Below are 46,053 nucleotides of genomic sequence, written 5' to 3' on the forward strand. Positions count from 1 at the left end.
CGGGTGTGTGCGGTAAAAGCAAAGGTAAAACCCCGATCACCACCCGTAAAGGCACACAGGCAGATACCCGACCAGACTTGGTTAACCGTAACTTCACAGCCAGTTGCCCGAACTGTTTATGGGTTGCTGATATTTCCTATGTACGGACTAGGAAAGGGTTTGTGTACGCCGCTTTTGTCACCGATGTGTTTTCCCGCACGATTGTCGGCTGGGCTTTATCAGATTCACTGCGTACGCAGGCTTTGCCGCTGCAGGCTCTTGACCAGGCTATTGCTTTAGCGAAGGAAACTACTGGGCTGATTCACCATGCTGACCATGGCACACAGTACGTCAGTGTTGTTTACAATCAGCGGCTGAAAGAATCAGGGATTACCGCATCAACCGGCACAGTCTTAAGATTCTTATGACAATGCCCTCGCGGAAAATGTCAACGGCTCTTTATAAAAATGAACTCATCAATGCCCACAGATGGGCTGATGCTGTAGAAGTCGAAATCGCCACGTTCCAATGGGTTACCTGGTGGAATGAAACCAGACTCCACGAAAACCTAGGCTACCGCACACCAGTCGAGGTCGAAGCGGAATATTGGATTACAAACCGCCAACAAGAAATAATGGGAAACAAGGCAAATGCCTAGGAACAAAACCCGGGGCAGTTCAAACCTTCCTCTTTATGACTTTGATTATGATGACCCATCCGTCGTCGATAAGCCCACTCCAGCTCCGTATATAGATTTTCGGGAAGCCATCAAGAGCTGCGATGGAGTGTTATTCGTAACCAGTGAGAACAATCGCACTATTCCTGTCTGTATGAAAACGCTGTGGATGTGGGTTCTAAACCAAATTCCGACGTGGCGTGGAAAAACAAGCCCGTAGGCATCATTTCGCATTCAGTCGGACGCATGGTTGGATACTCAGCACAAAAGAACCTCCGATTGGCACTAAGCTACTTTGATATGCCGATTCTCGGACAACCTGAGGTTTTTCTTGGACGATCAGACACATTGATTGGAGCGGATAACAGAATTGAACCCGAAGACACTGTTGCGTTTCTCCGCGATTACATTGACCGTTTTATTTCGCTCGTGGCAGAAACCCTGACGCGACACACCCGCTCCCACGAACTCTAAGAAATAAAACTTACAGGCAGCTTTTTGAACGCGGCAGCTTTTATCCGACCACTTATTACGTGGTTGGAGCGGTGCAAAGCCTGATTTCATCGCGTAGAGAGTGCCGGTTACGAGTCTGTAGGATGCGGTTATCCATGATGAATCGTGCCTTCTCGTGTAACAGCATGGAATCCTTGCACTAATAGTAGGATTGGTAACTCCACGCCTGGAAGCGAGACCATGATTATTAGTACCAGTGATGCCGTAGCAGGACTTCGCCTGTGGGGTCTTACGGATACACCGATCCGTGAGCACAGTGGTCGTAACAAGCACACCTGGAAAGTAGGAGACACTCATTGGCTAACAGCAGATAGCGCGGCGGTCTCCGATTTGTGGTTTACCGTGGACGAACTTCTGCGCCAGAAAGAGTTGATGCATTTCCAGCTGCAAGTGCTGTTCCTGCAACCAGTGGTGGTCTCGCGCCGCGTTTCCGGGGATGCTTCTGGCGTCTGACCACTTTCTGTCGATGATGATATGCCTGTCGCCTCAAGTATTGAGGATTTGGAGTCAATAGCGGCAGGTCTAGCGCGATTGCATGCGGTGATGGCACCACTGCCGCAGAAATTTGCTGTTCATGGCATATCTTTGCCAAGTGTTATTGAACACGCTCGCGATCTTGTCGGCAATGGTTTGCTGCCGTTCACCGAAAAAGAAACAGTGGTCATTTGCACGGGGTTTCGCCTGTTTCAGGAGGCGGGTTAGATAGAGGATCAGTACCAGGTGATCCATGGTGATCCTTCCTACCCGAATCTCCGGCTCGGCCAATCCCGTGAGCTTTGCGGTGTTATCGATTGGGAGAGCGTGCGCTGGGGTATTCCACTGCGTGACCTTGCCGTAGTTGGACAGTCCGTGTTGTATCGATCTGGATGGGGCGATGTTCGTGATGGCCTGAAGCGGCTGCTCGACGTGTATGGGCGGGCGGGTGGCCGCACATATTCGATACACCAGTTGCTCATAACTATCCTTAGCATCAAGTTCTGGAGTATTGAGAACCACGGCCAAGTACTACTTAATGGTGGAGGCGACGTTGACCTGGTGCGCTCTCAGGCTGAAAAGATCGCCGCTGTGTGTCGGCTTCTCCAAGACGAACCTGTTTAAGCCGTATTGTCTCGGTGCCAGCCATTTCACTGCCTGTTGTTTTTATGGGCTTTTGCCGAACTATGTACGCTACTTTTCTTCTCGCGCTACTACCAGATCCGGTTAAGACGTGGACAATACTTCATCGTTGCTGAATATGACGGGCTGGGAGTAATCGAGGTCGGTGCCGTCGTCGTAAAGCAAACGTAAATACGTGTTGAGCTGGTCATAATCGCGGAACTTCAACGCCTGATACGGTTTGTCGAATGCGAGCTTTTCGACGAATAAAATGCCTTCCTCATGCGGCACCGCGACCCCAACATGGCCGATGAATAACTTCGCTTTTTCATCAAGCGTATCGTGCAAGAAAACACTCACGATCTTGACATTCGGATTCACAAACGAAATTCCCTTGCTGCGGAAAAACTTCTGGATATTCGCAACATGCTGATCGGAATCGCGCTCACTTGTAGTCTCAATCTGACTAAAAACCTGCTTGAAACCTGCCAACTCTTCCTCGGAAAACAGTGGGGTAGGCGCATGGGTGATGGCGTCCTCATCCAAGAAAAGAAGACCACTATCCGGCTCTGATTGCTGTGGATTGATGGTCACAAGATCTTCTGCAAGCAAGAACGTATTGATGCGGCAATTCGTGCCGATAAACTCCGGGAACTGCTTATCCCACAACACTGACATTGCGCCCAGGGCGTAGTCGGCGGAATACGGGCGGAAACCGCTCGGCAGCAACGAATTCTTAGCTACAGTGCCGTTATACAAATCGACCTGGGCAAAGAACCTATCGACGCTTTCGACGGGCACACCGGCCGCAATAAGCGCCGTGCGGACCTCGTTCTTGCTCTCCTCATCCACCAAATTGGTCACGGCCACATCTGCCAATTCCGGCGGTGTCAACGAATCAGTACCCGTTTCCGTGGTACTCGATTCGGCTGGTTCTGCTCGCTGCGACGTCGGATCGGCTGCCATCGGCGGTACCGTGCACGCTGCTAACCCCACCGCGACGGACACGGAAATGCCAACGAATACTACAGCGCTACGAAGCTTAAACATGGCGTTTATTCTAGCGGCATCGTGCGAGAATACCGCCGCTTATCGGCGCCCAACCGAAAGCGCCGTGAGCAGCTGATTTGTTCAAAAATAAAAAGTTCGTGTACAGTACCGCTGGTACTAATCAAGTGCCACGCCCCGTTCGTCTAGTGGCCTAGGACGCCGGCCTCTCACGCCGGTAACACGGGTTCGAATCCCGTACGGGGTACAAAAATAATGCGCTATACCACACCGGTGTAGCGCATTAATCTTTCCAAAAGAATATGTGAAACCAGATAAAACGAGGTTGCTGACTTCCATGTTGGTTACCTCATTTTGGTGTTTCCGGTGTTGTTGCGGTTTCGCCCTTTTTGATAGTCGCGAATTGGTTATGGATACTTCATTGGGGAGATTGCCTGTTTTATTTGTCTTGCTCAGGAAACACCTCATTCAGTATCGCTCGAATGAGAAACATCATCGCCTCCATCGACAGGACGTTTTGTTTGTCGAGGATGCTAATGGCGTCGAGAAGTTCGTAAAGGACATCGTTGCTGATGTCGGGCGTGATTATCTTTTTGTTGCGCCACTCGTCTACTTGTGCGGCGTCGATAAAGAAGCTGTTGCATTCGGTATCTTCGCGTATTTTTGCCCCAGGGTTATCGCTGAACCATTCCGCGAGGATCTTATCGTTGTGGACGGCGGCGTTGATGCGTTCAAGGAAGGTCATCAATGCTGCTTTGGGGTCCGACCAGTCGATGTTGGCTAGTAGTTGCTGGCGTTGCTGCGCGTTCGTTTCTTTGTAAACCTCCCGGAAAAGCTCATATTTGGAATTACAGTGTAGATAGACGCTTCCCACTGCAATGCCTGCCCGTTTTGCGATGGTGGCGATGCTGGTTGCTTTATATCCGTTAGCGGCGAATTCCTCGCGGGCGGCGGTAAGAAGTGTAGGGGGGAGATTCATGGTGTTGATATTACCCTTGCCGATTGAATATCGAAAGAGTATATTCAGTACTGAATGAATGGTGTAGATATTCATTCAGTAACGAGTGATTGTATCTTGGAAGGAGTTAACATGCCGCGCACGATTGTTATTGGCCTAATTGTCGCTTTAGCTTTAGCGGCAGTTGTGTGCATTGCATACTTTGTGCTCGCACCGACGCAGGCGGGAAATGTCGAAAAATTTGACCGCACGTTTAGTGTGTCAGAAACAACGTTGATTGAATTGCGGACTGTTACGCGAGAAGAATTAGAAAAAGCCGATGGGAAAGATGGTCGGCCCGCATACATTGCGATTGACGGCGTGGTGTACGACGTAAGTTCCGTGGAGAGCTGGGCTGGAGGGGTGCATCACAATGTGCTGGCTGGCCGGGATCTTACCGATGAATTTCTTAAATCGGGTCACGGCGTGGGGCACTTGCAGAAACTCGCCGTGGTGGGCGGTTTGGAGGGTGCGTCAGAGCACTAAACCGGTTTCTGGTCGGACGAGAAATCGCGGTGCCGACCAGAAACCGTTCGCTGGGAGGTCGACGGGGGAGCGTCGAAAAGCGAATGCTACATCTCTTTAACGGTTGGCGGCACGGTAGGCCGGGTATAGGTTGGTTCTGGCGCGGTGGTCGGGGTGGTGTCGGGTTTGGGCGAGGTATTGAGCCCGAAAATCAGCCCGAGGATGACCGCTATAGCTGCAAAAACGCCGCCGATTGCGCCAAGGAGTGTTTGCCAATTGGGAATAAAGGTGCTGATGTTCATCTGTGTTCCTTTTGTTAATTTGAATTTTGCGCGATTGGTTTTGCGGAATCGAAAAATCAGGTGTGGTGATTAATGCAAATTCGTTAAAAACTAGCCCCAATCTATCATCTGTACATGCTGCATTTTGGTTATCGCCCTAATGGGGGTAAGGGACAAATGTGCAGGTTAGGGGTGCGTGTGAAGTGGTGATAGGGATCCGATAGGTTTTCGATGGGAATTTTCCTGATTTTCAATTAATAAACGCTTTATTTGTGATATATTCCGTTTGAGAGTCCGGCTAAATGAATGTCTTCCGAGCTCCCACGTTTCAAGCAGGGGTGACCTGCGCGATTTCATCATCTTTCTAAGTTTTAAAGGATTCGTTCTATGTCGAATTTGGTGACGGAATTCCGTATTCTTGGCCCACGCCTCGGTGGCTTCATTTTGTCGGTTTTATTGTCGCTGGCGGTTCTGATCGGCTCGATCGTGGGTTCGTTGCATTCCTCCGGCGGTGGTAATGGCAGTAGCGAAATCCCGAAGAAGCCGGAGCCAGAGTTTCACGTTGAATGCCTGCCTGGGGTGCAGCTGATGTATGTGACTATTCCAAATTTGGGTGTGACTGGCTTGGAAGAGGAGAAGTTTAAGGATCGCTGGGAGGGTGAAATCAATGGTATCCCGCTCGGAACGATCCAAGCCGGTGATAAGGGTGCCCCGAATGCGGTTGCCTTCGTTGCTGACGGCAAGCGTGAGTACAAGTTCAGTGGAAAGTACAAGGTCGACGACGTAACCTACTCGTTCTGGGGTAACGGGACGCTGGCCTCGGCTTGTAAGCCATCCCGTTAAGAATCCGTTGTGCCGCTGGTCTTAAGGCCGGCGGTTTTTCGTTATGTCCTCGCTTTTCGACGTGTGCACGTTGTCGCGGCGTGAGGTTTTAGGATAGTAACAACGTTTTCTTCGGCGAGAAAGGTTGGGGATAAAAAATCATGGTTGAGGCAATGAGCGATCGACTATTTCGAGCGATTAATCTGGCAGCTGTTGCGCATGATGGGCAGAATCGCAAAGGGAGTGCGGTGCCGTATTTTAGTCATATATGTGGGGTGTTATGTGTATTGGCGCAGCTTAGCGCCGATGAAGATGTGCTTGTCGCAGGCGTATTACATGATGTGATTGAGGATGCGCCGGAAATAACCTCCTTAGCCGAGATTGAGGCGGAGTTTGGGGGGCGGGTGGCTCAGCTGGTTGCGGCGGTAACGAAGGACGATGCGCTTGCTGATTGGCAGGATCGCGCCGATGCGTATATCGCCAAGATCGACGAGTCCGGCAACGACGTGGCGCGTATCGTCTTAGCGGATAAGCTACACAATATACGCTCGATTCTGACCGACCATGCAGAACATGGGGATCGGTTGTGGGATCGGTTCAATAGCACCAAACAGCAACAGCAATGGTGGTACGCGGAAGTGCTCCGTGTGTTGACAAGGAAACTAGATCCACATCCGATATTGGGAGAGTATGAACGTCTGGTGGCGCAGCTGCAAGAAATCTAAAGTAACGCAGATAGAGCTTGCGCGGCTTTAATAAGCTCCGGGGCCCATTTCGACGGGGCCGGACGTAACCGTTCAGCGGGACCGGAGATAGATAAGGCCGCGACGAATAGCCCCTCGGCGTCGAAAATCGGGGCGGTAATGGAGGCTAACCCCACCTCGCGTTCAGAAATGGATTCCGCCCAGCCCTGATCCCGCACGTGTTCTAAATCTTTGACGGTGAATTGCGGATTCTGGGACAGGATACTATCGCGCAAGGCAGGGGAGGAATGGGCTAGAAATACCTTCGCCGCGCTTCCGGCGTTGAGCGGAAGGCGGGTGCCCACCGGGACGGTGTTTTGCAAACCGGTGGCCGGTTCCTGGGCGGCGATACACACCCGAGTGGCGCCAGCTAATTGGTAGAGTTGGATGGATTCGCCGGTTGTGTCCATCAATTGGGTCATGATCGGCGTGGCTGCGTCGACAAGCGAAGTGTTAGCGCCGGATCCCAGGCTGGTTAAAACGGCGCCGATTGTCCACTTCCCATCATGGGTGCGGCTGAGGATCTGGTGGGTTTCTAATGCGGTGGCTAGCCGGTGCGCGGTGGCGCGGGGTAGCTCGGTTGCAGCGCACAACTCGGCAAGTGAGCGCGGCTGTTCTGCTACGGCGAGGAGGATTGATACCGCTCGGTCGAGGACCTTGATCCCGCTTGAGGGTGCCGGTTCGTTTTCGGTTTGTCTCATGTTATGATACTACCATCCCAATTGGTGGGACAAAAGATAGGTATCGACAACCCTTAACCGTCAAAGTAGGTGACGTACTCCATGACCAGCCCCGTGGATACAAAAACAAAGCTCACGTTGGCCGAAAAAGTGTGGCGCGACCACGTAGTTTCAAAAGGCAACGGTGATGAGCCGGATCTGATCTTCATCGATCTGCAATTACTGCACGAAGTAACCAGCCCCCAAGCGTTCGACGGACTCCGGCTTGCTGGGCGCACGTTACGCCACCCAGAATTGCACCTGGCTACCGAAGATCACAATGTACCCACGGAAGGCATCAAACAAGGCAATCTTTTAGAGATTAAAGACGCGGTGTCCCGCACCCAGGTGGAGACCCTGCGCAAAAACTGCGAAGAGTTTGGTGTGCGCCTGCACCCCATGGGCGACATTAACCAAGGCATCGTCCACCAAGTCGGACCGCAATTAGGCGCTACCCAACCCGGAATGACCATCGTATGCGGCGACAGCCACACCTCCACCCACGGCGCATTCGGCGCTATGGCGTTTGGTATCGGCACCTCTGAAGTGGAACACGTCATGGCGACCCAAACCCTGTCGCTTAAGCCATTTAAAACGATGGCGATCAACGTCACCGGCGAGCTGCAACCGGGTGTTTCGGCGAAAGACCTCATCTTGGCTATCATCGCGAAGATCGGCACCGGCGGCGGTCAAGGCCACGTTATTGAATACCGGGGCGAGGCCATTGAAAAGCTCAGCATGGAAGCGCGGATGACAATCTGCAATATGTCCATTGAAGCTGGTGCCCGGGCGGGCATGATCGCGCCTGATCAAACCACCTTTGACTACATCAAAGGCCGCGAAATGGCCCCGAAAGGCGAGGACTGGGATAAGGCCGTTGAATACTGGAAAACTCTGCCTACCGACGAAGGGGCAGAATTCGACGCCGTCATCGAGATTGACGGTTCTGCACTGACCCCGTTTGTTACGTGGGGAACTAACCCGGGTCAAGGCTTGCCGCTTTCTGCTACCGTGCCGTCACCGGAGGACTTCACCAACGACAACGATAAGCTTGCTGCCGAAAAAGCCCTCAAATACATGGACCTCACCCCAGGTACCCCGCTGCGCGAGATCAAGATCGACACGGTTTTCCTCGGCTCCTGCACCAATGCCCGGATGGAGGATCTACGCACCGCAGCTGAGATTCTCAAAGGCCGTAAAGTGGCCGATTCTGTGCGAATGATGGTTGTCCCCTCCACCGCGCTGGTCAAGCAGCTAGCGGAAGAAGAAGGCCTCGACCAGATCTTCAAAGACGCTGGTGCGGACTGGCGTAGCGCAGGTTGCTCCATGTGTCTTGGCATGAATCCTGACCAATTGCAGCCCGGCGAACGATCCGCTTCCACCTCGAACCGTAACTTTGAAGGGCGGCAAGGCCCGGGCGGCCGTACACACCTGGTTAGCCCTGAGGTCGCAGCCGCAACCGCTGTACTGGGAACCCTGGCGTCACCTGCCGATCTGCCCGAACTCGTCACCGTCTAACCGCACCATCAAGGAAGATTTTAAACAATGGAGAAATTTGTCACACACACTGGCGTGGGGGTTCCGCTGACCCGGTCCAATGTGGACACCGACCAGATCATTCCTGCGGTCTACCTCAAGCGTGTTACCCGCAGCGGCTTTGAGGACGGATTGTTTAATAACTGGCGCACCAATGAACCTGACTTTGTGCTCAACCAAGACGCCTATAAAAACGGCTCGATACTGGTAGCTGGCCCTGATTTTGGCACCGGGTCCTCCCGGGAACATGCCGTGTGGGCGTTGATGGATTACGGCTTTAAGGTTGTGTTTTCCTCTCGGTTCGCGGACATTTTCCGCGGTAACTCTGGCAAAGCTGGCCTGCTGGCCGCGCTGATGGCGCAGGAAGATATCGAGTTGCTGTGGAAGCAGATGGAGCAAAACCCTGGCGTGGAACTTACCGTTGATCTGGAGAATCGAACAGTAACGTGTGAGAACAATGTCTATTCCTTCGATGTTGATGATTACACCCGCTGGCGGCTGATGGAGGGCCTCGACGACATCGGCCTGACTTTGCGAAAAGAAGAAGAAATCGCAGCATTCGAAGCAACTCGCCCAAGCTTCAAACCCAAGGCGCTGTAAAAAGTTTTGCTTTTGTAACGCAAGTACGGCTGTGGTCGTGTTACGCTGTGTGCGGGATTAGGTTTTAGCTCAGTTGGTAGAGCGCTTCTAGCAAAGAAGCAGGTCAGCGGTTCGATTCCGTTAAACCTAATCCCGCTTTTTCGGTGGCTGATTTCGCGGCTTTGATGCCCACTACATACCAGATCACGGTAAGCGCCAACGCCATCACACCGGCGCACTCAACGAATAATGCTGCCGCGATGCCGTAGTAGAGTTTCCATATTTTTCGATTAGCCACACGAAACGCTTCATCGCTGGCCATGGTGGTGGGTGTGCGCAGGCCAGCACACCAGTTTCTTTCCAGCCCTTCTCGGGATTTGTTACCAAGTTCGGCGATGGTGATGCCACCGGCAGTGACGGATGCGGGGTCGACATAAAACGTGGCTACCCTCCTTGAAGAATGCCCTCAGTAATATCTGGTTGTCACTATGGCAGCCAGAAAATTCCTTGGCCAAAACAGGGAAAAAGAGTAGGTGTGGTGTGGCACAATGAGACGGCACAAAGGAGCGTAAAAGGAGTTTATGGTGGTTACTGTGCATTTTGAACTTACCGATGAGTCAATGCTCAGTTTCACTGGTGAACGAGTTTTCCGCATCCGAGCGATCCGCGACATCCCCGAACGATTCGTAAAAGCAGGCGACCTGGGCGGTTGGGTGAGCAGTGAGTACACGTCGACAAGCGAGCTACGCATTGGGCCGAAAGCCTGGGTTGCAGGGGACGCAGTTGTTGCAGGTGACGCCCAGGTTTTAGGGAATGCTCTCGTGTACGATTCCGCGTGTGTTTTCGGGTCTGCGCGTGTCAAAGGGTGGGGGCGCGTGCACGGCAACGCCAAAGTTTTCGACGACGCCATAGTCAAAGGCCGCGCCCGAGTAAACCAAGCCGCCAGTGTTTTCGGGGCCGCACAGATCGGCGGCCACGCCCTGATCACCGGAACCGCTGAGGTCACAGATAACGCGAAAGTATCAGAACACGCCGTGGTGGCGGGGGACTGCATCATTGAGGAAAACGCCCAAATCACAGGAAACAGCCACATCAGCGACTCCCTTGTAACGGAAAGCGCACGCATTGATGGACACGCAGCACTATATCAAGACAGCGCCGTGTCGGGGGACGCACATATCTATGGTGATGCACGGCTGTACTCCACCATTGCTTCCGGCTCGGCGAAAATCAGTGGCGGGGCACACCATCACTGCTGGATCACCGATACCGCCCGCGTTGCCGCAGACCTCCCCGAGAGGGCAGTGCTCACAGGAAAAGCGCTCGTAGAAAAGACGACAGACTGTGAAGTTTTTCAACCAGTAGGAATCCTCGATGCCACAATCACCGTAGTCCGCACCGCAACCGGGGACGTATCGTCCTTCATGGACCCCGACGATGTAGCGGAACTGGAAAAACAGGGTCTCGGTGAACTCTTCCACCAGCAACTCGATGCGGCCACTCGCCGCATTAAGGAGGCGATTCACACCGAACCAGCCCCTGACGAGCCCCTTTCCTTCGAACTTACCGAAGAAACCACAACCCTCGCCGACGGCACCACAATCTATCGGATCAGGGCAACCAAAAACATACAAGGCTACGATTTCTTCGTCCCCCGTGGCGAACTAGGTGGCTGGGTAAGCTCCACCCACACCAGTAACCACACACCCCGCATTGCGGAATCCGCGTGGTTGAGCGGCGACGCAATCCTGACCGACGAGGCACACATCACTGCTGGTGGATACGTGGTGGGGCAAGCCGATATTAGTACCATGCTTCGGCTTGAAGAGAGTGACTTCGAAAAAACCTGGCTGAAAATCTGCGGCACCACCGTGATCCACGGCGGTACCGTGTATGGGCACGGGGCACTCCAAGGGCAGTCGTGGGTTGGGCCAGAAGCGGTGATTTCACCAGTCGGTGTTATTACTGATGCTCATCTTGCTTCTCGTTTTGACCACCGACAATTTGGGCCAACATCGCTAGGAACAACGTTCTATATCACTCGCGGGCGTAACCGTGGGGTTCACATCATGGCGGAAACTTTAGGTGAATGGACGACAGGAACACTCGACGAACTGCTGCCCGAAAACCCCATCCAGCGGCTATATGCCCAGCGTGAATGGGTAGAAAAATACGGCTGGTGGAGCTGTATGAAAAATACATCAACTCATAAGAAACACCGCATCATCGAGGAGTACACGACGTTGCGCAATCACATCATTGCAGTGTTAAAGGAATGGGATCTCTAGTGGTAGACGCACATTTTGAGCTCACCGACGAATGTAAGGTATTAGCCACTGGTGAGCGTGTGTTTCGCATCCGTGCGGTTCGCGACATCCCTGAACGCTTTGTCAAAGCAGGAGAGTTGGGTGGTTTTGTCAGCTCCACCCATACCGCGGACGGGAAACTGAGGATCGGGCCGAGCGCGTGGGTGGCAGGCGATGCAATCGTTGCAGGTGATGCACGGATTTCCGGAAATGCTTTGGTTTATGAAAATGCCTGCGTTTTTGGATCAGCGCGAGTCAAGGGGTGGGCGCGTATCGGTGGGAATGCACGGGTTTTTGATAACGCTGTGGTGAAGAACAACGCACGTGTGAGGCAGAACGCGGAAGTTTCTGGCCAGGCCCGGGTGGCTGGCCAAGCCGTGGTTTCAGAAAGCGCGAGGGTCTTTGGCGACGCTGTGATCGAAGGAAACGCGCACATCTATGGCGGTTCGTGGGTGGAAGGTCACGCCCACGTTTCGGGTCACGCCCAGCTTTCGGGTGATGCCTACGTCTGTGATAAGGCACGAATTGCAGGTAGCGCATATCTTATGGGTAATACGGCTGTTTCCGGTGAAGCCACTGTAATCGACGCTGCCATTATTGATGGCGAGATTAATGATCATGCGCGGATCACCGATGGCCGTATGCAGGATTGTTGTGTGGAAGGCGATGCTCAGGTGAACGCCAACTTGCCAGATTGTGCGCACCTTGGAGAGAAAATGGTGGTCACCCACCCTGAGGAGTGCGTGGTTTTTCACCCCCTGGGAGTGGAGGATTGTCCTGTTACAGTGGCGAAAACCACCAACGGAAAAATCGCTACCATCATTTCTTACTACGCCGATAACAGCGGCAAGCGGTTGGGGAAAGAACAGCTCATCCACCAGTTACAAACCCAGGGATTAGATGAGCTGTTTGAGCAGCAACTTCAGTGGGCTAAGAATCGTGTGGCGCAGGTACGGTCTGTGACGGCGGAGGAGGTTTTGGATTTTCGGTTGACGGGTGAAACGAAAACTCTTCCCGATGGCACTGTCGTGTATCGGATTGAGGCGACCCGGGATTTGCCGTTTTTTAATGTGTCAAAGGGTGATAAAGGTGGTTGGGTGCCTAGTACACACAATTCGCAAGGAATCCCACGGTTGAGTGAGAATTCGTGGCTCGGCGATGAGGCGATGCTACTCGACGAGGCAATACTGACTTGCGAAGGCCGCGCCACAGGAAATGCGTGCGTGAAAGGAAACGCCGTAGTAAAGGAGGAAGGTTGGGTGGAACGAGACGTGACACTCACCGACAACACTGAAGTGATAGGTGGTTTTGTCACGGGAACGGGAACTATTGCGGGCAGTTCCACAGTGCGAGGCGGGGTGGAAATCGAGTTGGTGGGTCCCCTCACCGATGTGAGAATTCGCGATAATTCGGATCACCGCAGGTTCGGCCCGCTTTTTGGTACTGGGATTGAGGTTTTTCTCACCCGGCGCGCTCAGGGGGCGCAGCTTTCGACGAGGCTTTCTGGTGTGTGGCGTGAGGGGACTCTTGATGAATTGGTGCCTGAAAATCCTATTCTTGATCACCTGAATAACCGTGACTGGTGGGAAACAGTGGGCAACCAGCCTTTGCTTGTTGGACAGTCGCCGCGTGTTCAGGCCTTGGTTTTGGAGGAATACGCCCAGTTAAGGGAGCTTATTGTGACCGTGTTGAAGCAGTGGGATTCTTAAGATGATTAAGTGCCATTGTGAGTTAATGGGCGAGTCGATTTTTGCGCCTAATGGTGAGCGGGTGTTTCGGATTCGTGCTACCCGTGATATTCCGGAGCGCCATGTCAGGGCGGGTGAGTTGGGTGGTTTTGTTAGTTCTCTTCACACCGCTGATGGGAAACTGCGCATTGGCCCGAAGGCGTGGGTTGCCGGTGATGCCATTGTGAGTGGTGAGGCGAGGGTTGTGGGAAACGCGCTGGTCTATGATCATGCTTTTATCGGTGGGCAGGCTCATATCGCTGGGTATGCGCGGGTGTATGGGGATGCTCGTGTATGTGATCACGCGCGGGTGCGAGGGCATGCCCGTGTGAGTGATGAAGTGGTGGTTTCCGGCAAGGCGTGTGTTGAGGGGAACGCTGTTATTGCCGGTCAGGCAGATGTTTCCGATAATGCCTGGGTTGGCCAGAACGCGGTCATTAAGGGGACGTCCTTTATTTATGAGGATGCTGTGGTTACAGGTGATGCGTTTCTTGAGTGCTCGCACGTGTATGGTCAGGCACGGGTTGCCGGTGAGGCGCGTCTTTACAGCGGTTCGTCGGTGTGCGACTCGGCGCAGGTTATGGGCACTGCAAGTATTTTTGGCACGACGGTGCGTGATGAGGCGAAAATTACTGACGGCACCATAGTTAATTGCTGGATTGAGGGGCGAGCCCATGTGGAAGCAACGATTCCCGATAAGGCGGATTTGTCCGGTGAGGCGCAGATCCTTGTTCCTGAACACTGTGAGGTGTTCCGGCCGGTGGGTGGGAATGACTGCATGGTGACGGTGGCACGCACCGTGCATGGTGAAGCCAAGGCGTGGGTGAGCACTTTCGAGACTGAGCAGGGGTGGGGCGAGACAGTTGAGGAGCTTGAGCGGCATCTTGACGCCCAAGGGGTGGCCGAGCCGTTTCGCGAAAGTCTTAGCATTGCCAAGCGGCGTGTCCTGCGTGAGAGTGCGGAAGAACCCGACGAGGAGTTGTGCTTCGAGCTCACCGATGAAAAGCGTGTGCTTGACGACGGCACCACGGTGTTTCGGATACGGTCACTGTGTGACCATGATTTGTTGTGGGTGTCGAAGGGGGATTTGGGTGGTTGGGTTCCTTCAACCCACACGCCCCAGGGGAAACCGAGGATTTCGGGGCAGTCGTGGCTGGGTGGTGATGCCATGATCCTTGGGAACGGAACTATTACAGATTGTTCTTTCGTGGGTGAGTCAGCATGCATTAAAGATCAAGCCCACATCAGTAGGAGCCGTGTCGTGGGCGAGGTTGTGGTGTCGGGGGATTCACGTGTAGAGGGTAGTTGCATCTATGGGTGTGGGGAATTGGCGGGGCAGTCGTGGGTGAATGCTGAAGGGACTTTAGAGATCACTGGCACAATTTTCGACGGCTGGATCACCTCCTTTACTGATCACCGCAGGTTTGGCCCCACCAGCACTGGGCTGCTTCTGTGCGTGACTCGGCAAAAGAATGGGAAGGCGCACTTCACAGCCCAGGTTGATGGGGCCGAACGCATAGGTTCGCTTCATGAGCTGTTAGCAACAGATGATGATGAGGTTCAGGTACTGCGCAGGCTTATCACCACAGTATTAAAGGAATGGGATCTTTAAGATGCTCACACCACACTTTGAACTGACACACGAATCTCGCCTTGCACCCACCGGCGAACCGGTGTTTCGGATCCGGGCGATACGTGACATTCCCGAACGCTTCGTGAAAGCAGGCGACCTGGGCGGGTGGGTGAGCAGCGTGTACACGTCGACAAGCAAACTGCGGATCGGGCCGCATGCGTGGGTGGCTGGCGATGCTGTTGTGGCTGGTGACGCCACTATTGCAGATAATGCGTTGGTGTATGATCGTGCAGCTATCTTCGGAAACGCACACATTGGCGGATACGCCCGGGTGCATGGGCGGGCGCGGGTGAGCGGTGACGCGGTGGTCAAAGATCGGGCGCGGGTGAATGAATCCGCACACATTCGCGACCAGGCAGCCATCAGAGAAAATGCCGCTGTGTCTGGGCATTCACGAGTTTTGGAATCAGCGCAGGTCGCCGGGAACGCGCGTGTTGAAGGGAACTCGTACCTATCTGGACACGCACAGGTTGCCGGGGATGCTTATCTCGACGATACTATCGTCAGCGATGAAGCGCGTGTGGATGGGCGAACACTATTTCGTGATGGATGTGCTATAGATAACGCGCATGTTACTGGCAGCGCCGTGCTCTTTAAAACAACCGTCAGCGAAGAAGCGGTGATTACAGCGGGGCCATTGACGGAATGCTATGTGGAAGGGAAAGCGAAAGTTGCTGCCGGTGTCCCCGACAACGCGGACCTTAGTGGGGATACGGAAATCCTGAGCCCACATCACTGCGAAGTTTTTCAGCCACTCGGGGTGCCCGACTGCCCGATAACAGTCACGCGGACCGCAGCCGGTGAACCATTAGTGTACTTCGCCCCCTTGAACCCTGAGATAGAAACCATTGATGATCTGGATAAATACCTTGATTCGCAGGGGCTAGCCGCCCCGTTTCGCCAAAGCCTCAGCTTGGCCAAACAGCGAGTGATGCGCGAAATTCCGGCGGCGGAGGAGGATACGTCACTGTGCTTTGAGCTCACCGACATTGCGAAAACGCTTGACGACGGCACAACGGTGTACCGCATTCGCGCGGTTCGTGACATTGAGCAATGGTGCGTATCCGCAGGTGATCTCGGTGGCTGGGTGCCCAGTACGCACACACCCGAAGGGACTCCACGGATCGGTCCTGATTCTTGGTTGGCCGATGACGCCATGATCCTTGGCAGCGCCTACATCACAAACAAATCTATTGCTCTTGACAATGCGTGTATCAAAGACCACGCCGTGGTACAAGACAGCGGACGAGCGATCGGCACAGTCACCCTATCGGACGAAACCTGCGTGAAAGGCGGAACAGTACTCGGCGACGGCGAGCTCACTGGGCGTTCCTATGTAGGCAACGAAGCTGGGATTGAGGTTGCGGGCACCATCCCCGATGCGTGGATCAACTCCACAACCGATCACCGTCGGTTCGGGCCCACCAGCACGGACACCATGATCTATCTGACTAGGCAACGAGACAATAAGGCACAGATTCTGGTGACCAAGGGTGGAGTCTGGGATGAAGGATCGCTAGATGAATTTGTTCCCGCGAACCCAGTCGCAGCACAATTCAACGAACGTGACTGGTGGCACTCGTTTGGCACCCACGGGTTACTTGCTGAGCAATCTCCGCAGCTTCAACACCTAGTGATGGAAGAATACGCGCAGCTACGGAAATTAATCACAATCGTTTTAAAGCAATGGGACGCATAAAGATGACTGAGTGCCATTTCGAATTGACGGAGGAATCGAAACTAGCTTTCACAGGGGAGAAGGTTTTCCGGATCCGAGCGATACGTGACATTCCCGAACGCTTCGTGAAAGCAGGCGACCTGGGCGGGTGGGTGAGCAGTGTGTACACGTCGACAAGCGAGCTGCGGATCGGACCGCACGCCTGGGTTGCCGACGACGCCATCATTGCTGGTGATGCATACGTAGCGGGGAACGCGTTGGTGTATGACCACGCGTTTGTTTTCGGGCAAGCCCGCGTCACGGGATCAGCGCGGGTGCACGGCAAAGCACAAGTATGCGATGACGCTGTGGTGCAAGACTGTGCACGCGTGCACGATAGTGCCGTGATCTCTGGGCAGGCACGCATTAGCGGTGATGCCACTATTTCCGGTAAAACCGAAGTGACAGACCACGCGCACGTGAGCGGAAAAACACAGGTTGGCGGGGAATCGAACGTATACGAAAACGCTCAGATTGCGGGGAATGCTCGCGTCTATGATTCCTCGGTGCACGAAAACAGCAGGGTAGACCAGGACGCGACCCTTTTCTTGGGATCAACTCTCTTCGGTGATGCATTAGTTTCGGGTTCGGCACAACTTAGACAAACAACCGTCCGCGAACACGCCGTTGTCACTGGTGGTGATCTCACGGGGTGCTGCATTGAGGGGAACGCGCGGGTTGCAGCCTCGCTTCCGGATAGAGCCATTCTTTCGGCAACCGCAGAAGTGCTGAAAGAGGAGCAGTGCGAGGTTTTCCAACCACTGGGGGTGCGCAATTGCGTGGTGACGGTTGCCCGCACCCAGAAAGGAAAAGCGGGGGTATGGGTTGAAACTTTCGAAACCGATGCGGGGCGAAGCCACGATGTCAGGAGACTGAAATGGCATCTTACTGCCCAAGGATTGGGCAAGTCCTTCCGCGAGAATATTAAGATTGCAAAACGGCGCGTCGTGCGTGAACTCCCCGAAGAACCTGCGCAACCGCTGTGCTTCGAACTTGCCGACATTGCGAAAACGCTTGACGACGGCACAGCGGTGTACCGCATTCGTGCGACCTGTGACATTGAGCAATGGTGCGTATCCGCCGGCGATCTCGGGGGCTGGGTGCCTAGCATCCACACACCCGAAGGTATTCCACGGATCGGTCCTGATTCTTGGTTGGCCGATGACGCCATGATCCTTGGCAGCGCCTACATCGCAGGCGATTCTTTCGTTGTTGGTCAGGCGTGTATTCGAGACAACGTTGTTGTCGATGCGCGCGGAAGGGTCTTGGACAAGGTAGTTGTTTCGGGTGATTCACGGGTTCATGGCGGGATTGTTTTCGGGCGTGGTGAGTTGACTGGATGTTCTTATGTGGGCGAAAAGGCTCACCTCGAAGTAGTCGGGACGATCCCCGATGCGTGGATCAACTCCACAACCGATCACCGTCGGTTCGGACCCACCGTGTTTAATACGGAGATTTTTCTCACCCGCCAACAAGGTGGAACTACCCTCATCATGGCGAGGACGTGCGGGAGAACGAAAACAGGCACCCTGGATGAATTGCTGCCGGAAAACCCCATACAGTATCAAGAGGAAAACCCTGACCTGTGGGAAGGATTCCCCACGCTGTTGGACAGGCACTGCGATGGATTACGTGAGCTAGCGATCGCGGAGAACACAACCTTGCGGAATTTGATTACCGTCGTGCTGAAAGAATGGGACCTCTAAATGGAAGCTGCCCATTTTGAGCTCACCGAAGAATCCCAACGAGCGTGCACAGGGGAGAAGGTTTTTCGGATACGAGCCATACATGACATTCCCGAACGCTTCGTGAAAGCAGGCGACCTGGGCGGGTGGGTGAGCAGTGTGTACACGTCGACAAGCGAACTGCGGATCGGACCGCACGCCTGGGTTGCCGACGACGCTATCGTGGCAGGTGACGCGCGAATTTGCGACGATGCGTTGGTGCATGGGGCGGCACAGATTTCAGGACGCGCCGTAATAGCAGGCCACGCGCGGGTATACGGCTGGGCGGAGGTCGACGCTGATGCGAGGGTGAAAGAATGTGCCCGCGTATGTGGCTTCGCCAACGTCACAGACAACGCAACAATCACAGGGTGCGCGCGAGTGTACGGGGACGTGATGGTCAGTGGACACGCGACCGTCAGCGGCTTCGCCGACATGTCCGGGACAAGCCACGTAGGAAAACACGCGCGAATATCCGGCTGGGCGGGACTACGCGACGAAGCCACTGTGACCGACCACGCCACCGTGTCAGGGCGTGCGAAAATTTCGGGCAATTCCTGGCTGTGCGACACCGCCACAATCGCTGGGGCCGCAGCGGTACGGGATAGTTGGGTGCAAGACACCAGCCAGATCCACAACGCGGAAGTTCGCCACGCCACAATAGAAGGGGCAAGCACGGTGCGTGCCAACCTGCCCTATGGGGCGGTAGTTATTGATGCGGAGATCCTCGCCCCGTACCACTGTGAAGTATTCTGCTCGACCTATTTCGTAACAATGTTTCGGCACGCGAAAAATCGGGTTGAGCTGGCAATTCTTGACCCCGACCGCAAGTATCTAGGGGCTGACGAAACCACACTTTTAGCATTCATGCCAGATGCGGAAACAGCGGAAGAAATGCGCCAACTCGTTGCTGGTGCCAGGAGTCGCATCCGGGGCGAGCACACACCTGCGGCGGAACTTAACCCCGGCAATTCCATGTGTGATGAGCCCCTCATCACCGCATCCGCCACCATCAACGGGGGCATAGAGGTGGCAGAAGAGAGCACCATTGCCCGCGCCACGTTAAGCGGAACTGGGAGAATCAGCGGCGTGATCAAGGCGCGGATATCCCTTGAAGTCAGCGGGGAGATGACAGATCTTTTCGTTGTAGAAAAAGAGGACTACCGCGATTTTTCCAGCGTACGCGGCACAATCCGTATGATCCGCAGAAGATGCGGCTACTACCTGCAGCGCAAAGAAAACGGGTGGAAACAGATCAACGTAGACGAACTGGGCGAAACGGAAGCGCAATGGGTACACGAAATCGCAGCAAGTTGGGACCGGTAGGCAGTAGAGTAGTTTTTTATGACCGAACCGTATGCAGCACTTGCAAGCATTTCTCCCGATGAACGGGGTAACCGGCGGCTTGTGTGGGGTGACTATGAATTCATCGTCGGGGAATTAGGGGATGCTCCTGAAGATATTGCCTTGTTCAATGACACGGTACGTAGCTACGCTGAGGCCCTACCAGGCATTATTTCCGCAATCGTAGAGCTGTATCCGCCTGATTGGGAGGTAACCGAAGAGCGGGTGAGAGCGGAACTTGGGGCACCGAAAGTGCACCTTCGCCCCACCGCGCCTAAGGACATTCGGGAATGGTATGGGGACATTACCTTAACCTATCTCGAGCATGAATTTGACTATTCCCACATCATCGATGTGAGCTGCAGCGGATCGGTGCGCACCATCCTCAATGTAAGTATGGACGGCTAGACGCTGCCGCAAAAGCAAACGCTGCGCGCAAACCCAATTCTAAATTGCGGGAAGAATAGGAAAAACGGTCAAGACTGGTGTCCTGACCGTTTGCTTTTGGGACATGCTACATGCGGGGGAAGGTAATCATGCCATTAGCAAATGCGGCGATGATTGCGCCGAGCACACCCAAGACTGCAAGTACGATACCTACAATGCCACCGGTGCCGATTTTGCTGCTGCCGGAGCCTTTCTTGGTGGCGTCCTTTGGCTTATCGGCTGTGGTTTTCTCATCGGTGTTAGTTTCGGCGTTATCTGTATTATCTGTGGCCGTTGCGTTACCACCGTTATCAGCCTCAACCTCAAAGGTGTAGGTCGCAGGGTTGCTCACCTTGTTGCCCGCTTCGGCGACTGCGGTGACCGTATACGTGCCCGGCTCGGTAAAAGCCCAGTTCATGTGAAGATGTTCCGCACCGGTTTTCATAACGTCGCCGGATTTCAGGGTGAAGGAACCGTCGGTAAGAACGGAGGTGGCCGCCATCTTCCCGGAGGAATACTTCGGGGCGTAATCTGTCAATCCGTTGTTGGCGGTTTGGTAGACGAACATCGTGCCGGGGCCAGAGATATTGGTGAATGTGTAGCTCACCTCATCAGCCTTCCCCTTGAGTGCATTATTGTCCCAACCCGGCCAGATGTTTCCGTCATGCCAGACTTCGGAAGCCAGTGCGGCGCGGCCAGAGATTTCATCTTGGTCGGTCGTGCCGGTGAGGTCTTGCCACCAATCGGAAGTGATCTTAAAAACTACGTCCTCGGCATCACGAGTGATGTCCTTTTCGGTGGTGAACCGCTCCTGAAGGCCCAGTTTAAGGTCGTCGCCATCAAGCTCGGTGTAGAGAACATCGACGTGACCTCGATGAATGACCAATTTGCCATCCTCGGCGGCGGCGATTGTGGCACCGCCGAGAGTTACGGCGGTTGCGGTTGCGGCTGCTAACAGGGTTTTAGCGAACATGAGTATAAAAGACTCTTCCTAACCAAATACAGAAAAACGTATAAGTTGCTGGTCGGCTATTTGCCGTTGCTTATGGTAATCCGCGACATATTGTGACGAGAAAATATTGGGCTGAAAGTTTCCTTGCGGTTGGCGCGGGATTTTTAGGTTTCACGGGTCGGCGAGCGGCGACTGCTGACAATTGATCTGATGTCTTGGATTTGTTTTTGTGGGAAAATTCGTAGGTCATGACAACAACTGGTGCCGCGCAGGTGCCGCGAACAGGAGATGCTGAATCTTGTTGGCGGTGTAGTGTGCGCTTAAAAACCTTAAAAAACTAGTGCAAAAACTTCACAGCTGATCGGTGGCGGTTGGTACCCCCGTCCAGTGTGACGGAAGTGGATGGTGGGGCGAGGTGGTGTGAAAGCGCCGTCCACCTTTGCGGATGTATGGGTGGACGGCGCTGGATGTCAGGCAGTTTTCCATTTCGATGTGGGTGCAACCGTGAGGCACCGTAGGGGCAGTGGCAGCTACCGAGGATGCGCAGACGCGGTCGCTTTGAAAGATATAGCATTGCGCACAACTTATGTAGCAAATTCAATACCTTGTGGTTTTTATGCTACTGCGTGGCGAGTTAATTGCGAAATCGAAACCGTGCGTGATTTCTTTTGTGGACATGTCAGCGCTGTGTATTGGCGATATATTCGTATGTATTTTCTTTGTATAAAAATCTATCGTAACGTCGTGCGATTTCGTGCAGCGAAAAAACACGGGTGTTACAATCTAACGCGATAATTTACGCAGGTAGGAAGCAAAACCGTGCACTTTGAACTCACAGGGGAAACCCGCATTAATTCCCACGACGTGACACTGTATCGTATTCGTGCTGCTCGTAGCATCCCAGAGCGCAACATTGTCTGTGGTGAGCTTGGTGGGTGGGTGAGTTCCACGCATACGGCTAATGGGAAACCGCGAATTGGGGAGGGCGCGTGGGTTTTCGCCGACGCACAGGTTTTTGACCAGGCGCGGGTCACGGGGCATGCCGTGGTTACAGGGAATGCCCAGGTCTTTGGGCGGGCGAAAATAAGCGGGCACGCACTTATAGAGGGGCACGCACGAGTGTGCGGGAAATCCGTAATTAATAACCGTGCTCGCGTTTCAGGCAATTCGCTTATCGACGGCGCAACAGTCGCCGGTCACGCCCAGGTTTCCGGTGATGCGGAGGTCTTGAGCACCAATGGGTTGCGGTCACAGGTGTGTGACAACGCCAAGGTAGTCGATGCGCGAATCGACGAGGGAAGTATCATCAGTGGCAATGCGCAGGTCATGGGCTACGTTTCCGTGTATAGTAGCCAGGTTTCCGGTAATGCTTGGGTGGAATCGTATGGGACGATTTCCGACAGCAAGGTTCGTGATAATGCGGTGGTGTTAGCCTCCAGGATTAATGAGGTGGTGGTCGAAGGTGATGCGAAAGTGTATTCCCAGCCGCCGGTGGGGTCGGTGATTGGGGGAAATGCGGTGATTAAGCAGTTAAACGATTACATCACGTTTACACCGCTGAGCCCCGAGTGGACGAGGGTGCACGTGTACCGCAACCACAAGGATGCGCCGGAGGTTCGTCTTGACTTTTTCCGGAACCTTGAAGGTGCGCATAGCACTGATGTGGCGGAGTTTGTTGAGCTTTTGAAAACGTATGGCTGGGATCAGCCCATGCGTGCGCAGCTTGAAGCGGCATGTGCCCATATTGCGCAGCAGATCGCAGAGGTTGAAAACCCAACACTTGGGTATGAGCTCACCGATACGACAAAAACCTTAGACGACGGCACTGTGGTGTACCGAGTCCGGTGGCTGGATACTGGCCTTACTGGTGGATGGATGCCCAGCACGCACACGCCAGAGGGGGAGCCGAGAATTACTGGAACCGCACGGCTTGATGGGGATGCCATGCTTTTAGAAAACGCCACCATCACAGAAGACGCACGCGTCCGAGACAATGCGTGTGTTGGTGGAAAGGCGCATATTGCAGGGCATGCAACCGTCTGCGACAACGCGGAAGTTTCAGGGAAAGCTTTCCTCGACGGCTTGGTTGAGGTGGGTGAGAACGCACACGTGTCAGGGAATGCGCTAGTCTTCGATAGTTTCGTCTACGGGTCCTGCCACGCCAGCGGGAATACTCGCATGTATCGGGGCGCACATCTAAGCGGGCAGATAACAATGAGCGGAGAATGCCTGATCATTGGGGCCCAGGTGGAGGGCAAAGCCACTGTAGAGGGATGTTCGCAGATCACCACAAACACCGCACTTAAAGGCACATACACTGACCTTGAAGCGTAAAGAGTTAAGGAGGGTAGCAGTGAGCGTCGACAAGCTAACATTACCCACCCTCGCGGATCTACGCGCGGGCGCACCACTGTGGGACGGCGACGCCAGCCTGGTGGGCGACGATGCTGGCAGGAGGGCTGCAATCGCGTTCTTTGAGGGGGAAACGCAAGCCGCGGCGGTACTGGAGTTGCCCACCGCAGAACCCGAAAGTGTGCGCATTCACGTGCTAGACCACCTCGCCCAACAAAAATACGACGAAGAAGAATACGAAGCGGCATGGGAAGCAGCGCACGAACTGTACCAAATAAGCTGTGACCTGGACCTTCCCCAAGTTCTGTGCGAAGCCCTTGAGCACTTCGCGAATATCAGCCGCTTCACAGATTACCGTGACGCAGCCCTGAAACTCATCAATACTCACCGCCCCGCGCTCACCGGGCGCTGCGACACCTTCCTCCTCGACTGCGCAACCATCGTTGCACGCCAAGGACCTGATGCCGCATCAGAGATGGTGGAACTTGCGCACACCACCACAGACGATCGATGTAAAGCACTTGCCCATCAGATTGCCGCAGGGTGGTTCGCGGACGCCGAAAACTTCCCCCAAGCGTACGCGGAAGCGGATAATTGCTGCGCAGCTTTTCGACGCCACATCACCGCCCTCACAGACGAAGAGAAAAACCTTGACGAGCTTTCCTTGTACGAACAACTGAAGGACTTCGCCCAATTTCGCGCCCGCGACCCGCATCTCACACAGCAGAACTATCACCGAGGCCTTGCATTGGTGGACGAAGCGGAAGCCATCATCACCACGTACCTCGACCCAGTCCTTTTCAGTGCTGCCGCGAATGAGGATCGAGCCGCCCTACACCACAGCTTCGGCGATACACACGCCCAAAAACAGTGCTTGATCAGCGCCTGCGAGCAGTATATCGAGGCCGAAGATTGGGGATTCTGCTACGAGAATCCTGACCGCACTGAGCGATCTCAATCATGATCCTGCGGAATTACACCACTTTGCCACACGCATCGTGGAAGTCTTTGGTAAAAAGTCGGATACACAAAACGAAACCCTCGAACAGGAATAACAGATTTTTCACCCTAAAGAAGAGGAAGCCACACGGCGCGCACACGATAGAGGCAACAAACGATGGTAGGTGAGCCGCAGGAACGGCAAACAAAAACGTCTCGCATTGTGAACTGACGGAAGAAACGAAAGTCAATCGTCGCGGGATTACTCTCTATGCATTCGTGCAATTCGTGAAATACCGTAACGCTTTGTAACGGTTGGCGATCTAGGCGGGCGGGTGAGTTCCACGTACATTTAATTGGGGGAGCTTAGGTTCGGGCGGCCGTTTGTGGCGTCGAAAAGCACAAAGCTACATCCAATCGAAGGTTAACAGGACGATGGATGTTTCTGGATCGAAGAATAATAAGACTGCATCGGCACCGTGGCAGGAATAATTGCTGCCTGCTACTGCGGCGATGAATCGAAACCGGCGACCATCATCGGTAACTGGATAGGTATGGGTGGGCCACTCGTCGGCGGCTGGATTACTGGCAGGAATGGTTACGGTGGGAAACGCATCGTTAGTGGTCCAATTGCCGCCCCCAGGTTCCTCCGCCCACATATCGAGCCACGCGGGTGGGTTGAGATCATGCTGTTCATGTGCAGCTTCGGAAACGGTGTCAACAAAAGCGAGCGTGCCAAAAGAATCAAAGTAGGTTTTGCGGGCACGGTAGCTTTCGTGGACATCGTCGTATAAATCAGCTAAGTCGGGGTTTTCGGCAATTTCCGCGTCGGGGCTATAAACCTCAAATAGACGCCAGTCTCCCAAAAACTCGTAGCGATTATCGCTGTCAAGTTTGAAACCCAACCAATTCTGGCAACCGTATTTGGTGTGGTACTGCTGGGTTGACTCACCTAATTCGCCCCATTCCGGTTCAACAGGACTAAGCAGATGCACGGTTTGGGGAAACTCCGAATCGATAGCACGTAGGTCTATTGATATCAGCGGGAGAAGCACCCGCCCGGCGCGCGCAATGTCGGTTTCGGAACCCGCGAAAACGTCCTCGGGATTCGGAAACGGGTGCAGGTGTGATTCGAGGTTGTAAACAGCTGGCATCTGAGTGTTAGGTCCAATCGAAGGTTAAAAGAGCGATGCGGGTTTCAGGGTCGAAAAACAGCAAGATCGCATCGGGGCCGGAGTCGGAATAGCTGTAGCCGGGGACTGCGCCGATGAAACGAAATGGGCGACCATCGTCGGTAATTGGGAACGTTGCGGTTTCGGTACCGGACTCTGTTGGTACCGTCATTTTCGTGGTGGGAAATGCGTCTTCACATTCCCAGTTTCCAGAAACAGGTGGTTCGTGCCACCAATCGAGAAATGCCAGTGGGGATGTGCGAGCCAGCTCAGGATCAAGTGGATTGCCGTAACCAGGGTGGGCTAATAGTCTATGCTGGTGATAAAAATCTTTGTGTTTTAGATAACTGGCGTGCGTGTCCGCGTAGTCTTTCGAAAGTTCAGGATCATGTGCATAGGGGGAGTCCGGGTTGGCGACGTGGAAGTAGCGCCAGTCGCCGAGAAACTCATATCGGTTGTCGTCGGTGAGGCGAAACCCAATCCAGTTCGTGCACGCGTAGGTGCTGTGGTGCTTTTCGGTGCCTTCACCGAGGTAATAGCCGTCGTGTGGTTCTACCGGGCACAATAGGTGGACAGTGCCGGACAGTTCCGGGTCGACTGCGTTCAAATCGATGGAAAGTAGGGGGAGAAGAAGCCGTGCAGCGAAGGCGATATCCGCGGCAGATCCTGCGAACACGGAACTCGGTTCCGGGTAGGCGGTTATTGAGGTGGGGAGATGAAAGAGTGGTGGCATTGGGGCACGTGTTTTTAGTGGCTAGGTCCAGTCGAAGGTTAAAAGGGCGATGCGGGTTTCGGGGTCGAAAAATAGCAAGATCGCATCGGGGCCAAAATCAAAATAGCTGTAGCCGGGGACTGCGCCGATGAAACGAAATGGGCGACCATCGTCGGTAATCGGGAACGTTGCGGTTTCTGTACCTGATTCCGTGTCCACGGTTATGTCGCGGGTGGGGAAGGATCCCGCATACTGCCAGTTCCCCACACATGGTGGTTCGTGCCAAACGTCGAGAAAAGGCAACGGATTGGTACGGGGATGTTTAAGGCCGAACGGTTTGCCGAAAATACGGCGGCCGAGTACGCCGTGTTTGTGGTAGAACTGCTTGTGCTTTTGGTAGCTTTTCTGCGATTCTTTTGTGAACCCCACAAAATCCGGATCGTGGGCAATCGGGGATTCCGGGTTTAGGGAGTGGAAATAGCGCCAGTCGCCGAGAAACTCATATCGGTTGTCGTCGGTGAGGCGAAAGCCAACCCAGTTCGTACACGCGTAGGTACTGTGATACTTTTCCGTGCCTTCGCCGAGGAGGGAAGCACCGTTGTGCTCAACGGGACACACCAAATGGACGGTCCCGGATAGCTCCGGGTCAACTGCAGATAGATCGATGGACAGCAAGGGAAGCAGAATTTTTGCTGCCTGGGCGATGTCCTCTTCGGAACCAACAAATACGGACTGTGGCTCTGGGTAGGGGACAATTGACTCAGAAAGGGTGGTAAGGCGGGGCATATTTCCAAGATGGTAACAGAGCGTATGGGGTACGTTGCGTGGTTTTGCGTAAGTGTTATTCCCGTATCGGAAGCGGCGTGGCGAAATAGTCCGCGCCGGTTAACGCCTGGTCAGCAAAGGACAACACCCACACACTGGCTTTCTTCGCGGGAAATGAATCCATCGGTAAGGTGCCAGTAGCTGACAGCCAGGCGACTAAATCGGGGATTAATAGCCCTTGTGAAACCACGACGCTGGTGCCGCCAGTGTTGATAAGGTCGCTAAACCATTGTTGGCACTGTGCGAGCGAGGTGATCCATGCATCGTCGCCAGCTTCAGGGGCGACGGTAGTATCCAGGTTGATGTGGTTCGCGATTGAAGCGGCGGTGTCAATACAGCGAACCGGTGGGGCAGAAACCACCCGATCGGGATGATAGGCGGCCACCAGCGGGGCGAGGAATTGTGCTTGGCGTTCTCCCTTTTTTGTCAGTGGGCGCAGGTGGTCGTCATCATTCCAGGTGTCGCGCGATTGCGCTTTCGCGTGCCGAACCAGAATAAGGCGTGCGGTTGTTGGTGTCAGACAGCGTTTGGCGGCTTTATCGAGTACCTGCTTATCGGCCGGATAGGTGAGCAATTCTAGCGCTAAATCACGCGGCAGCCACCGGATTTCATCAACTTCGTCGTTGGGGTGGAACTCGCCATCAAGTACTTCGCTGGCCCAGTAATACACCACTTTGGTCCGGTTGTGTACCGGGTAGACGACTCGGCCCAAGAGCTTTCCCAATTGGACGCGGTATCCAGTTTCCTCGGCGATCTCCCGAACCGCAGCTACCGCTAAGGATTCGCCGGGATCGACCTTGCCCTTTGCCAAGGACCAATCGTCGTAAAACGGGCGGTGAATACACGCGTACTCCAATTCGCCAGCGTCGCCGCGTCGCCACAGCACTGCGCCTGCGGCGAACACCGGGCGGTGAATACCGGCGGAAACATCGGCTGGAATTTCCTGAAACCGACCAGTTAAAAATTCGCCCGTCTGGGGCTTCGGTGGAAGCTGCTGGGTGGTGGGTGATTCTTTCGATACGTCAGCCATGGTGGTTTCCTTGTTATCTCTGCCGAAAATGCTTGTAGAAATAACACTAGAGGTACCCAATATAAGACCGCACATTGTGTGCGATGGTGGGGTGTGGAGATGAATCGTAAAAACGCTGAAGTTTCTTTAGGTAAGGTAAAACGAAACATTCGACTGCAAAACCGGATGAGGACACTCACGAACTCACTAGGCACGGAGGACAACATGGCAACAGTAGCGGTAATGGGGGCTGGTTCGTGGGGAACAACGCTGGCCAAAGTGTTTGCCGACGCCGGAAGCGATGTCACCTTATGGGCCCGGCGCGAAGAAGTGGCTGATTTAATCAACCGCAATCACCGCAATCCGGACTACCTCACCGATATCGCACTACCTGCCACCCTCACCGCAACCGCTGACTACCGGTCGGCCTTGTCAGGTGCTGACATTGTGGTGCTAGCGGTGCCGAGCCAGACTTTAAGAGACAACCTGACGTTGTGGGCTGAGTCAATCCCGCAAACCGCAACGGTTGTCAGCCTGGCTAAGGGCATAGAAAAGGGTACGTACCTGCGCATGAGCGAGCTGATCGCCGAGGTGGCTGGTATAGAACAAGACCGGATCGCGGTGTTATCCGGCCCCAACCTCGCCCGCGAGATCGCGGAGCAACAACCAGCGGCCACTGTGATTGCGTGTTCGGATGAAAAGCGCGCACAATTGGTGCAGCAAGCTGTCGGCGCACCGTATTTCCGGCCCTATACCAATACCGATGTTGTGGGCTGCGAAATCGGCGGTGCCTGCAAAAACGTCATCGCCTTGGCGTGCGGCATGGCGTCCGGGCGGGGGTTGGGTGAAAACACCCTAGCGTCAGTAATCACCCGGGGGTTGGCGGAGATCACCCGGCTGGGTGTGGCTATGGGTGCCGATCCCCGCACGTTTGCCGGGCTTGCTGGATTAGGGGATTTGGTTGCTACTTGTTCTTCGCCGCTATCGCGTAACCGCAGTTTTGGCCATCGGCTTGGCCAGGGCGGCACTCTTGACCAGGCGCGGCAGGCTACCCACGGACAGGTGGCGGAGGGGGTAACGTCTTCCGCGTCGATCTTCGAATTAGCTACCGGTCTCGGCGTCGAAATGCCCATTACACAGGCGGTTTATGGGGTGTGCCACAAAGGGCTTGCGGTTGACGATATGGTGTCGGCCCTCATGGGGCGCACCAAGAAGTCGGAATAATCACGTTGGATAGTAAAGTAGATCGGCATGAGCCTACATTCTGATTCTTCTCAGCCAACCAAAAACCGCATTAAAGTAGCCGTAATCTACGGTGGCCGAAGCTCCGAGCACTCCGTGTCCTGTGTGTCGGCCGGTGCGATCATGGCGCATCTCGACCCGGCGGTTTACGAAGTGTTTCCCATCGGTATCACCCACGATGGCACGTGGACGGTGGGCGAAGAGAATCTAGACAAGCTCAAAACCAAAGACCGGGTCATGCCGGAAGTGGAACTCAAACAAGAAGTGTCTTTATCCATTGATCCTAAAACCAAAGGGCAGTTCCGTTACAGTGACGGCACCATTTACGCCACGGTTGATGTGATTTTCCCAGTGCTGCACGGCCTTTACGGCGAAGACGGAACCATCCAAGGCATGCTTGAACTCTCCGGCACTCCTTATGTCGGTTCGGGAGTGTTGTCTTCCGCGTGCGGCATGGATAAGGAATACACCAAGAAACTACTGGCGGCCGAAGGCTTGCCGGTTGGCAAGGAAGTAATCCTGCGCGGCGAAGAAGAATTGACCCAGGCTGATAAAAACATGCTGGGCCTGCCGGTTTTCGTTAAACCGGCACGGGGTGGTTCCTCGATTGGTATTTCCCGAGTGGCCAGCTGGGAGGACTTCGACGCTGCGGTGGCAGAGGCGCATAAATACGACACCAAAGTGATCGTCGAAGCAGAAATCGTCGGCGCTGAGGTGGAGTGCGGTGTCTTGGAACGCCCCGACGGTACGCTGGTCACTTCCGTTCCTGCCCAATTGGTCGATACCAATTCTGGCGACGAAGGTTTCTATGGTTTTGATACCAAATATCTCGACGATGTTGTCACCGCCTTAATCCCGGCACCGCTCGACGAGGCAACGACGGCGCTTATCCAATCGTTGGCATTGGAGGCGTTTAAGGCGTTGAACTGCGTGAGCTTGGCCCGGGTGGATTTCTTCGTCACCGCGGCAGGCCCGGTCTTAAACGAGATAAACACCATGCCTGGCTTTACCCCGATCTCGATGTACCCGCAGGTATTCGCGGCCACGGGCATAAGCTACGAAGAGTTGCTGGACACATTAATCCAGCGTGCGCTTACGCTGGGTGAACACTAGCACTGAGCTTGTCGACGCTTGATACGTCGGCAAGCTAAGCAGAGGTTTTTGGGGGACGGCCGCGCCGGGGGATTTCCTGGGTGTCTTTTGGAAGCCGTCCGGCTTTCCGCAGGCTCTCCCGCAGCATGACTTCGATCTGAGCGTTGACGCTGCGCATTTCCTGGTTCGCCCAGGCTGCGATTGCGTCGTAGACCGCAGGGTCGATGCGAAGCGGGACGTTTTTTCGAGCCATTACCGGTTGTTTTATGTGTAGAGGGAACCTGTGTTGACCACTGGTTGGGTGGCGGTATCTGAGCACAGAACGACTAAGAGGTTAGACACCATTGAGGCGCGGCGTTCTGGGTCGAGATCGACAATATCACGTTGCTCCAATTGGTCGAGAGCGGATTTGACCATTCCTACGGCGCCTTCGACGATGGTTTCTCGCGCGTCGACGATGGCGGAGGCTTGTTGCCGTTGCAGCATCGCTTGGGCGATTTCGGGCGCATAGGACAGCGCGGAGATCCTGGTCTCAATGATTTCTAGTCCAGCGATAGCGGCGCGGGCGGCGACTTCTTCCGCGAGCTCCGCCGAAACCACATCGGTTGAACCGGACAGCGATGGCACGGTGGTGACGTCCGCGGAGTCGTATGGGTGGGTGGTGGCAACGTGGCGAAGCGCGGATTCGGATTGGGAGTGGATGAATTCATCCATGTCTTCCACTGCGAAAATTGCTTTTGCGGTGTCGGCGACTTGCCACACGATGATCGCCCCAATATTGATGGGGTTTCCGTTGAGGTCGTTGACTTTAATGGCGTTCGTTTCGAAGTTTCGCACCTTGACGCTGACCTTGGTGGTGGTGCACAGCGGCGGCACTAAGCATAGGCCGGTTCGCCGGACGGTTCCGATGTAGCGGCCGAAGAATTGCACGACTTTAGTTTCACCCGGATTGATGATGCGAACCATGCTGAAGATCGCCGCAGTCGCGAACACGAGGACAATTCCGACGACAAGCCGGGGGATTGCCGTGGTGCCTGTTTCGGTTTGGGCGGTGGCACCTGCGATGAGATTTCCGGCGATGATGATGAAGACGATTCCGGCGGCAATGGCAACGCCGGCGGCTGCGGCGCCTTGGCTCCATGCTCGTTGCTCAGTGATGTCTACAATAGCCCCACCGTGTCCCACTGGGGTGGCAGTAGCCAGTGGATCTTGGGTGGCGGCTGTAGGGGTGCCCATGTCAACCTCCTGACAAATAAAAGTGATATCAAATTAATTAAATGATATCACTTTTTGGCCGTGAGGGTCGGACGATGGATCAGAAGGCCTACAACCAGAAGAATCCCGCCGGAACACCACTTAATCCATATCGAATTCGCCGATATACACCAAGCCGTTGCGCTCGGTAAACGGGGTATCAGAATGAGAAGAATCAGACAGCAAACACACCGCCGTGGCATGGCTAATGCCGTTGTCCATACAGGAAGAAATGATCCCAGGGATCTTATCCTCTGACACGTCGGTGTCGTCGAAAAGCTCAGCGACAGGAGTATTCGGTCCACAGTACTGAAAATGCGCGAAATCTGGGTCGTACTCGTCCAAACCGGCATCCCGGCTAAAACCAGAAGGTTCAGGCAGTGGTTTCGTACCTGCATATTGCTCCGGCGTTAAACACTGCTCTTCCACATAGTCATCGAATTCCTGCTCCGTTACTGGTTGGAGGAATAACCACAAATGGGAGCGATCAAATTCTTCCCACGGTTCCATTACTTCCATGCTCCTTTGGTTGGTCGGTTCCGAGTTCAGCCCTGAGCTGCTCGGCTACTACTGGGTCTCCTGCGTGTGTGTGGCTATAACGTCGCCTAAACTTACCAAGGCAGGATTGCCGATGGATTGCGGCATCGACACCGCAATATTTATGTCCCGGCCCACCGGATACCAGGTGGCGGCGGTGGTACCGTTACCAAGTACTGTGTCCTCGAACCAGGCAATCTCATTAACCTGCTGGAGCCGGGCACCCGCCGCGTAGTTTTCTGGAAAACCAACCCCACAGCGTAACGCAATGGGCTCGCGATCGCGGGCGCGCCACGCTGCCATTTGATCCGGCAATGAAACATCCGTTACCCGGGTATACCGAGTTTCGGTGCCGATGGATTCCGGAAGATCAGCAAGCAATTCAGCGCACTGTTGTGCCGTAGCGGGATCACTATCAACCGTCGCAAGCGGAATCGGATGCGGCGACGGATCGGACACCGCTAGCGTTTCAATAGCTGGTGCCAGGTCAGTGGCAAGATCAATCGCTGTGTGTGATCCCAACCCTTGCTCATCAGTGGTAACCGCCACAACCTTGTTCCGATTCACCGCGTACATCGTGCGCATCGACGAGCCCGGAGTGGCATCGACAACGGTAAGCCACGACGTGCCTGAGACGTCGTCAAGCGTGGAAAGGGCCGTATACTGGAACGGCAATTCCACCCCGCACCGCACCGTAACCTGCTCTATGGACGACGATTTCCACGCGGCCGCGCCGGGCGGTGCCGGATCGACAATACCGACCCTGCGGTGCCCGATGACCGTATCCGGAAGCGCCGCTAAAAACTGAGCACATTCTTCAGAGTTTGCCTCCGGCGTATCCAACGTAGCCATCGCTACCGGCTGCAAGGCCGCCTTATCGAAAACAACCTTGGCGCCGATTAACACCCCAATAACCAATAACACGCCCAGAACCAGGGCGATGATGATGGGGGTTTTCTTAAACGAAGAATCCTCAGTGCTCATAGTTTATGAGTGTAACCGGTAACCGTGACATAGCCGCACCGAAAGGAAAACACGACAATCACCTCACCTACAGCAACTGCTGGGAACTCCGGCAACCAATCAGTAATAATGAGGAATGGACATTCCATACTAAGAAAGTAACCAAGTAGTGGCGCGCATAGTTAAAACCAAAAAACCCACCTGTGCGGAGGTCGGCGAACAGGCTGTCATCGACGCTATCATCAAACAAGCGCCGTGCACCCGAAACGGCGACGATGCCGCAGTCTTAGACTACCTCGCCCCCAATTCCCGGCCAGTAATCTCCACCGACATGCTGGTCGAAGGTCGCCACTTCCGGCGCGACTGGTCCAGCCCAGCGGAGATCGGCAGAAAGGCTATTACCCAAAACTTCGCCGATGTCGAAGCGATGGGGGCCAGACCCGTGGCAGTCCTCCTCGCCCTATCCGCCCCCAGCTATACCCGCCTCGACTTCGTTAGCGAATTGGCGCGCGGCATCGCAGAACGCATGAGCGACTACGGCGCAGAGCTCGTTGGCGGCGACGTCACCGACGGCGACAGCATCGTCGTCTCCATCACCGGGATCGGCCAATTAGGCGGATCACTTCCAGCACTTCGGCTCGATTACGCCCGCCCAGGTCAAGCAGTGGTCGCCACCGGCGACATCGGGGAATCAGCGGCAGGCTACGCTCTATTAAACAGATTCGGCCGCAGCGGGGTACCAGCGAAATTTGATCCACTCATTCAAGCGCACTGCGCGGCCACCGTTCCACCCGGTCGCGGATTTGTGGCGCGCTCAGCAGGAGTAACCGCAATGACCGATAACTCCGATGGACTCATTCACGACGTCCACACCATGGCAAAGAAATCGGGCGTCACGATCAACCTACACTCAGCAGCCATCACACCCAGCCCATTGGTTACCGAAGCAGCGGAATTGCTCGAAATTGACCCGTGGCAGTTCGTATTAGCTGGCGGGGAAGACCACACACTGATCGGCACAACTTTCGGGCCAGCACCTACCGGTTTTCGAGAAATCGGAACCGTAGTACGCCATAATTCAATGGGAGAAACAACCGTCGACAACAAAACACCGCTCTACACCAGCGGTTGGGGAAGCTTTTAATGACTACTAACGATCTTTTCAACGCAGCCAACGTCCCATTCGGCGACACTGACACCCACCTCACACCCCAGGAAGCAGCCAGCCTATCGCCAGTGATGTTGCACGCGGCCGCAGGGAAATACTTCGACACACTCGAAATTCACCCCAGCTGGCGAAAAATCCTCGAACCTGTCGCCGACGACATCAACAAAGTGGGGGAGTTCCTCGCCGCCGAAGCCAGCGCCGGAATCGACGTATTCCCACCCGAAGCCGACCGATGGCGTGCATTCCGCCAACCATTCGAAGACGTCAAAGTCCTCATCGTCGGACAAGACCCCTATCCGACACCAGGACACGCCATGGGACTGTCATTCTCCCTCAAACCAGACGTCCGCCCACTGGCAAAAAGCCTCATTAATATCTTCAAAGAATTAGAATCCGACCTGGGGGTACCCCGGCCAGGCAACGGCGACCTAAGCGGCTGGAGCGACCAAGGCGTCATGCTCCTCAACCGCGTCCTATCGGTACGCGGCGGCGCCAAACAAGCAGGCACCCACCGAAACAAAGGCTGGGAAAAGATCACCGATACCGTGATCGACGGATTAGTAGCACGCAATACACCAATGGTTGCCATCCTATGGGGCAAAGACGCCCAAAGCTTGGCACCAGCCTTGGCGGCGTCGCCAAGCGTACGGATCATCCAATCACCACATCCATCACCGCTTTCGGCAAGCCGCGGCTTCTTCGGATCCAAACCATTTAGTAACGCCAATCGCTATCTAACCGAAATGGGTGCCTCACCAGTTCAGTGGCAACTGTAAGATAACTTTCTATGGCACACGTTGAGTACTTAGACGGCCCCGGACTACACCGCTGGGCCAAACGGGCCGTATCCGAACTGGTCGCCCGTCGCTCAGAGATCAACAAACTCAACGTTTTCCCAGTCCCCGACGCCGACACCGGCTCGAACATGGCACACACGATGGAGACAGCACTCGCCGAAGTGGAAAAACTCGATGCCACATCGCGTGCCGACGTCTCCGCCGTCGCCTCCGCGCTTGCCGTCGGATCAGTCAAAGGCGCACGCGGCAACTCCGGCGTTGTGCTCAGCCAAGTCCTACGCGGCTTAGCACAATCCGTAAGCCACGGACTTATCGACGGCACCTGCGTCATCCAAGCACTCGACACCGCCAACACATTCGTCCGCAAAGCCATCACCGAGCCAGTCGAAGGAACCGTCATCACCGTACTGCGCGCCGCCGCCGTCGCAGCCCAACAAACGGCCAGCTCCCGGCTTAGCGATGTCGTAACCCAAGCAACCGCCGCCGCCCAAACCGCACTGGCCAAAACCCCCTCCCAATTACCCGCACTACGCGAAGCTGGCGTGGTCGACGCAGGCGGAAAAGGACTGGTGGTTCTACTGGAATCACTACGCGCGGAACTAACCACCAGCAGCGCCACCCCCTCCGACCCCACAACCACAACCGACGACCCCGCCACACAACCACACAACACACCACAACCGCCAGCACACGAACCACCACCCTCACCATCACCCACACCACCCCGCACACCCCAACCGGATAATTCCCACCACATAGGCAGCATCTTCATGCTGGGGCAGCTCACCAACGCACGGATAGTCGGCGCAGTCGGACACCAGACGCGCACCACACCCCGCCACCGCGAATTCGGGCAACCCGGCGAACTCGCACTACTTCTTGCCAATAACCTCAGCAGCACGCCACCTTTTATCACCGGCGCAGCAAACCCGGGACCAACAGAAATACCCCCCGCGACCACGCAACCTCAAGCACGTCACAACACCGAGGAAAAACACCCACCACAACCCGCCCAATCACCCGACCACGACAACAACACCGACCAGGTTTCCGACACCCAAACACCTGAACAAGCAGAAAAGCACAAAGACCAACACACACACCAACACGCATATCAACAGGTTGACGCTGAAGACCAGACATTACAATGCGCCGAAACCGAAGAACAACCACGCACAAACAGCTATGACCACCCCAGCCAAACCGCCGATTATCGCGCCGGGCAGTACATGGAAGTGATGTTTTTCATTGAGGATGCCGATCTCGATGAAATCCGGCGGGTGTTCAAAGATTCCGGCGATAGCTTGATTATCGCCCCCATCACTGAATCCTCCGGCACGGTGCATATCCACACCACCAGTGCGGCGGCGATCGTTGAACTAGCGTACCGGATGGGCACAGTATCCAACTTGCACTTTGAGGTATTACCGACACCTGAACAGCAGTCCGCATCCAAGTGCGTTAAACGACATGTGATCGCCGTAGCACCTGCCGGTACCCTTGTCGATCTCTACGAAGAAGCAGGTGCTGTGGTGGTGGAGCGAGAAACAGAGACCAGTGATATTGTCACCACCATCGCGGCAGCCGTGTGGGCCGCAGGCAGCGACGAGATAATCCTATTGCCCAATGGATTGCTGACAAAAACCGAGCTCATCAGCGTTGAGAAATCCAGTCATGCCTTTGACACGTCAATCACGATCCTGCGTACTGGCTCCCTGCTCAAAGGGTTGGTTGCTTTGGCAGTTCATGATCCACATCAGCCGTTGGCCGTTGATGCCTATGCCATGGGTGAGACAGTGGCGGATATTCAGACCGCCGTCATAGAAGATGATGGCGGCGAACGGGTGGTGCGCATCGAAAACGAAATCCGCACGGTGACGGATACCCTGACTGCCGCGGCGGTTGCGGCGTCGAAAAGCTTAATCGCTAGCCGCGACCGAAACGGAGCAGCAGCCGAACAAATCACGGTGCTTATCGACGATACTGCGGCGGCGGATTTCCAGGAGTCGAAATTTAGTGCTGACCTGGGTATCGATGTTGTCAGCTACCACGTTCACGGACTGGGCGCGCTTATCGAAATCGGGGTGGAATAAACCATGCTGGGCTGGGACGACGACCGCGCACTTGCAACACTACTTCCCGCCAAGGAAGCCAAAGCAATTGCAAAAACACTGGGGTACACAACAGCGTCTGAATTACTTGCCCACCACCCGCGAACCTACGCCCACCAAGGCCAAGGAGTGGGGGCATTAAACTGCCACGAAGGCGACATTGTTACCTGCGTCGGCGACGTGGCGCGGGTCCAAGCCCGATCCACCCAACGCGGTGAGGTGATAACCGTCGCTATAGCTACCCCAGAAGGCACGCTTAACGCCTCGTTTTTCAACGCAACGTGGGTCAAACGGCTGCTCCAGGTCGGCGTACGGGCTATCTTCACCGGAAAAGTCAAGTTTTTCCGGGGCCAGCCGGGACTGCAACACCCGGAATTTATCGTGCTGCCCGAGCCCGGACACGGCAATCGTACAAAAGGAACCGCAGCACTTCGCAGCCTGCAGGCGTATAGCGAGGACGGCGATGTGACAGAGTTATTAGAAAATCTCGATAGCATCCCGATTTATCCGGCAAAATCATCGATGCCGACCTGGCGCATTCTCGGAGCCATCCATGAAGTGTTGCGTAAAACCGATGTTATTCCAGATCCGCTGGGCAGATTCGCACCGCATGACCTACCGAGTTTCGACGCCACCTTACGGGGAATCCACCAAGACGGCGGCGGAAACGTTGAAATGTACCGCAATCGACTCATCTACGATGAAGCATTGACGCTAGCGTTGGTCATGGAGTTACGCAGGCAGGACGCGGAATCGAAAACCGCTCCCGCACTGATGCCAGTCGACGGCGGTTTGGCCAAGAAACTCATGGCGCATTTGCCGTACAAACTCACCGGCGGCCAGAAACGCGTAATGTGGGAGATTGCCGAAGACTTGTCTCAAACCCACCCCATGCAGCGGCTTCTGCAAGGCGAAGTGGGTTCCGGCAAAACTGTGGTGTCGCTTGTCGCCATGCTGCAAGCGGTGGAAAACGGCGCGCAATGCGCGTTGCTTGCCCCCACCGAAGTGCTGGCGCACCAGCATGGCCGCAGCTTAACCGACTTACTTCAGCACGCGGATATCGACTGCGAGGTTGTCGTGCTCACCGGCTCGCTGCCTGTGGCTAAGAAGAAAGAAGCGCTGCTGAAGATCGTCTCTGGTGACGCCGACATTGTGGTCGGAACGCACGCCCTGATCCAGGACACTGTTGAGTTTTTCAACCTCGGTCTGTGCGTGGTTGACGAACAACACCGTTTTGGCGTGGAACAACGCGATAACCTCCGTGGAAAAGGAAAAGACGGTAAGACACCGCATTTGCTGGTTATGACTGCCACCCCGATACCGCGCACCGTGGCGATGACGTTCTTTGGCGATTTGAATCACTCCATACTGAAGGAGCTTCCTGGCGGGCGTCGGCCGATAAAGAGCTTCGTCGTGCCGGAATACCTGCCGAAATACGTAGCGCGGGTGTTTGAAGTGATCGAAGAAGAAGTAGCCAAAGGGCACCAAGCGTACATCGTTTGTCCCCGCATATCCGACGAGGGCGGGGTGGAAGACCTGTACCAAAACTGGGGATACGGGATTTTCAAAAACCATCGGGTGGGGATGCTGCATGGGCAAATGCACCCAGAGGACAAAGACAAGGTAATGGGGCAATTCGCCAACCACGAGATCGATATTTTATTCGCCACCACCGTCATTGAGGTCGGCATCGATGTGCCCAATGCCACCGTGATGCTGGTACGGGAATCCGAGAACTTCGGGGTGTCCCAGCTGCACCAGTTACGTGGCCGGGTGGGGCGTGGCGGTAACGAATCCATTTGTTTTTTCCACCACGCCAGCGACAAAGACAGTCCCGCCGATCTGCGGCTGCGTCACATGGCGCAAACCACAGATGGTTTTGAAGTGGCCGACATCGACTTGCTCTACCGCCAAGAAGGCGACGTTTTGGGCACAACCCAATCGGGGAACAAACGGAAAGTGAAATACCTCAATTTAGTCCGTGACTTTAAGTGGATTGAACGAGCGAATGCTGACGCGAAAGTTATCGTCGCGCAGGATCCGAGTCTGGCTAAACAGCTCGTCGCCAGCATCGACGACCGCGCGCAGGATTATCTAGATAAGTCATAATCGGGGAGTTTGATAAGGTAGTGCCATGAAAATCTGTGCGCCATTTGCAGGCATCGTTCATTTCAAAGTAGCCGAAGGCGACAAAGTCACCACCGGCCAGGAACTAGCCAGCGTAGAGGCAGTAAAACTAGAAGCGCCAGTGCTTGCCCCCGGCCCCGGAATCGTGTCCAAACTGTGCGTACCGGATTTTGGTGATGTCATTGGTGGGGCAGAATTGCTTATCGTAACGGAAGGCTAACGCGAAACATTATGGGAATGACTCGAATCATCTCCGGCGAAGCACGCGGACGAAAGATCAAAGTGCCGCCTGAGGGCACCCGCCCCACCTCCGACCGGGCGCGGGAAGGCCTATTTTCCTCCCTCCAGGTGCGTTTCGGATTTCAAGACGCCGTTGTTCTCGATTTATTTGCTGGCTCCGGGGCACTTGGATTAGAGGCCGCGTCGCGGGGTGCGGCCGAGGTTGTTTTGGTGGAATCAAACCCAAAGACCTGCGAGGTGATTCGCCACAACTGTTCCGTGGTGGGGCACCCTCATGTGCGGATTGAGGAAATGCGGGCATCGACCTATTTGGCTCAAGCACCGAAAGAACATTTCGACATGGTACTCGCCGACCCGCCCTATGACCTCGCCGATTCCGCGATCATAGAAATGCTTCAGGCGTTAATCCCGGTGCTTGTCGACGGCGCGGCTGTCGTCATCGAACGCCACCGTGATTCGGCGCCCACCGAGTGGCCAGCCGGGTTTGTCCCCACCACCCAAAAACTCAAGAAGCGCACTTTCGGTATTGCCCGAATGGACATGGCGGTCTTTCACCGTGACGAAGTCGACGACACCTCAACCCCCAGCTAAAAAGGAACACTCACCAATGGACACTCCCGTCACGCCCACCCCGCACCGCGCTGTTTGCCCAGGGTCGTTTGATCCGGTAACCATGGGGCACCTGGATATTTTCCGTCGCGCCGCAGCGCAATTCGACGAAGTCGTCGTGCTGGTTACCGGAAATCCCAATAAAACCTCCGGGCTGTTCAGCATTGATGAGCGGTTGGAATTAGTGCGTTCGGCGACCACGGATATTCCGAATCTTCGGGTGGATTGGTGGTCTGGCCTGCTGGTTAATTACACCACCGAACACAATATCGGCGTGATAGTCAAGGGGCTACGCTCCGCATTGGATTACGAATACGAAATCCCGATGGCGCAAATGAATCGCAACCTCACCGGCGTTGATACGGTGTTTTTCATGACCGACCCGAAATACGGGCATGTTTCCTCCACCTTGTGCAAGGAAGTGGTGAAATACGGCGGGGATATTCGGGACATGTTGCCTGCGGAAGTCGAAGAAGCCATCAAAGCGAAATACGCGCCCGATCAAAACTAGTTTTCCGTTTGTAGCCCATTCGTTTTCGTTATTTGGTAAAGGTTTTTCTTTATGGTGCTTTCCGGCCTCGGCCTTGGCGTGGTTGTGTTCTTGGTGGTCTTCATCGGCTCATTCCTGCAACGTGTCTCCGGCATGGGCTTGGGGCTCGTCGCCGGACCAGTGCTGAGCCTGATTCTGGGGCCAGTGGCAGGAATCCTGGTAGTCAACGTCCTAGCGGTCGTTAACGCGGCGATGACCACCTTGACTGTGCGGAAATTCGTGGATTGGCAGAAATTTGGACTTATTAGTTCAGTACTAATCATTGGCGCGATACCGGGCGCGTGGTTGATTCAGCAACTTGGTTCCGGTTGGCTACAAGTGCTTGTAGGCGCGGTGTTACTGGTCGCCCTTGGTTTGGTCAGCTTCGGCTCCCACCTGTTACCGCCGGTAACCGGTCGGCCCCCGGCAATCGTCGCGGGTATTACTGGGGGTTTCATGAACACCTTGGCTGGGGTCGCAGGCCCCGCCATCACCGTGTACGCCCAAGCCGCGAAGTGGGAGCAGCGCAGTTTCGCCGCGACCCTGCAACCAATCTTCATTGTTTCCGGTTTAGTGTCGATTATCGCCAAAGTGGGATTTATTGGTTTCGCACCGATTACCGCCACCAGCCCCGTGGTGTGGATAGGCGGCGTATGCGCGATGGTTGGGGGCATTTTCTTAGGCGTGAAAGCCGATACCAAAATTCCCCGTACGAAAGCCCGCACTCTCGCCGTTGGGCTTGCGATGGCGGGCGGTGCTACCGCACTTATCCGCGGAGTCCTCGCCCTTGGCGCTTAACACATAAATGCTTTTCGACGCCAGCTCACCCTGACTTTAAACAAGAAAAACGATAGCCCAGTGAACCAGTAACAAGGCTGATCGGGTTAAAGAAAATCCGCCGTCCCATTGAAAAGGAAGGCGGATGGTACATTTTCGGGTGAAGAAGACCTACAGCAAGCTGGAAAGAAACGCTTTGGTGCGTTCGTGCTGTGGATTATCAATGACTTCGGCAGGGGTTCCAGACTCGACCACGACACCGCCGTCCATGAAAACCACCTGGTCGCTGACTTCGCGGGCGAAACCCATCTCGTGGGTAACAACAAGCATCGTCATACCATCAGCAGCCAACTGTCGCATGACGCGTAGTACTTCACCTACGAGCTCGGGGTCAAGCGCGGAGGTGGGCTCGTCGAAAAGCATGAGCTTTGGCTCCATGGCCACGGCGCGGGCGATGGCGACCCGCTGTTGCTGCCCACCAGACAGCTGGCTGGGGTAGGCATCGGCTTTGTGCCGTAATCCGACCTGCTCTAACAGTTCAAGCGCCTGTTGTTTCGCCTGTTCCGCGGGAACCCCTTTGACATGAATCGGGGCCTCGATGACGTTTTCAAGAGCGGTGCGGTGCGGGAACAGATTGAAATTCTGGAACACCATGCCGATCCCGGAGCGCTGGCGGGCGGCTTCCTTCTCGGAGATTTCGTATAGAGTACCGTTCTTCTCCTTGTAGCCGATTAATTCACCATCGACATAAAGCCTGCCAGCAGTGATCTTTTCCAAGTGGTTTACACACCGCAAGAAGGTGGATTTACCGGAGCCGGAGGGGCCAATGAGACAAGTGACGGTGCCTTTGGGGACTTGGAGGTTAATCCCTTTGAGCACGTCCAACCCAGAGAAGGACTTGCATACCTGCTGCGCATCGATCATTAATGTTTCGTTTTCAGTCACGGTTATAGCTTCCCTGGTTAGTCGTTGGGGTGGCGGGCTGGTGGTTCCGGAACCACGTTGACGTTGCGCGGCAAGGCGCCTTCGGCATCGGCGAGCGCGGCGAGTTGGCGTTGCGTTAATTCCCGCGTGGCGCCCTTTTCAAAGTGCTTCTCCAAATAATACTGGCCAACCATCAACACCGATGTGATGGCAAGGTACCAGGTCGCGGCCACCAGCAGCATAGGAACGGGCTCGAAAAGGCTATTGGCGATGTCCATGGATCGGCCGAATAGCTCGCCGGAATAGGGGATTGCCACTACCAGAGACGTGGTTTTGAGCAGCGAGATGAATTCATTTCCAGTAGGTGGAATGATAATGCGCATCGCTTGTGGCAAGACGGTGCGCCGAATAGTCATCCACCAGCTCATGCCTAGTGCCTTGGATGCTTCGGTTTGTCCTTCCGGAACTGCCTGAATACCAGCACGCACAATCTCCGCCATGTAGGCGGCTTCGTTTAAACCCAAGCCGATTACCGCGAGGAAAAACGCGTTCTTGAGGATTTCCCGCAGGTCAAGTTCGGTAAAACCCACATCGATCGTTTTGAAAACAACGCCTGCCAAACCCCAGAAAACCAATTGCACGTACACCGGGGTGCCTCGGAAGATCCATAGGTACAACCAGGCCAATCCCCGCAACACCGGGTTGGGCGACATTCGCAACACAGCCAAGGTGCTGCCTAAAATGACGCCGATGAGCATGGCAAGAACCGTGATTGCCAACGTGTGCATCGCGGCCTCAGCAATACGGGTGTCTAGCAGATACCGGCGGTAGGTGGACCAGCCGAAGGCCTCATTCTGGGTGGCTGAGTACACGAACCACAGTGCTAACAAGGCAAGGATGATTGCGGCTACCCAGCGGCCTGGGTGCGGCAACGACTTTGCCTGAATTGGTGTAGGAGTGGTGGTCATATAAGGAATATCCTTTAGAAATAACTAGATATGAAGATTAAACTCGCTTAGCTTGAACCGAAGCTAAGCGAGCAACACAGATGGATCGGTGGTGGCTATTTCACCGGTTCACCGTTAATCAGTGCTTCGGATACGTGCCCGTCGGTAAGACCCCATTGATTCATGATCTTGGCGTAATCGCCAGAATCGATGAGGTGCTGAAGCGCGGCAGCCAGCGCTGGAGCCAACTCAGAACCTTTCTTCACCGGCCAGCCGTAGTGAGCCGCGTCAAAAATATCGCCGCTTAATGCGATCCGGCCGTTGGAACGCTCCACCGCCCAAGCGGTGATCGGGGAGTCCGCCGAAAAAGCGTCAGCCTTACCGAGGATCGCCGCATTGGCTGCCAAGTCTGAAGTTTCAAACGCGATCTTATTGATCGGCTTCTTACCGTCCTTTTCGCATTGCTCGGAACGGCGAGTGACGTCCTCAGTGTCGGAGACGGTGGTGCGCTGAACCGCGACGGTCAAACCGCAGGCGTCGTCTGGATTGACTGGATTATCCGGGGCGGAAGCCCACTGGATACCAGCGTTAAAGTAATTGACAAAGTCATAGTTCTTCCGGCGTTCTTCATTATCGGTGAAACCCGAAGCGCCGAAATCAACCGTGCCGCCAGACACCGCAGGAAGGATCAATGAGAAATCCTGATCCGAGACAACAAGCTCCAGGCCCATAACGGAAGCCACCGCGTTCGCCAGGTCGATATCAAAGCCGATGATGTTTCCACTTGGATCTTTAAACTCTGCTGGGGCAAAGGGGGGATTTGTGCCGATGACGATCTTGCCGTCGGCCGCGATATCAGCCGGAACCATCGCCGCGATCTCATCAACTTTCGCCGGTTTGATCTCCTGCCAACCATCCGGGAGCCCGCCTTCTGCAGCTGGTAATCCGGCGGAATCAGCCGGGTTTACGCCAGCGGAACCGGAGGTAGAGGTGGAGCCGCCTTCGGTATTCGTGACGCAACCAGTAAGCAAAGCGGCGGAAACGCACACTGTGGCGGCGAAAATTCGGGAGGAGGAACGGGACAAGGTACCTAAAGTCATGCGCATAACCGTATCATATTCAGTGGTATTTTGCCCAGGGTGATCGCCGCATCGCTATTGTGATTGCCGCCATGTTTTAGCTGAATGTCGTAGCTAACGGTGGACGGCTGTATGCAGCTTCGGGACGAAACTATCGAAAATGCTTGGATTTGAGGCATTGATAATATGCATGAAGTTAGGCGGGGAGGCAGCCGTATCACACGATGCCTGGGGTGGGGGAGGCGCGGAGGTGGCGTCGAAAAGCAAAGCCTGCATGATCACAATCAGTAACCATGCAGGCGAAAGATAAACTGGCTAGTGCTTTTCGACGATAGTGCCAGTCTTATCGGTAAAACGCTCCAAAACCATGATGCCACCAGCAATAACGCCGCCGAGTGCCATCATTCCAAACAACCAGCCGATATCGTTGCTTGGTGGCAAGATACCAGCGGAACCATCCTGCCACGGCCATAGCGCGCGAAGCGAGCCGAGCATGAAACCGGCCATGGTCATCATCGTGAGCGTGTGGTAGTGGGTGATCAAGAATTTCAGTGTCTTAATAAATAACGCCAAACCTGTCATCGCACCCAGGACGAAAACGCCAATTACCACGAGATTACGTTCCGATACGGCACCGATTACCGGCTGATACAGGCCCATTGACAGCAGGATAAAGGATCCGGAGATGCCAGGTAATACCAATGCGCACACGGCGATAGCCGCAGCGCCGAAAATAACAATGAGTGGCGGGTTGGTTTTTTCCGCAGAGGTAAGGCCGGTGAGGAAGAAGATTGCAACCGCAGCGATGAGAAATACCGCCATGGCGGCGAAGCGGTTCTTGGCGAAATCCTGCTTATCAATCATCTTGATCGGGACGATCAGCGATATAGCCACCATGCCGAGGAACAAGGCGCGGGACGTCTGCGGACTAAATTCCACGAAACGATGCATCACACCACTTAACGCCAGCACGGTACCGATCATGCCAGCGCCGATGGAAATCAAAAATACCCATTCCACCTTCGCTGCTGCCTGTTTGAACTGCGACCGATTGAAAATGGCGGTGCGAGCCGCGTGCAATAACGCATCACCGTTGCGGATCGCGCGTTCATAAATGCCGGTGACCAATGCTACCGTGCCGCCGGAGACACCAGGCACCATTTCTGCCAAGCCAATCAGGCAGCCGACAATAACATTGATAACGTGACTGAGCGGCGAGTTTTTCGCCAATTTTTGCGTGTCTGACATCAAACAAACACCTTAAAGTTGAGGGAGAAGTATTTACGGATAGGTACAGATAAAAGCAAAACTGCCTTTCACCCATACGGTTAGGCAAAAGACAGTTTATATTGTGCCCCAGGTGAGACTCGAACTCACACTGGACGGGTTTTGAATCCGTTGCCTCT

At 54.8% G+C, this 46,053-nt stretch carries 47 protein-coding genes, 2 tRNA genes and 1 pseudogene; 32 read left to right on the forward strand and 18 right to left on the reverse strand.

Translation table 11 applies throughout. The features are described 5' to 3' along the window. The 6 genes and pseudogenes from Q4D85_RS10960 to Q4D85_RS10985 all read left to right on the forward strand — a co-directional run. Window positions 1-407: DDE-type integrase/transposase/recombinase (locus Q4D85_RS10960; protein WP_303200393.1), on the forward strand; the 407-nt coding region annotated here is incomplete at its 5' end. A gap of 17 nt (window positions 408-424) precedes the next feature. Further along, entirely contained in the window at window positions 425-637 is a 213-nt protein-coding gene (locus Q4D85_RS10965; protein WP_303200394.1) for an integrase core domain-containing protein, read from the forward strand. 22 nt (window positions 638-659) lie between these two features. Continuing rightward, window positions 660-1,129 (forward strand): annotated as a pseudogene (locus Q4D85_RS10970) (NADPH-dependent FMN reductase); the annotation flags it as partial. Between the two features lie 219 nt (window positions 1,130-1,348). Further along, window positions 1,349-1,621, forward strand: a complete 273-nt coding sequence (locus Q4D85_RS10975) for a hypothetical protein (RefSeq protein ID WP_303200395.1) — start codon at window positions 1,349-1,351, stop codon at window positions 1,619-1,621. A gap of 21 nt (window positions 1,622-1,642) precedes the next feature. Beyond that, window positions 1,643-1,870, forward strand: a complete 228-nt coding sequence (locus Q4D85_RS10980) for a hypothetical protein (protein WP_303200396.1) — start codon at window positions 1,643-1,645, stop codon at window positions 1,868-1,870. 18 nt (window positions 1,871-1,888) lie between these two features. Then, complete coding sequence (locus Q4D85_RS10985) at window positions 1,889-2,266, forward strand: phosphotransferase (RefSeq protein ID WP_303200397.1); 378 nt, start codon at window positions 1,889-1,891, stop codon at window positions 2,264-2,266. Window positions 2,267-2,368: 102 nt separating this feature from the next. On the opposite strand, the gene Q4D85_RS10990 is transcribed toward Q4D85_RS10985, so the two are convergent. Further along, on the reverse strand, window positions 2,369-3,313 hold the full coding sequence (locus Q4D85_RS10990) for a DUF4300 family protein (protein ID WP_303200399.1): 945 nt from the start codon (window positions 3,311-3,313) through the stop codon (window positions 2,369-2,371). 132 nt (window positions 3,314-3,445) lie between these two features. Between Q4D85_RS10990 and Q4D85_RS10995 the strand changes: the two genes are divergently transcribed. Further along, a tRNA-Glu gene (locus tag Q4D85_RS10995) sits at window positions 3,446-3,518 on the forward strand. Window positions 3,519-3,710: 192 nt separating this feature from the next. On the opposite strand, the gene Q4D85_RS11000 is transcribed toward Q4D85_RS10995, so the two are convergent. Further along, entirely contained in the window at window positions 3,711-4,250 is a 540-nt protein-coding gene (locus Q4D85_RS11000) for a TetR/AcrR family transcriptional regulator (RefSeq protein ID WP_303200401.1), read from the reverse strand. Between the two features lie 111 nt (window positions 4,251-4,361). Between Q4D85_RS11000 and Q4D85_RS11005 the strand changes: the two genes are divergently transcribed. Next, entirely contained in the window at window positions 4,362-4,754 is a 393-nt protein-coding gene (locus Q4D85_RS11005) for a cytochrome b5 domain-containing protein (RefSeq protein WP_303200402.1), read from the forward strand. 86 nt (window positions 4,755-4,840) lie between these two features. On the opposite strand, the gene Q4D85_RS11010 is transcribed toward Q4D85_RS11005, so the two are convergent. Continuing rightward, a complete protein-coding gene (locus Q4D85_RS11010) occupies window positions 4,841-5,035 on the reverse strand; it encodes a hypothetical protein (RefSeq protein ID WP_303200404.1) in 195 nt (64 codons plus the stop codon). Window positions 5,036-5,401: 366 nt separating this feature from the next. Here Q4D85_RS11010 and Q4D85_RS11015 point away from each other — a divergent pair, with 366 nt between their 5' ends. Next, window positions 5,402-5,857 (forward strand): hypothetical protein, encoded by a 456-nt coding sequence (locus tag Q4D85_RS11015; protein WP_303200406.1) that lies wholly within the window; start codon window positions 5,402-5,404, stop codon window positions 5,855-5,857. 152 nt (window positions 5,858-6,009) lie between these two features. Beyond that, window positions 6,010-6,561: an HD domain-containing protein gene (locus tag Q4D85_RS11020; protein ID WP_303200408.1), complete on the forward strand. Its 552-nt coding sequence runs from the start codon at window positions 6,010-6,012 to the stop codon at window positions 6,559-6,561. Here Q4D85_RS11020 and Q4D85_RS11025 read toward each other — a convergent pair. Next, on the reverse strand, window positions 6,558-7,280 hold the full coding sequence (locus Q4D85_RS11025; protein WP_303200410.1) for an IclR family transcriptional regulator: 723 nt from the start codon (window positions 7,278-7,280) through the stop codon (window positions 6,558-6,560). The two genes, Q4D85_RS11020 and Q4D85_RS11025, sit on opposite strands and share 4 nt — an antisense overlap. Before the next feature lie 81 nt (window positions 7,281-7,361). On the opposite strand from Q4D85_RS11025, the gene leuC reads away from it, so the two are divergent. The 3 genes from leuC (at window position 7,362) to Q4D85_RS11040 (ending at window position 9,564) form a co-directional block, all read left to right on the forward strand. Next, on the forward strand, window positions 7,362-8,816 hold the full coding sequence (gene leuC / locus Q4D85_RS11030; protein WP_303200412.1) for a 3-isopropylmalate dehydratase large subunit: 1,455 nt from the start codon (window positions 7,362-7,364) through the stop codon (window positions 8,814-8,816). A gap of 27 nt (window positions 8,817-8,843) precedes the next feature. After that, complete coding sequence (gene leuD, locus Q4D85_RS11035) at window positions 8,844-9,434, forward strand: 3-isopropylmalate dehydratase small subunit (RefSeq protein WP_303200413.1); 591 nt, start codon at window positions 8,844-8,846, stop codon at window positions 9,432-9,434. A 58-nt stretch (window positions 9,435-9,492) separates the two neighbouring features. Then, a tRNA-Cys gene (locus Q4D85_RS11040) sits at window positions 9,493-9,564 on the forward strand. On the opposite strand, the gene Q4D85_RS11045 is transcribed toward Q4D85_RS11040, so the two are convergent. After that, window positions 9,538-9,816 (reverse strand): SdpI family protein, encoded by a 279-nt coding sequence (locus tag Q4D85_RS11045; protein WP_368502294.1) that lies wholly within the window; start codon window positions 9,814-9,816, stop codon window positions 9,538-9,540. The genes Q4D85_RS11040 and Q4D85_RS11045 overlap by 27 nt on opposite strands. A gap of 190 nt (window positions 9,817-10,006) precedes the next feature. Between Q4D85_RS11045 and Q4D85_RS11050 the strand changes: the two genes are divergently transcribed. Genes Q4D85_RS11050 through Q4D85_RS11080 form a run of 7 tightly spaced genes read left to right on the forward strand, consistent with a single transcriptional unit; the run spans window position 10,007 to window position 20,272 of the window. Then, on the forward strand, window positions 10,007-11,701 hold the full coding sequence (locus Q4D85_RS11050; protein ID WP_303200414.1) for a hypothetical protein: 1,695 nt from the start codon (window positions 10,007-10,009) through the stop codon (window positions 11,699-11,701). Further along, on the forward strand, window positions 11,701-13,428 hold the full coding sequence (locus Q4D85_RS11055; protein WP_303200415.1) for a hypothetical protein: 1,728 nt from the start codon (window positions 11,701-11,703) through the stop codon (window positions 13,426-13,428). The genes Q4D85_RS11050 and Q4D85_RS11055 overlap by 1 nt, the downstream gene beginning before the upstream one ends. A gap of 25 nt (window positions 13,429-13,453) precedes the next feature. Beyond that, window positions 13,454-15,058 (forward strand): hypothetical protein, encoded by a 1,605-nt coding sequence (locus tag Q4D85_RS11060; RefSeq protein ID WP_303200416.1) that lies wholly within the window; start codon window positions 13,454-13,456, stop codon window positions 15,056-15,058. A 1-nt stretch (window position 15,059) separates the two neighbouring features. After that, window positions 15,060-16,778, forward strand: a complete 1,719-nt coding sequence (locus Q4D85_RS11065; protein WP_303200418.1) for a hypothetical protein — start codon at window positions 15,060-15,062, stop codon at window positions 16,776-16,778. A 2-nt stretch (window positions 16,779-16,780) separates the two neighbouring features. After that, a complete protein-coding gene (locus tag Q4D85_RS11070; protein WP_303200419.1) occupies window positions 16,781-18,502 on the forward strand; it encodes a hypothetical protein in 1,722 nt (573 codons plus the stop codon). Beyond that, window positions 18,503-19,846, forward strand: a complete 1,344-nt coding sequence (locus Q4D85_RS11075) for a hypothetical protein (RefSeq protein WP_303200421.1) — start codon at window positions 18,503-18,505, stop codon at window positions 19,844-19,846. An 18-nt stretch (window positions 19,847-19,864) separates the two neighbouring features. Next, window positions 19,865-20,272 carry a hypothetical protein gene (locus tag Q4D85_RS11080; protein WP_303200422.1) on the forward strand — a complete coding sequence of 136 codons (408 nt, stop codon included), beginning with the start codon at window positions 19,865-19,867 and terminating at the stop codon, window positions 20,270-20,272. A 106-nt stretch (window positions 20,273-20,378) separates the two neighbouring features. Here Q4D85_RS11080 and Q4D85_RS11085 read toward each other — a convergent pair whose 3' ends face one another. After that, entirely contained in the window at window positions 20,379-21,263 is an 885-nt protein-coding gene (locus Q4D85_RS11085) for a choice-of-anchor M domain-containing protein (RefSeq protein ID WP_303200424.1), read from the reverse strand. 798 nt (window positions 21,264-22,061) lie between these two features. Between Q4D85_RS11085 and Q4D85_RS11090 the strand changes: the two genes are divergently transcribed. Beyond that, window positions 22,062-23,576 (forward strand): hypothetical protein, encoded by a 1,515-nt coding sequence (locus tag Q4D85_RS11090; protein WP_303200426.1) that lies wholly within the window; start codon window positions 22,062-22,064, stop codon window positions 23,574-23,576. Between the two features lie 19 nt (window positions 23,577-23,595). Then, window positions 23,596-24,558 (forward strand): hypothetical protein, encoded by a 963-nt coding sequence (locus Q4D85_RS11095; protein WP_303200428.1) that lies wholly within the window; start codon window positions 23,596-23,598, stop codon window positions 24,556-24,558. Between the two features lie 382 nt (window positions 24,559-24,940). On the opposite strand, the gene Q4D85_RS11100 is transcribed toward Q4D85_RS11095, so the two are convergent. From Q4D85_RS11100 to Q4D85_RS11115, 4 genes are read right to left on the reverse strand one after another with little or no spacing between them, the layout of a single operon-like run. After that, window positions 24,941-25,687 carry a hypothetical protein gene (locus tag Q4D85_RS11100; protein WP_303200430.1) on the reverse strand — a complete coding sequence of 249 codons (747 nt, stop codon included), beginning with the start codon at window positions 25,685-25,687 and terminating at the stop codon, window positions 24,941-24,943. Window positions 25,688-25,694: 7 nt separating this feature from the next. Further along, window positions 25,695-26,438, reverse strand: a complete 744-nt coding sequence (locus Q4D85_RS11105; protein WP_303200432.1) for a hypothetical protein — start codon at window positions 26,436-26,438, stop codon at window positions 25,695-25,697. Between the two features lie 21 nt (window positions 26,439-26,459). Continuing rightward, the gene (locus tag Q4D85_RS11110; protein WP_303200433.1) at window positions 26,460-27,203 is read right to left on the reverse strand and encodes a hypothetical protein; all 744 of its coding nucleotides are present in this window, start codon (window positions 27,201-27,203) and stop codon (window positions 26,460-26,462) included. A gap of 55 nt (window positions 27,204-27,258) precedes the next feature. Beyond that, entirely contained in the window at window positions 27,259-28,272 is a 1,014-nt protein-coding gene (locus Q4D85_RS11115) for an NUDIX domain-containing protein (RefSeq protein ID WP_303200434.1), read from the reverse strand. 204 nt (window positions 28,273-28,476) lie between these two features. Between Q4D85_RS11115 and Q4D85_RS11120 the strand changes: the two genes are divergently transcribed. Next, the gene (locus Q4D85_RS11120; RefSeq protein ID WP_303200435.1) at window positions 28,477-29,475 is read left to right on the forward strand and encodes an NAD(P)H-dependent glycerol-3-phosphate dehydrogenase; all 999 of its coding nucleotides are present in this window, start codon (window positions 28,477-28,479) and stop codon (window positions 29,473-29,475) included. Window positions 29,476-29,502: 27 nt separating this feature from the next. Continuing rightward, window positions 29,503-30,606, forward strand: coding sequence for a D-alanine--D-alanine ligase family protein (locus Q4D85_RS11125; RefSeq protein WP_303200436.1), 1,104 nt, complete (start codon window positions 29,503-29,505; stop codon window positions 30,604-30,606). Between the two features lie 34 nt (window positions 30,607-30,640). Here Q4D85_RS11125 and Q4D85_RS11130 read toward each other — a convergent pair whose 3' ends face one another. The 4 genes from Q4D85_RS11130 to Q4D85_RS11145 all read right to left on the reverse strand — a co-directional run bounded on the left by Q4D85_RS11130 (window position 30,641) and on the right by Q4D85_RS11145 (window position 33,360). Further along, window positions 30,641-30,838: a hypothetical protein gene (locus Q4D85_RS11130; protein ID WP_303200438.1), complete on the reverse strand. Its 198-nt coding sequence runs from the start codon at window positions 30,836-30,838 to the stop codon at window positions 30,641-30,643. Window positions 30,839-30,849: 11 nt separating this feature from the next. Then, window positions 30,850-31,821: an SPFH domain-containing protein gene (locus Q4D85_RS11135; RefSeq protein WP_303200441.1), complete on the reverse strand. Its 972-nt coding sequence runs from the start codon at window positions 31,819-31,821 to the stop codon at window positions 30,850-30,852. Between the two features lie 120 nt (window positions 31,822-31,941). Further along, a complete protein-coding gene (locus tag Q4D85_RS11140; RefSeq protein ID WP_303200443.1) occupies window positions 31,942-32,358 on the reverse strand; it encodes an immunity 22 family protein in 417 nt (138 codons plus the stop codon). 48 nt (window positions 32,359-32,406) lie between these two features. Continuing rightward, on the reverse strand, window positions 32,407-33,360 hold the full coding sequence (locus tag Q4D85_RS11145; RefSeq protein ID WP_303200444.1) for a DUF3515 domain-containing protein: 954 nt from the start codon (window positions 33,358-33,360) through the stop codon (window positions 32,407-32,409). Between the two features lie 148 nt (window positions 33,361-33,508). Here Q4D85_RS11145 and Q4D85_RS11150 point away from each other — a divergent pair, with 148 nt between their 5' ends. The 8 genes from Q4D85_RS11150 (at window position 33,509) to Q4D85_RS11185 (ending at window position 41,718) form a co-directional block, all read left to right on the forward strand. Beyond that, window positions 33,509-34,483 (forward strand): thiamine-phosphate kinase, encoded by a 975-nt coding sequence (locus tag Q4D85_RS11150; RefSeq protein ID WP_303200446.1) that lies wholly within the window; start codon window positions 33,509-33,511, stop codon window positions 34,481-34,483. Window positions 34,484-34,578: 95 nt separating this feature from the next. Further along, entirely contained in the window at window positions 34,579-35,283 is a 705-nt protein-coding gene (locus Q4D85_RS11155; protein ID WP_303200470.1) for a uracil-DNA glycosylase, read from the forward strand. Between the two features lie 11 nt (window positions 35,284-35,294). Then, window positions 35,295-37,397 (forward strand): DAK2 domain-containing protein, encoded by a 2,103-nt coding sequence (locus tag Q4D85_RS11160; RefSeq protein WP_303200448.1) that lies wholly within the window; start codon window positions 35,295-35,297, stop codon window positions 37,395-37,397. A gap of 3 nt (window positions 37,398-37,400) precedes the next feature. Continuing rightward, window positions 37,401-39,524, forward strand: coding sequence for an ATP-dependent DNA helicase RecG (locus tag Q4D85_RS11165; protein ID WP_303200451.1), 2,124 nt, complete (start codon window positions 37,401-37,403; stop codon window positions 39,522-39,524). A 25-nt stretch (window positions 39,525-39,549) separates the two neighbouring features. Further along, on the forward strand, window positions 39,550-39,762 hold the full coding sequence (locus tag Q4D85_RS11170; RefSeq protein WP_303200452.1) for a biotin/lipoyl-containing protein: 213 nt from the start codon (window positions 39,550-39,552) through the stop codon (window positions 39,760-39,762). Between the two features lie 17 nt (window positions 39,763-39,779). Next, window positions 39,780-40,373, forward strand: a complete 594-nt coding sequence (gene rsmD / locus Q4D85_RS11175; protein ID WP_303200455.1) for a 16S rRNA (guanine(966)-N(2))-methyltransferase RsmD — start codon at window positions 39,780-39,782, stop codon at window positions 40,371-40,373. 16 nt (window positions 40,374-40,389) lie between these two features. Continuing rightward, on the forward strand, window positions 40,390-40,902 hold the full coding sequence (gene coaD, locus Q4D85_RS11180; protein ID WP_303200456.1) for a pantetheine-phosphate adenylyltransferase: 513 nt from the start codon (window positions 40,390-40,392) through the stop codon (window positions 40,900-40,902). A 51-nt stretch (window positions 40,903-40,953) separates the two neighbouring features. Further along, on the forward strand, window positions 40,954-41,718 hold the full coding sequence (locus Q4D85_RS11185) for a sulfite exporter TauE/SafE family protein (RefSeq protein WP_303200458.1): 765 nt from the start codon (window positions 40,954-40,956) through the stop codon (window positions 41,716-41,718). A 150-nt stretch (window positions 41,719-41,868) separates the two neighbouring features. Here Q4D85_RS11185 and Q4D85_RS11190 read toward each other — a convergent pair whose 3' ends face one another. From Q4D85_RS11190 to Q4D85_RS11205, 4 genes are all read right to left on the reverse strand, one after another. Beyond that, window positions 41,869-42,642, reverse strand: coding sequence for an amino acid ABC transporter ATP-binding protein (locus Q4D85_RS11190; RefSeq protein ID WP_303200460.1), 774 nt, complete (start codon window positions 42,640-42,642; stop codon window positions 41,869-41,871). A 17-nt stretch (window positions 42,643-42,659) separates the two neighbouring features. Next, window positions 42,660-43,589: an amino acid ABC transporter permease gene (locus Q4D85_RS11195; RefSeq protein ID WP_303200462.1), complete on the reverse strand. Its 930-nt coding sequence runs from the start codon at window positions 43,587-43,589 to the stop codon at window positions 42,660-42,662. A gap of 95 nt (window positions 43,590-43,684) precedes the next feature. After that, complete coding sequence (locus Q4D85_RS11200; protein ID WP_303200465.1) at window positions 43,685-44,668, reverse strand: ABC transporter substrate-binding protein; 984 nt, start codon at window positions 44,666-44,668, stop codon at window positions 43,685-43,687. 294 nt (window positions 44,669-44,962) lie between these two features. Then, on the reverse strand, window positions 44,963-45,895 hold the full coding sequence (locus Q4D85_RS11205) for a DUF368 domain-containing protein (protein WP_303200467.1): 933 nt from the start codon (window positions 45,893-45,895) through the stop codon (window positions 44,963-44,965). Window positions 45,896-46,053: the final 158 nt, after the last annotated feature.

The sequence above is a fragment of the Corynebacterium sp. genome (genome assembly GCF_030532965.1).
GTDB lineage: Bacteria > Actinomycetota > Actinomycetes > Mycobacteriales > Mycobacteriaceae > Corynebacterium.

Bases quoted from the DNA above. Each gene is read 5' to 3' on its own strand.
- Q4D85_RS11145 (WP_303200444.1), bottom strand. From the start codon at position 33,360: ATGAGCACTGAGGATTCTTCGTTTAAGAAAACCCCCATCATCATCGCC.
- Q4D85_RS11115 (WP_303200434.1), bottom strand. From the start codon at position 28,272: ATGGCTGACGTATCGAAAGAATCACCCACCACCCAGCAGCTTCCACCG.
- Q4D85_RS10975 (WP_303200395.1), top strand. From the start codon at position 1,349: ATGATTATTAGTACCAGTGATGCCGTAGCAGGACTTCGCCTGTGGGGT.
- Q4D85_RS11120 (WP_303200435.1), top strand. From the start codon at position 28,477: ATGGCAACAGTAGCGGTAATGGGGGCTGGTTCGTGGGGAACAACGCTG.
- Q4D85_RS11140 (WP_303200443.1), bottom strand. From the start codon at position 32,358: ATGGAAGTAATGGAACCGTGGGAAGAATTTGATCGCTCCCATTTGTGG.
- coaD (WP_303200456.1), top strand. From the start codon at position 40,390: ATGGACACTCCCGTCACGCCCACCCCGCACCGCGCTGTTTGCCCAGGG.
- Q4D85_RS11100 (WP_303200430.1), bottom strand. From the start codon at position 25,687: ATGCCAGCTGTTTACAACCTCGAATCACACCTGCACCCGTTTCCGAAT.
- Q4D85_RS11010 (WP_303200404.1), bottom strand. From the start codon at position 5,035: ATGAACATCAGCACCTTTATTCCCAATTGGCAAACACTCCTTGGCGCA.
- leuC (WP_303200412.1), top strand. From the start codon at position 7,362: ATGACCAGCCCCGTGGATACAAAAACAAAGCTCACGTTGGCCGAAAAA.
- Q4D85_RS11125 (WP_303200436.1), top strand. From the start codon at position 29,503: ATGAGCCTACATTCTGATTCTTCTCAGCCAACCAAAAACCGCATTAAA.
- Q4D85_RS11185 (WP_303200458.1), top strand. From the start codon at position 40,954: ATGGTGCTTTCCGGCCTCGGCCTTGGCGTGGTTGTGTTCTTGGTGGTC.
- Q4D85_RS11110 (WP_303200433.1), bottom strand. From the start codon at position 27,203: ATGCCCCGCCTTACCACCCTTTCTGAGTCAATTGTCCCCTACCCAGAG.
- Q4D85_RS11080 (WP_303200422.1), top strand. From the start codon at position 19,865: ATGACCGAACCGTATGCAGCACTTGCAAGCATTTCTCCCGATGAACGG.
- Q4D85_RS11015 (WP_303200406.1), top strand. From the start codon at position 5,402: ATGTCGAATTTGGTGACGGAATTCCGTATTCTTGGCCCACGCCTCGGT.
- Q4D85_RS11165 (WP_303200451.1), top strand. From the start codon at position 37,401: ATGCTGGGCTGGGACGACGACCGCGCACTTGCAACACTACTTCCCGCC.
- Q4D85_RS11130 (WP_303200438.1), bottom strand. From the start codon at position 30,838: ATGGCTCGAAAAAACGTCCCGCTTCGCATCGACCCTGCGGTCTACGAC.
- leuD (WP_303200413.1), top strand. From the start codon at position 8,844: ATGGAGAAATTTGTCACACACACTGGCGTGGGGGTTCCGCTGACCCGG.
- Q4D85_RS11205 (WP_303200467.1), bottom strand. From the start codon at position 45,895: ATGTCAGACACGCAAAAATTGGCGAAAAACTCGCCGCTCAGTCACGTT.
- Q4D85_RS11075 (WP_303200421.1), top strand. From the start codon at position 18,503: ATGGAAGCTGCCCATTTTGAGCTCACCGAAGAATCCCAACGAGCGTGC.
- Q4D85_RS11025 (WP_303200410.1), bottom strand. From the start codon at position 7,280: ATGAGACAAACCGAAAACGAACCGGCACCCTCAAGCGGGATCAAGGTC.
- Q4D85_RS10965 (WP_303200394.1), top strand. From the start codon at position 425: ATGTCAACGGCTCTTTATAAAAATGAACTCATCAATGCCCACAGATGG.
- Q4D85_RS11135 (WP_303200441.1), bottom strand. From the start codon at position 31,821: ATGGGCACCCCTACAGCCGCCACCCAAGATCCACTGGCTACTGCCACC.
- Q4D85_RS11200 (WP_303200465.1), bottom strand. From the start codon at position 44,668: ATGACTTTAGGTACCTTGTCCCGTTCCTCCTCCCGAATTTTCGCCGCC.
- Q4D85_RS11105 (WP_303200432.1), bottom strand. From the start codon at position 26,438: ATGCCACCACTCTTTCATCTCCCCACCTCAATAACCGCCTACCCGGAA.
- Q4D85_RS10990 (WP_303200399.1), bottom strand. From the start codon at position 3,313: ATGTTTAAGCTTCGTAGCGCTGTAGTATTCGTTGGCATTTCCGTGTCC.
- Q4D85_RS11065 (WP_303200418.1), top strand. From the start codon at position 15,060: ATGCTCACACCACACTTTGAACTGACACACGAATCTCGCCTTGCACCC.
- rsmD (WP_303200455.1), top strand. From the start codon at position 39,780: ATGACTCGAATCATCTCCGGCGAAGCACGCGGACGAAAGATCAAAGTG.
- Q4D85_RS11155 (WP_303200470.1), top strand. From the start codon at position 34,579: ATGTTGCACGCGGCCGCAGGGAAATACTTCGACACACTCGAAATTCAC.
- Q4D85_RS11070 (WP_303200419.1), top strand. From the start codon at position 16,781: ATGACTGAGTGCCATTTCGAATTGACGGAGGAATCGAAACTAGCTTTC.
- Q4D85_RS11170 (WP_303200452.1), top strand. From the start codon at position 39,550: ATGAAAATCTGTGCGCCATTTGCAGGCATCGTTCATTTCAAAGTAGCC.
- Q4D85_RS11060 (WP_303200416.1), top strand. From the start codon at position 13,454: ATGGGCGAGTCGATTTTTGCGCCTAATGGTGAGCGGGTGTTTCGGATT.
- Q4D85_RS11000 (WP_303200401.1), bottom strand. From the start codon at position 4,250: ATGAATCTCCCCCCTACACTTCTTACCGCCGCCCGCGAGGAATTCGCC.
- Q4D85_RS11005 (WP_303200402.1), top strand. From the start codon at position 4,362: ATGCCGCGCACGATTGTTATTGGCCTAATTGTCGCTTTAGCTTTAGCG.
- Q4D85_RS11020 (WP_303200408.1), top strand. From the start codon at position 6,010: ATGAGCGATCGACTATTTCGAGCGATTAATCTGGCAGCTGTTGCGCAT.
- Q4D85_RS11085 (WP_303200424.1), bottom strand. From the start codon at position 21,263: ATGTTCGCTAAAACCCTGTTAGCAGCCGCAACCGCAACCGCCGTAACT.
- Q4D85_RS10980 (WP_303200396.1), top strand. From the start codon at position 1,643: ATGCCTGTCGCCTCAAGTATTGAGGATTTGGAGTCAATAGCGGCAGGT.
- Q4D85_RS11160 (WP_303200448.1), top strand. From the start codon at position 35,295: ATGGCACACGTTGAGTACTTAGACGGCCCCGGACTACACCGCTGGGCC.
- Q4D85_RS11195 (WP_303200462.1), bottom strand. From the start codon at position 43,589: ATGACCACCACTCCTACACCAATTCAGGCAAAGTCGTTGCCGCACCCA.